General features: G+C 44.8%; 50 protein-coding genes, 11 tRNA genes, 1 rRNA gene and 2 riboswitches. Of the genes, 13 read left to right on the top strand and 49 right to left on the bottom strand.

Annotated features, from left to right (window positions below; translation table 11 throughout):
* From AC3EBE_RS01460 to AC3EBE_RS01520, 13 genes are all read right to left on the bottom strand, one after another.
* A 16S ribosomal RNA gene (locus AC3EBE_RS01460) occupies window positions 1-754 on the bottom strand; the annotation flags it as partial.
* Between the two features lie 118 nt (window positions 755-872).
* A tRNA-Gly gene (locus AC3EBE_RS01465) sits at window positions 873-946 on the bottom strand.
* Window positions 947-966: 20 nt separating this feature from the next.
* Window positions 967-1,043: transfer RNA gene (locus AC3EBE_RS01470), tRNA-Pro, on the bottom strand.
* A gap of 21 nt (window positions 1,044-1,064) precedes the next feature.
* A tRNA-Arg gene (locus AC3EBE_RS01475) sits at window positions 1,065-1,141 on the bottom strand.
* A 66-nt stretch (window positions 1,142-1,207) separates the two neighbouring features.
* A tRNA-Leu gene (locus AC3EBE_RS01480) sits at window positions 1,208-1,293 on the bottom strand.
* A gap of 59 nt (window positions 1,294-1,352) precedes the next feature.
* A tRNA-Leu gene (locus tag AC3EBE_RS01485) sits at window positions 1,353-1,437 on the bottom strand.
* Between the two features lie 64 nt (window positions 1,438-1,501).
* Window positions 1,502-1,577: transfer RNA gene (locus AC3EBE_RS01490), tRNA-Lys, on the bottom strand.
* Between the two features lie 5 nt (window positions 1,578-1,582).
* A tRNA-Gln gene (locus AC3EBE_RS01495) sits at window positions 1,583-1,657 on the bottom strand.
* A gap of 6 nt (window positions 1,658-1,663) precedes the next feature.
* Window positions 1,664-1,739 (bottom strand) — tRNA-Asp (locus AC3EBE_RS01500).
* A 24-nt stretch (window positions 1,740-1,763) separates the two neighbouring features.
* Window positions 1,764-1,838, bottom strand: a tRNA-Glu gene (locus AC3EBE_RS01505).
* A 15-nt stretch (window positions 1,839-1,853) separates the two neighbouring features.
* A tRNA-Ser gene (locus AC3EBE_RS01510) sits at window positions 1,854-1,944 on the bottom strand.
* 18 nt (window positions 1,945-1,962) lie between these two features.
* Window positions 1,963-2,037: transfer RNA gene (locus tag AC3EBE_RS01515), tRNA-Asn, on the bottom strand.
* A gap of 120 nt (window positions 2,038-2,157) precedes the next feature.
* A complete protein-coding gene (locus tag AC3EBE_RS01520) occupies window positions 2,158-2,631 on the bottom strand; it encodes a SprT family protein (protein WP_488593312.1) in 474 nt (157 codons plus the stop codon).
* A gap of 94 nt (window positions 2,632-2,725) precedes the next feature.
* Between AC3EBE_RS01520 and cmpA the strand changes: the two genes are divergently transcribed.
* Window positions 2,726-2,839, top strand: a complete 114-nt coding sequence (gene cmpA / locus AC3EBE_RS01525) for a cortex morphogenetic protein CmpA (protein WP_210367160.1) — start codon at window positions 2,726-2,728, stop codon at window positions 2,837-2,839.
* Between the two features lie 51 nt (window positions 2,840-2,890).
* On the opposite strand, the gene AC3EBE_RS01530 is transcribed toward cmpA, so the two are convergent.
* The 14 genes from AC3EBE_RS01530 to acpS form a co-directional block, all read right to left on the bottom strand.
* Window positions 2,891-5,059 (bottom strand): Tex family protein, encoded by a 2,169-nt coding sequence (locus tag AC3EBE_RS01530; RefSeq protein WP_488593313.1) that lies wholly within the window; start codon window positions 5,057-5,059, stop codon window positions 2,891-2,893.
* A 573-nt stretch (window positions 5,060-5,632) separates the two neighbouring features.
* Window positions 5,633-6,229 carry a PP2C family serine/threonine-protein phosphatase gene (locus AC3EBE_RS01535; RefSeq protein ID WP_488593269.1) on the bottom strand — a complete coding sequence of 199 codons (597 nt, stop codon included), beginning with the start codon at window positions 6,227-6,229 and terminating at the stop codon, window positions 5,633-5,635.
* Window positions 6,226-7,020: an RNA polymerase sigma factor SigB gene (sigB, locus tag AC3EBE_RS01540; protein ID WP_488593270.1), complete on the bottom strand. Its 795-nt coding sequence runs from the start codon at window positions 7,018-7,020 to the stop codon at window positions 6,226-6,228. The genes AC3EBE_RS01535 and sigB overlap by 4 nt, the downstream gene beginning before the upstream one ends.
* Window positions 6,998-7,468, bottom strand: coding sequence for an anti-sigma B factor RsbW (rsbW, locus tag AC3EBE_RS01545; RefSeq protein WP_488593271.1), 471 nt, complete (start codon window positions 7,466-7,468; stop codon window positions 6,998-7,000). The genes sigB and rsbW overlap by 23 nt, the downstream gene beginning before the upstream one ends.
* On the bottom strand, window positions 7,465-7,797 hold the full coding sequence (locus AC3EBE_RS01550) for an anti-sigma factor antagonist (RefSeq protein WP_488593272.1): 333 nt from the start codon (window positions 7,795-7,797) through the stop codon (window positions 7,465-7,467). The genes rsbW and AC3EBE_RS01550 overlap by 4 nt, the downstream gene beginning before the upstream one ends.
* A gap of 57 nt (window positions 7,798-7,854) precedes the next feature.
* On the bottom strand, window positions 7,855-8,865 hold the full coding sequence (locus tag AC3EBE_RS01555; protein WP_488593273.1) for a SpoIIE family protein phosphatase: 1,011 nt from the start codon (window positions 8,863-8,865) through the stop codon (window positions 7,855-7,857).
* Between the two features lie 11 nt (window positions 8,866-8,876).
* Window positions 8,877-9,278, bottom strand: coding sequence for an anti-sigma regulatory factor (locus tag AC3EBE_RS01560; RefSeq protein ID WP_488593274.1), 402 nt, complete (start codon window positions 9,276-9,278; stop codon window positions 8,877-8,879).
* Window positions 9,279-9,282: 4 nt separating this feature from the next.
* Window positions 9,283-9,639, bottom strand: a complete 357-nt coding sequence (locus tag AC3EBE_RS01565) for an STAS domain-containing protein (RefSeq protein WP_335376244.1) — start codon at window positions 9,637-9,639, stop codon at window positions 9,283-9,285.
* Window positions 9,636-10,469 (bottom strand): RsbT co-antagonist protein RsbRA, encoded by an 834-nt coding sequence (locus tag AC3EBE_RS01570; protein WP_488593275.1) that lies wholly within the window; start codon window positions 10,467-10,469, stop codon window positions 9,636-9,638. Before AC3EBE_RS01570 ends, AC3EBE_RS01565 begins: the two co-directional genes overlap by 4 nt.
* Before the next feature lie 588 nt (window positions 10,470-11,057).
* The gene (gene ndoA, locus AC3EBE_RS01575) at window positions 11,058-11,408 is read right to left on the bottom strand and encodes a type II toxin-antitoxin system endoribonuclease NdoA (RefSeq protein WP_041967053.1); all 351 of its coding nucleotides are present in this window, start codon (window positions 11,406-11,408) and stop codon (window positions 11,058-11,060) included.
* Between the two features lie 4 nt (window positions 11,409-11,412).
* Window positions 11,413-11,694 (bottom strand): CopG family ribbon-helix-helix protein, encoded by a 282-nt coding sequence (locus AC3EBE_RS01580; RefSeq protein WP_488593276.1) that lies wholly within the window; start codon window positions 11,692-11,694, stop codon window positions 11,413-11,415.
* Window positions 11,695-11,922: 228 nt separating this feature from the next.
* On the bottom strand, window positions 11,923-13,080 hold the full coding sequence (gene alr / locus AC3EBE_RS01585; protein WP_488593277.1) for an alanine racemase: 1,158 nt from the start codon (window positions 13,078-13,080) through the stop codon (window positions 11,923-11,925).
* Window positions 13,081-13,407: 327 nt separating this feature from the next.
* Window positions 13,408-14,421: a LolA family protein gene (locus AC3EBE_RS01590; protein WP_488593278.1), complete on the bottom strand. Its 1,014-nt coding sequence runs from the start codon at window positions 14,419-14,421 to the stop codon at window positions 13,408-13,410.
* 186 nt (window positions 14,422-14,607) lie between these two features.
* Window positions 14,608-14,961: a holo-ACP synthase gene (acpS, locus tag AC3EBE_RS01595; RefSeq protein ID WP_488593279.1), complete on the bottom strand. Its 354-nt coding sequence runs from the start codon at window positions 14,959-14,961 to the stop codon at window positions 14,608-14,610.
* 144 nt (window positions 14,962-15,105) lie between these two features.
* On the opposite strand from acpS, the gene AC3EBE_RS01600 reads away from it, so the two are divergent.
* On the top strand, window positions 15,106-15,690 hold the full coding sequence (locus tag AC3EBE_RS01600) for a rhomboid family intramembrane serine protease (RefSeq protein ID WP_488593280.1): 585 nt from the start codon (window positions 15,106-15,108) through the stop codon (window positions 15,688-15,690).
* Window positions 15,691-15,725: 35 nt separating this feature from the next.
* On the opposite strand, the gene AC3EBE_RS01605 is transcribed toward AC3EBE_RS01600, so the two are convergent.
* From AC3EBE_RS01605 to AC3EBE_RS01645, 9 genes are all read right to left on the bottom strand, one after another.
* Window positions 15,726-17,165 carry a PH domain-containing protein gene (locus AC3EBE_RS01605; RefSeq protein WP_488593281.1) on the bottom strand — a complete coding sequence of 480 codons (1,440 nt, stop codon included), beginning with the start codon at window positions 17,163-17,165 and terminating at the stop codon, window positions 15,726-15,728.
* The gene (locus AC3EBE_RS01610; RefSeq protein WP_488593282.1) at window positions 17,158-17,640 is read right to left on the bottom strand and encodes a PH domain-containing protein; all 483 of its coding nucleotides are present in this window, start codon (window positions 17,638-17,640) and stop codon (window positions 17,158-17,160) included. Before AC3EBE_RS01610 ends, AC3EBE_RS01605 begins: the two co-directional genes overlap by 8 nt.
* Window positions 17,641-18,605: 965 nt before the next feature.
* On the bottom strand, window positions 18,606-19,571 hold the full coding sequence (gene uvsE, locus AC3EBE_RS01615; protein WP_488593283.1) for a UV DNA damage repair endonuclease UvsE: 966 nt from the start codon (window positions 19,569-19,571) through the stop codon (window positions 18,606-18,608).
* A gap of 159 nt (window positions 19,572-19,730) precedes the next feature.
* The gene (gene cshA / locus AC3EBE_RS01620) at window positions 19,731-21,206 is read right to left on the bottom strand and encodes a degradosome RNA helicase CshA (protein WP_488593284.1); all 1,476 of its coding nucleotides are present in this window, start codon (window positions 21,204-21,206) and stop codon (window positions 19,731-19,733) included.
* Window positions 21,207-21,603: 397 nt separating this feature from the next.
* Entirely contained in the window at window positions 21,604-22,314 is a 711-nt protein-coding gene (locus AC3EBE_RS01625) for an alpha/beta hydrolase (RefSeq protein ID WP_488593285.1), read from the bottom strand.
* A gap of 129 nt (window positions 22,315-22,443) precedes the next feature.
* The gene (locus tag AC3EBE_RS01630; protein WP_488593286.1) at window positions 22,444-23,823 is read right to left on the bottom strand and encodes a UDP-N-acetylmuramoyl-tripeptide--D-alanyl-D-alanine ligase; all 1,380 of its coding nucleotides are present in this window, start codon (window positions 23,821-23,823) and stop codon (window positions 22,444-22,446) included.
* A gap of 146 nt (window positions 23,824-23,969) precedes the next feature.
* Window positions 23,970-25,052: a D-alanine--D-alanine ligase gene (locus AC3EBE_RS01635; RefSeq protein WP_488593287.1), complete on the bottom strand. Its 1,083-nt coding sequence runs from the start codon at window positions 25,050-25,052 to the stop codon at window positions 23,970-23,972.
* Window positions 25,053-25,878: 826 nt separating this feature from the next.
* Window positions 25,879-26,298, bottom strand: coding sequence for a universal stress protein (locus AC3EBE_RS01640; RefSeq protein WP_488593288.1), 420 nt, complete (start codon window positions 26,296-26,298; stop codon window positions 25,879-25,881).
* Between the two features lie 88 nt (window positions 26,299-26,386).
* Complete coding sequence (locus tag AC3EBE_RS01645; protein WP_488593289.1) at window positions 26,387-27,859, bottom strand: SulP family inorganic anion transporter; 1,473 nt, start codon at window positions 27,857-27,859, stop codon at window positions 26,387-26,389.
* A 267-nt stretch (window positions 27,860-28,126) separates the two neighbouring features.
* Between AC3EBE_RS01645 and AC3EBE_RS01650 the strand changes: the two genes are divergently transcribed.
* Complete coding sequence (locus tag AC3EBE_RS01650; protein ID WP_488593290.1) at window positions 28,127-29,404, top strand: MFS transporter; 1,278 nt, start codon at window positions 28,127-28,129, stop codon at window positions 29,402-29,404.
* A gap of 35 nt (window positions 29,405-29,439) precedes the next feature.
* Here AC3EBE_RS01650 and AC3EBE_RS01655 read toward each other — a convergent pair whose 3' ends face one another.
* From AC3EBE_RS01655 to AC3EBE_RS01675, 5 genes are all read right to left on the bottom strand, one after another.
* Window positions 29,440-29,823: a VOC family protein gene (locus tag AC3EBE_RS01655; protein ID WP_488593291.1), complete on the bottom strand. Its 384-nt coding sequence runs from the start codon at window positions 29,821-29,823 to the stop codon at window positions 29,440-29,442.
* Between the two features lie 153 nt (window positions 29,824-29,976).
* On the bottom strand, window positions 29,977-31,413 hold the full coding sequence (locus AC3EBE_RS01660; RefSeq protein ID WP_488593292.1) for a heme ABC transporter ATP-binding protein: 1,437 nt from the start codon (window positions 31,411-31,413) through the stop codon (window positions 29,977-29,979).
* Window positions 31,413-32,471, bottom strand: coding sequence for a FecCD family ABC transporter permease (locus tag AC3EBE_RS01665; RefSeq protein ID WP_488593293.1), 1,059 nt, complete (start codon window positions 32,469-32,471; stop codon window positions 31,413-31,415). The genes AC3EBE_RS01660 and AC3EBE_RS01665 overlap by 1 nt, the downstream gene beginning before the upstream one ends.
* Window positions 32,437-33,402, bottom strand: coding sequence for an ABC transporter substrate-binding protein (locus tag AC3EBE_RS01670; protein WP_488593294.1), 966 nt, complete (start codon window positions 33,400-33,402; stop codon window positions 32,437-32,439). Before AC3EBE_RS01670 ends, AC3EBE_RS01665 begins: the two co-directional genes overlap by 35 nt.
* Window positions 33,403-33,581: 179 nt before the next feature.
* A riboswitch (cobalamin riboswitch) is annotated at window positions 33,582-33,762 on the bottom strand.
* A gap of 77 nt (window positions 33,763-33,839) precedes the next feature.
* Window positions 33,840-34,616, bottom strand: a complete 777-nt coding sequence (locus AC3EBE_RS01675) for a hypothetical protein (RefSeq protein ID WP_488593295.1) — start codon at window positions 34,614-34,616, stop codon at window positions 33,840-33,842.
* Between the two features lie 415 nt (window positions 34,617-35,031).
* Between AC3EBE_RS01675 and AC3EBE_RS01680 the strand changes: the two genes are divergently transcribed.
* Window positions 35,032-36,195 carry an FtsW/RodA/SpoVE family cell cycle protein gene (locus tag AC3EBE_RS01680; protein WP_488593296.1) on the top strand — a complete coding sequence of 388 codons (1,164 nt, stop codon included), beginning with the start codon at window positions 35,032-35,034 and terminating at the stop codon, window positions 36,193-36,195.
* 21 nt (window positions 36,196-36,216) lie between these two features.
* Complete coding sequence (locus tag AC3EBE_RS01685; RefSeq protein WP_488593297.1) at window positions 36,217-37,086, top strand: GNAT family N-acetyltransferase; 870 nt, start codon at window positions 36,217-36,219, stop codon at window positions 37,084-37,086.
* 24 nt (window positions 37,087-37,110) lie between these two features.
* Here AC3EBE_RS01685 and AC3EBE_RS01690 read toward each other — a convergent pair whose 3' ends face one another.
* A complete protein-coding gene (locus AC3EBE_RS01690) occupies window positions 37,111-37,977 on the bottom strand; it encodes a sulfite exporter TauE/SafE family protein (protein WP_488593298.1) in 867 nt (288 codons plus the stop codon).
* A gap of 121 nt (window positions 37,978-38,098) precedes the next feature.
* On the opposite strand from AC3EBE_RS01690, the gene AC3EBE_RS01695 reads away from it, so the two are divergent.
* Both AC3EBE_RS01695 and AC3EBE_RS01700 read left to right on the top strand, forming a co-directional pair.
* The gene (locus tag AC3EBE_RS01695) at window positions 38,099-38,677 is read left to right on the top strand and encodes a YqaA family protein (protein ID WP_488593299.1); all 579 of its coding nucleotides are present in this window, start codon (window positions 38,099-38,101) and stop codon (window positions 38,675-38,677) included.
* Window positions 38,678-38,862: 185 nt separating this feature from the next.
* Window positions 38,863-40,503 (top strand): mechanosensitive ion channel, encoded by a 1,641-nt coding sequence (locus tag AC3EBE_RS01700; RefSeq protein ID WP_488593300.1) that lies wholly within the window; start codon window positions 38,863-38,865, stop codon window positions 40,501-40,503.
* Between the two features lie 48 nt (window positions 40,504-40,551).
* Here AC3EBE_RS01700 and AC3EBE_RS01705 read toward each other — a convergent pair whose 3' ends face one another.
* The 5 genes from AC3EBE_RS01705 to AC3EBE_RS01725 form a co-directional block, all read right to left on the bottom strand.
* The gene (locus tag AC3EBE_RS01705) at window positions 40,552-40,695 is read right to left on the bottom strand and encodes a hypothetical protein (RefSeq protein WP_488593301.1); all 144 of its coding nucleotides are present in this window, start codon (window positions 40,693-40,695) and stop codon (window positions 40,552-40,554) included.
* 822 nt (window positions 40,696-41,517) lie between these two features.
* Window positions 41,518-42,159, bottom strand: a complete 642-nt coding sequence (locus tag AC3EBE_RS01710; RefSeq protein ID WP_488593302.1) for an L-fuculose-phosphate aldolase — start codon at window positions 42,157-42,159, stop codon at window positions 41,518-41,520.
* Between the two features lie 43 nt (window positions 42,160-42,202).
* A complete protein-coding gene (gene mtnK / locus AC3EBE_RS01715) occupies window positions 42,203-43,423 on the bottom strand; it encodes an S-methyl-5-thioribose kinase (protein ID WP_488593303.1) in 1,221 nt (406 codons plus the stop codon).
* A gap of 264 nt (window positions 43,424-43,687) precedes the next feature.
* Window positions 43,688-44,923 carry an ATP-binding protein gene (locus AC3EBE_RS01720; protein ID WP_488593304.1) on the bottom strand — a complete coding sequence of 412 codons (1,236 nt, stop codon included), beginning with the start codon at window positions 44,921-44,923 and terminating at the stop codon, window positions 43,688-43,690.
* Between the two features lie 373 nt (window positions 44,924-45,296).
* Window positions 45,297-45,497 carry a cold-shock protein gene (locus AC3EBE_RS01725; RefSeq protein WP_023626356.1) on the bottom strand — a complete coding sequence of 67 codons (201 nt, stop codon included), beginning with the start codon at window positions 45,495-45,497 and terminating at the stop codon, window positions 45,297-45,299.
* Window positions 45,498-45,777: 280 nt separating this feature from the next.
* Here AC3EBE_RS01725 and AC3EBE_RS01730 point away from each other — a divergent pair, with 280 nt between their 5' ends.
* Together AC3EBE_RS01730 and AC3EBE_RS01735 are read left to right on the top strand one after the other, a co-directional pair.
* A complete protein-coding gene (locus AC3EBE_RS01730) occupies window positions 45,778-45,969 on the top strand; it encodes a hypothetical protein (RefSeq protein WP_488593305.1) in 192 nt (63 codons plus the stop codon).
* A gap of 363 nt (window positions 45,970-46,332) precedes the next feature.
* Entirely contained in the window at window positions 46,333-47,397 is a 1,065-nt protein-coding gene (locus tag AC3EBE_RS01735) for a M14 family zinc carboxypeptidase (protein WP_488593314.1), read from the top strand.
* A gap of 57 nt (window positions 47,398-47,454) precedes the next feature.
* Here AC3EBE_RS01735 and AC3EBE_RS01740 read toward each other — a convergent pair whose 3' ends face one another.
* The gene (locus AC3EBE_RS01740) at window positions 47,455-48,417 is read right to left on the bottom strand and encodes a sensor domain-containing diguanylate cyclase (protein ID WP_488593306.1); all 963 of its coding nucleotides are present in this window, start codon (window positions 48,415-48,417) and stop codon (window positions 47,455-47,457) included.
* A gap of 307 nt (window positions 48,418-48,724) precedes the next feature.
* On the opposite strand from AC3EBE_RS01740, the gene yiaA reads away from it, so the two are divergent.
* Entirely contained in the window at window positions 48,725-49,195 is a 471-nt protein-coding gene (yiaA, locus tag AC3EBE_RS01745) for an inner membrane protein YiaA (RefSeq protein ID WP_488593307.1), read from the top strand.
* Window positions 49,196-49,336: 141 nt separating this feature from the next.
* Here the strand turns inward: yiaA and AC3EBE_RS01750 are convergent, their stop codons facing one another.
* Window positions 49,337-49,714 (bottom strand): hypothetical protein, encoded by a 378-nt coding sequence (locus AC3EBE_RS01750; protein ID WP_488593308.1) that lies wholly within the window; start codon window positions 49,712-49,714, stop codon window positions 49,337-49,339.
* 148 nt (window positions 49,715-49,862) lie between these two features.
* Between AC3EBE_RS01750 and AC3EBE_RS01755 the strand changes: the two genes are divergently transcribed.
* The 3 genes from AC3EBE_RS01755 (at window position 49,863) to crcB (ending at window position 51,242) form a co-directional block, all read left to right on the top strand.
* Window positions 49,863-50,297, top strand: a complete 435-nt coding sequence (locus AC3EBE_RS01755; RefSeq protein WP_488593309.1) for a protein-tyrosine phosphatase family protein — start codon at window positions 49,863-49,865, stop codon at window positions 50,295-50,297.
* Window positions 50,298-50,369: 72 nt separating this feature from the next.
* Window positions 50,370-50,430, top strand: a riboswitch (Fluoride riboswitch).
* Window positions 50,431-50,490: 60 nt separating this feature from the next.
* Complete coding sequence (locus AC3EBE_RS01760) at window positions 50,491-50,868, top strand: fluoride efflux transporter FluC (protein WP_488593310.1); 378 nt, start codon at window positions 50,491-50,493, stop codon at window positions 50,866-50,868.
* On the top strand, window positions 50,865-51,242 hold the full coding sequence (crcB, locus tag AC3EBE_RS01765; protein ID WP_488593311.1) for a fluoride efflux transporter CrcB: 378 nt from the start codon (window positions 50,865-50,867) through the stop codon (window positions 51,240-51,242). Before AC3EBE_RS01760 ends, crcB begins: the two co-directional genes overlap by 4 nt.
* Window positions 51,243-51,487 lie beyond the last annotated feature (245 nt).

The following is a 51,487-nucleotide window of genomic DNA, read 5'->3' on the forward strand; positions in this document are numbered from 1 at the left end:
CGTCCAGAAAGCCGCCTTCGCCACTGGTGTTCCTCCCAATATCTACGCATTTCACCGCTACACTGGGAATTCCGCTTTCCTCTCCGGCACTCAAGAAAGATAGTTTCTACCCCATCACGGGGGTGAGCCCCGCACTTTTAAAGTAGACTTATCTTCCCGCCTACGCGCTCTTTACGCCCAATAATTCCGGACAACGCTCGCCACCTACGTATTACCGCGGCTGCTGGCACGTAGTTAGCCGTGGCTTCCTCCTCAGGTACCGTCATTGAAATGGATTATTCACCCATCTCACATTCGTCCCTGAAGACAGAGCTTTACAACCCGAAGGCCTTCTTCACTCACGCGGCGTTGCTCCGTCAGACTTTCGTCCATTGCGGAAGATTCCCCACTGCTGCCTCCCGTAGGAGTCTGGGCCGTGTCTCAGTCCCAGTGTGGCCGTTCATCCTCTCAGACCGGCTACTGATCATCGCCTTGGTGAGCCGTTACCTCACCAACTAGCTAATCAGACGCAGACCCATCTTCTAGCGATAGCTTATAAATAGAGGCCATCTTTAGTATTTAGGGCATGGGCCCTTAATACAACATTCGGTATTAGCACCACTTTCGCGGTGTTGTCCCCATCTAGAAGGTAGGTTGTCTACGCGTTACTCACCCGTTCGCCACTAGAAGTACATTGCTGCACTCCCCGTTCGACTTGCATGTGTTAAGCACGCCGCCAGCGTTCGTCCTGAGCCAGGATCAAACTCTCCAAAAAAGAGTATGAGTTTAGCTCATAATTTAAAACGTTGGCTCATGATTCTTCTATAATAGAAGCCATGATCATTTATTGTTTGTTGACGCTTGTTTGTTTAGTTTTCAAGGAACAATTTGGTTGGAGCGGGTGATGGGAATCGAACCCACTACATCAGCTTGGAAGGCTGAGGTTTTACCAGTAAACTACACCCGCATATGAAGTTAAGTGCTGAATGGTCGGGAAGACAGGATTCGAACCTGCGACCCCTTGGTCCCAAACCAAGTGCTCTACCAAGCTGAGCTACTCCCCGTTCAGATTAAGAGAAATATAATGGCGCGCCCGAAAGGAGTCGAACCCATAACCTTCTGATCCGTAGTCAGACGCTCTATCCAATTGAGCTACGGGCGCGTATTTGTTTTAAAAGCAACTTTTACATATTACCATGATCACAATCAGTTTGTCAATAACTTTTTTTGGTGCGGCCGAGAGGACTTGAACCTCCACGGGGTTGCCCCCACTAGGCCCTCAACCTAGCGCGTCTGCCATTCCGCCACGACCGCAAAAACATGACAGGATTATATCTTAACCAATTTCAATGTGATAATCAACAGGTAAATAATGGTGCGGGTGAAGGGAGTCGAACCCCCACGCCTTGCGGCGCCAGATCCTAAGTCTGGTGCGTCTGCCAATTCCGCCACACCCGCATATTATAGTTAATTTCGCTATCGCGAGATTAAGGATGATTTTTTCGCTGTTGCGAAAAAATCCTGGTGAGCCATGAAGGACTCGAACCTTCGACCCTCTGATTAAAAGTCAGATGCTCTACCGACTGAGCTAATGGCTCAAAAATGGCTGGGCTAGCTGGATTCGAACCAACGCATGTCGCAGTCAAAGTGCGATGCCTTACCGCTTGGCTATAGCCCAATAAAATGGCGGTCCCGACCGGGATCGAACCGGCGATCTCCTGCGTGACAGGCAGGCATGTTAACCGCTACACCACGGGACCAGATATTAGTTTTTACAGTTTTTATGGTGACCCCTACGGGATTCGAACCCGTGTTACCGCCGTGAAAGGGCGGTGTCTTAACCGCTTGACCAAGGGGCCAAATATAGAGTGTTCTGGCGGAGAAGGAGGGATTTGAACCCTCGCGCCGGTTACCCGACCTACACCCTTAGCAGGGGCGCCTCTTCAGCCTCTTGAGTACTTCCCCATACCTTATTAGATAAGATGGCTCCGCAGGTAGGATTCGAACCTACGACCGCTCGGTTAACAGCCGAGTGCTCTACCACTGAGCTACTGCGGAATAACTTTAGTTTTTCGTGTCGTTGTCTTGTCGACTCTTACTATTATAGGCAGGTGACCATTAAAAGTCAAGCGGGTTTTTAAAAGTTTTTTACTCGTTTTTAAAATTGTTGCTTAACCCTTATTTAATCAGTATTTCTTTAACTTTTACCAGCTTGCCGCGGCATTTTCCGCAGACATATTTAGCCGTATTAATTGATCTTTTTCGATGGTATACCAATTTGCATTGGCTGCATTGATAAACGAGGAATTTTTGTTCAGTTCTTTTTTTCTTTTCCTCAGGCAGCATGGAGCAAAATCGGGGTGCCCCTACTTCCATCATTAAATCGCGGAAATCCTTATCGCGATGTTTGTAGCCCTTTCCTTCCAGATGAAGGTGGTAATGACATAGCTCATGCTTAATGATTCCGATCAGCTCATGTTCACCTAGCTGCTCATAATACTTCTTGTTGATCTCGATGGTATGGCTTCTAAGCATGTAGCGACCACCAGTAGTCCTCAGTCTTGGATTAAAGAACGCTCTATGCTTGAAGGGCTTATGAAATTGTTCAGCTGAAATTTTTACGACAAGATTGTGCAGCTCCTGGTCTGTCATCATTATTAAACGCCTGCCTTTTAAAGAAACATGACAACCTATTATAGCATATATTAAGGATACCTTTTCACGCAGATTCAAAGGAGGTATTGTTATGCCTGTCTGGTTCCAGAATCAAATGAAACGAGCCTTCTATGAGAAAAATCGATATCAAATTAAACTTTTAAATCAATGCTGGTTTTTTTATAGGAATAAACAGGGGTTATGAAAATGCAAGAAAAGACTGCACTGGCCTGCAGTCTTTTCTTATTGGAAAGTATTAAGCTTGCTCGGGTTTTAGCATTGTTAGTGCCACGCGGCCTTTTTTCTGATCAACACTGTCGACCCAGACAGTGACTACATCACCGACTGAAACAATATCAAGTGGATGCTTTACGAATCGGTTGCTCAGCTTTGAGATATGGACCAAACCGTCCTGCTTCACGCCGATGTCGACAAAGGCGCCAAAATCTACTACATTTCTAACGGTTCCCTGAAGCTCCATCCCCGCTTTTAAGTCTTCGAGCTTGAGAACATCTTTCTTGAGAAGCGGGGCAGGAAGCTCATCACGCGGATCTCTTTCAGGTCTGACCAAAGCATCAATAATATCCTTCAGTGTCAGTTTCCCGATTCCTAGTTCATCTGCTGTCTGCTCAATATTTATCGTTGCAAGAGCTTCCTTAAGAGCCTGGCTTCCCAGGTCACCTGTTTTGAAACCGAGTTTATCCAGAAGCTGTTTGACTTCACCATAGCTTTCCGGATGGATGCCCGTACGGTCTAACGGCTCTTTACTGTCAATAACGCGCAAGAATCCAATGGCCTGCTCATACGTTTTGGCACCAAGTCTAGGGATTTTCTTTAGTTGTGCCCTGCTCGTAAACTTGCCTTCTTCCTCGCGCTTTTTAACAATATTGTTTGCAACTGTTTTTGAAAGCCCGGATACATACTGCAACAATGAAGAAGAAGCAGTATTCACATTTACACCTACCTGGTTAACGGCTGTCTCGACGACGAATGTCAGTGACTCAGAAAGTTTTTTCTGGCCGACGTCATGCTGATATTGTCCTACACCTACAGATTTGGGGTCGATTTTTACCAGCTCTGCCAGCGGATCCTGAAGGCGTCGAGCGATGGAAACGGCACTTCTTTCTTCAACCTGGTAGTTCGGGAATTCTTCCCTAGCAAGATCAGAAGCTGAATAAACGCTTGCGCCTGCTTCATTAACGATCAGGTAGTAAATTTCTCGATCCATTTCTTTTAGAATATCTGAAACGAATTGTTCTGTTTCTCTTGAAGCAGTACCATTGCCAATCGCGACCATTTCGACATTATAATCCGTTAAAAATTGAATGAATTTATCGCGTGCTTCTGTGCTTTTTGCACTGGAAGTGTGCGGATAGATGACACCGATAGCCAGGACTTTCCCTGTTTCATCTACAGCAGCCAGCTTGCAGCCAGTACGGAATGCCGGGTCCACTCCCAACACGACCTTCCCTTTTAACGGTGGCTGAAGCAGCAGCTTGCGAAGGTTTTCAGAAAAAATATGAATCGCCTGTTCCTCTGCTTTTTCAGTCAGTTCATTCCGTATTTCCCGTTCAATGGCTGGCTGTATCAGGCGCTTATATGCATCTTCTATCGCTTCAATGACGGATGGCGCAGAGATAGAATGTTCTTTTTTGACCCATTTACGCTGCAGGTAGCTCATGACCGTTTCAGTCTTCGGTCTTATCGAGACTCTCAGGATATCCTCTTTTTCCCCGCGATTGAGGGCAAGGATTCTGTGCGGTACTACCTTGCTGACCGGTTCGGAATATTCGTAGTACATTTCATAAACATTCTTCTCATCAAGGTCTTCATTCTTAACGGCGGATTCAATTGAACCAGATTTAAAGGTCTCGTTACGGATCCATTTCCTGCTGTCTGCATCATCCGAGATCATTTCAGCGACAATGTCCTTTGCTCCGGATATCGCTTCCTCGACAGTTGATACACCTTTCTCTTCTGATAAAAACTCTGCCGCTTTTTCTTCGATGCTGCCGGTCACCGGGAATTCAAGCATCCATGCGGCCAGCGGTTCAAGACCTTTTTCCTTTGCAACGGTTGCTTTCGTTCTGCGTTTCTGTTTGTAAGGACGGTATAGGTCTTCTACTTCTTGCAGCTTTATGGCTCTTGCAATATTGCTGCGAAGTTCATCCGTCATCTTGTCCTGTTCCTCAATCAGCCTGATGACTTCTTCTTTGCGCTGCTCTAAGTTCTGTATGTATTGCCATCTTTCAACTATGTCACGGATCTGCACCTCATCGAGTGCTCCAGTCATTTCCTTTCGATAACGGGCAATAAATGGTACGGTATTCCCTTCATTAATCAAAGAAATAACACTTTGTACTTGTTTTGATGTTAATGATTGCTCTTTGGCAATGATATTGACGTATTGGTCCTGTTTTTCCATTGTTTGATTCAAGAGACAATCCCCCATATCTTTTTTGGACAAAGCTTCTGCTTTTCCCTCATTATAGTGTACCAAATTTGCTACTGTGTTTATAGGCCGTTAATGGAGGATGAATATTTAGATGGATTCGTGTTGCTTTTATATACAAAGCTTATTAGAACCATCTAAAGGCTCTGAAGGTCTCGGGATTGGTCTCAATAACCCTCATTAGAGCCATCTATACCCTTTTCCGCACCCCTGGATGGTCTTAATAACCCCCATTAGAGCCATTTGCACCCTTTTCTACACTCTTGGATGGTCTCAATAACCCTTATTAGAGCCAACTACACCCTTTTCTACGCCCCTGGATGGTCTTAATAACCCTTATTAGAGGTATCTATACCCTTTTCCGCACCCCTGGATGGTCTTAATACCCCCCATTAGAGCCACCTGCACCCTTTTCTACACTCTTGGATGGTCTCAATAACCCTTATTAGAGCCATCTGCACCCTCTCCCGGCTTATGGAGAGCCTTAATAATCTTTTTTAAAAAACCCCTTTCCACAAATAGGCAAAACAAAAAGAAGCCCACCGGCTATAGTAGACTTCCCACAATAAAAGTTGCATCATCCATTGAGTTTTCATAATCGGTTTTGATTTGTTCTGCGATAGCCACGATTGACCTGTACCCTTTCAATAACGATTTCGCGCCGTGAATGTCGAATCCGTCTGAGTAAATCAGGAATTTGGATTCTGGCTCAAAAACGAATCTCTGGGTATGAAATACCTGGGGCTTTCCTGACAGATACCCTGTTACAGGCAGCGGGTAGGTAAGCTTCCCGTTTGGCGAGTAGAGGAAGAATCGGATATTCCCGACGCAGCTGTACACGAATTCCCTTGTCTCGAAGTAGACTTTGAATATTGAAACAGCCGCTCCTCTTTTCTGCACCAATATGCTGTTGCAGTATTTCATCAGAGTATCAACGTCTTCATGATGGTGTTCCTCCACCACGGATACTACCGCCGCAGAAGCTTCATGGGCATACTGCCCTGACCCTAATCCATCAGCTAGCACGCAGACAAAATAATCATCGGTGGCTGTATAGTAATAACTGTCACCGCACTCTAATTTACCTTCTTTTATTGTCTGGTAAGCATAAAGTTCTATTTTGTCTTTGAACTGTTGGATCATGTAATATACTCCGAATTGTTGTTTTCAGCATGGATGGCTTCTTGAAGCTTCTTGATGGCTCTTCTTTGAAGTCGCGACACATGCATTTGTGAAATACCCAGCTTGTCTCCTGCTTCCTTTTGGCTCAGGTTATCAAGGTAAGTATATTGGATAATTAACTTCTCTCGGTCGCTCAAAACATGAAGGACCTTTTCCAGCACCATTCTTTGATTGATTTTTTCATAGCCTTCATCAATATTTCCGACGATATCCAACAGGGTGACCGTACCTCCGTCAGAATCGGCTTCAATGGAATGGTCCACGGATAATGCCTGATAGCTTTTGCCCATTTCCATTGCTTCCAGCACTTCTTCTTCAGAAACCTGAAGGGCTTCAGCAATTTCATCGACTCTTGGTGAACGGTGGAGCTGTGTCGTCAAATCTTCTACTGTTGTCTTGATTTTCGGTCCCAGCTCTTTGATCCGTCGCGGTACATGGACGCTCCATGTCTTGTCTCTCAGGAATCTTTTAATTTCACCAATGATGGTTGGAACTGCAAAGGCTTCAAAGCTTTTGCCGAATGTTTCGTCATAACGGCGGATCGCGCCTAGAAGTCCAATCATTCCGACCTGGAATATGTCCTCGTGGAATGATCTTCCCTTTGAATACTTTCTTGCGATTGTTTCGACCAGATTTTGATAATGGAGAACCAGCTCATTTTGGGCGTCTGCATCCTCATGAAGCTGGTATGCTTTGATTAATTCATTAATCTCTTCTTTTGGCCGCTGCTTAGGTTGAGATTGTCTCTGCATCTCTCTCCACCTGCTCTCCTTCTCGGTACTTGGTCATAAAGACCGTGACGCCCTCTTTGTGATGGATTCTAACCTCATCCATCAAGGTTTCGATCAGATACAGTCCCAAGCCTCCTTCGCGAAGGAATTCTACGGAACTGTTTTGATCGTATGGACCAAGTCCCTGGCGTGCTGAATGGAAATCAAAGCTCTGGCCATTATCTGCAACCATTACCTCCAGCTTGTCTTCGTACAATCCGAAACCGATGATGACTTCACCGTTTTCATTGTTTTTGTACGCATGCTGAACTGCATTTGTGCAAGCTTCGCTTGTCGCGATTTTCAAATCCTCTATTTCGTCATATGAAAAACCCATGCGGCTTGCAATCCCGGAAAGCGTGAGGCGTATGACGCCTACAAATTCCGGTTTTGCCGGGATTTTCATTTCAATATAGTCGAACTGGTTCATTGTACTCCACCCTCTATCTGGCTGTTTATATCGATAATATCGGCTAAGCCGGTAATTTCGAAGAGTCTTTGCAAACGCTCGGACAAACCGACGATTTTGAACTCCCCGTTATGAGCCCGGACATTTTTAAATACTCCTACAAACACTCCAAGCCCAGTACTATCCATATAATTAACCTCTGACAGGTCAACAACCATCTTTATGCCTTCCTTTTCCGACATCGGAAAAAGCTTTTCTCGAAGCTGTGGAGCTGTATATGCATCAATCTCGCCACTTACCTTTACCGCTAGCGTTGATTCTGTTTCTTTAACATCTATCGAAATATTCATAACTGACCCACCCTTTACATTCAATTGCCTTTTAGATTTACCCGGCACGGAACCAAATTAAACATCTCTTTTTAAAATAATCAGGGTAAAATCATCCCGCAACTGGAAATGCTGAAGCTTTTCGAGTTCCCTAAAGATATTATTGACAATTTCTTGAGCATTTAAGTGAATATATTTATTTATATATCCGATTAATGTTTCCTTTTCAATGAACCCTTCTTCTGTCCTGCATTCGGTTACGCCGTCTGACATCAGGATGACCATATCTCCAGGAAAAATTTCTTTTTCATACTGGATATACTTCGTCCGTTTATCGACTCCAAGCAGCAAGCCTCTTGCCTTCAGTTCAGAGAACTCCTTTTTCTTCGAATCGTAATAAAAACCGGGTTCATGCCCTGCAGAAGCATAGTAGAAAATATTGTCATTTAGATTGAACATGCCATAAAACATAGTAATGAACATGCTTGGATCTACGTTCTGCTCCACAACCCTGTTGAGATTCTCCAAAATGCTGCTTGGGTCATGACGGTTTTCCGGCAGGCTGTCCATCGCATATTTAATCATGGACATACATAGTGCAGCCGGAATCCCTTTCCCTATCACATCGGCAATCGCGACACTTATATTGTTGTTTTCATCCTGAACAAAATGGAAATAGTCACCGTTCATATGCTTCGCCGGCACGCTGATTGCCCCGATATCAAGGCCAGGGACGGACGGGATCGTTGTCCCGAGCAGCGTCTGCTGTACATTTGCGGCAATCTCCATTTCCGACCTTAATTCCTCTTGCTGATGCCTCAGGCTCTGGTGCTCCCGATAGGCAATGCCATAGCCAATCATGACCTCAAGAAGGATATCAAAGGAGTTCATTATATCTTCAGGAAGTTCCGGATACATTTCAAGAAGGATGCTTTTATGGAGGCTGATGATTTCTTCCGGAGCGATCTTATGCTCGATCGACTTGCGGCTGAACTTCTGCCCTGCATATAAAGCTTGTTCAGATTGCTCTTTAATATAATTGTCAAGAATATCCCGATACTTTGATTCCATCATTTCTCGGAATTCCATACTGTTTCCCCCTATCGGAGCCATTTAGTCGCAATAATCTTTGTTCCTTGACCTGGAGAAGACTCAATATCGAATTCATCCATGAGTCTTTTAACTCCCGGAAGGCCGGCTCCCAGTCCTCCTGATGTTGAAAAGCCATCTTCCATGACTTGGCGAATTTCTTTTATACCTGGGCCGCTGTCTACCGCATTAATTCGCAATCCCGCTTTACCGCCCTCATATAATTTATCGATGCAGATTTGCCCTTTGCCGGCATACAAGTATATATTTCTTGCCAATTCACTGATAGCGGTGGTAATACGTGCCTGGTCAACTGTACCAAAGCCAAGCTCCTTCGCAACATTCCGGCCTAGCTGGCGCGCTGCTACGATGTCCCATTCGTTGATTATTGTTACGCAGGATTGGTTGTCCATTCACTTATTCCCCCAATTCCTGTTGTAATTTCTCCAAACCTTTTTCTAAATCTAGTGCAGTCAGGACATCATCAAGGCTGATTCCTAATTCAATTAGTGTAATCGCAACAGCAGGCTGGATTCCTGTAATAACGACAATTGCCCCCATAAGCTTGGACATGTTTATAACATCACCAAGTACCTTTGCGATGAACGAATCAATGAAATCGATGGAAGTAAGATCAATGACGACACCATTGGCACTTGTTTCATGAATCTTATGGAGCAAATCCTCTTGGAATTGAAGTGCAGTCTGATCATCCAGCTCCCATTGTATCGAAACCAGCAGACAATCATTCAGCTTAAGGATTGGTATTCTCACTTTGCTCCCCCCGTAGATACGATTTTTTTATTTGTAATTTCCAGAGCTGCCTCTATCCCTTTTTTCAGATTATTCTTAGTCGTGAACTGATTAAGGTCGATGCCCAGGTTGACGATAGTCTGGGCAATTTCAGGCCGAATGCCGACCAGCATGCACTTGGCACCGATCAATCTAACGGCATCTGCTGCCTGGATGATATGGTGAGCGACCATCGTATCAACAACCGGCACCCCGGTAATGTCGATAAGGACGACCTCTGAACGATGTTTTACCGCACCCTTCAAAAGGTTCTCCATAATTTGTTTGGCGCGTTCTGTATCAATTGTTCCGACCAGGGGCATGACCGTAATCCCGTCAAATACAGGGATCAATGGTGCCGACAGCTCCTGTATGGCTATTTTTTGCAGCGAAACGGTTCTTTCCCACGTAGAGGAATAGACACTGACGATCTCATTGTTCATCGGAGTCGCCCACCGGTCAAACTCGTAGACAGCCTCCATCTGGTTCTCCTGGGTTACGATTCCTTCCTTCTGCATACCTTCAAAGACAATAAGGTTAAATGTATGAAGGCCCTTCGTAACAAAGGTCAATGGCCAGCCAAGCCTGACAACCTTCTCGGCAAAATCAGTCAATCTTGATGTATATTCTTCATTTGAATCCCTGAAATTAGAGATAATCAAATCGATGAATTCCTTGCTCGTTGTATTAAAAACTCTGTCGGAGACCAGGCGGATGACCCGCTCGTCTGCCTCTTCCTTCGTTCGATTTATCCACTCATCCAGAATCTGCTGTTTGTGAGTCTGAATGTAACTTGCAATTTTCTTGTCCATTCCATCATCCCCATTCTATCACACAAAAATTTCATATTACCCTCTTTCGTCCAAATGTAAACCAATCTTAAAACTGTAAAAAATTATTCATCATTCACATATATATCTTCATTTAATGATAACAGTTTTCTTTCGTCAAATAAAATCTACTTGTCGACACTGCGGCGCCTGTACAGCCAGGCAAACAAGCACCTGAATCGTCAGCTGGCAGATTCCGAAGCAGAAAAACGTCGAAATAAGGGTATATTTGCCAAACATAATTCCCGCTGAAACCCTAGATTCACCTCATCGAATCCTTAATAAGGACAAAAGTTATTCTTACTATTCCTAAATGGACCTCAATATATTTTACAGGTTAAAAATAACTGTTTATGTCGGTTGGGATCTGGCAAAAGATAAGGACAGGAGTTGGGAAAGTTTGTACATATTAAGCATGCAGCTATTTTTTCATTAAAAAAGAGACAAGCCAAAGCTTGTCTCTCTCTCACACAGAAAACATCCGTTTTATTTTAGGGTTATGTAAAAGGCCTTCGCGAGGCCCCGCCGTACAGTTACAAAAAAACGCTCTTTGACAGAGCGTACTTTTAATTAAAATTCAATAAGACCTAAACTTACCTGAAGGGCTTCATCCACTTTTTCCATCATTTCGTCATCGAGATGGGTAATTTTATCGGTTAGGCGCTGTTTGTCGATGGTGCGAATTTGCTCCAATAATATAACCGAGTCTCGTTCAAAACCGTACCGCTTCGCATCAATTTCAACATGAGTCGGAAGCTTCGCTTTTTGGATTTGAGCTGTGATCGCTGCGATAATGACTGTGGGACTAAACCGATTCCCGATGTCGTTTTGGATGACCAGTACAGGGCGTACTCCGCCTTGCTCTGAACCAACAACTGGGGATAGGTCCGCAAAATAGACGTCACCACGTTTGACAATCAAGGGATTATCCTCCGCTGACTAGACGTTCAACTGTGTGTTCTGCCTCGTATTCTGCCTGAAATGATTCAGATGCAATGCTTAGATTGATTTTGGCCATTTCCATATAGCCTCGTCTCATGGATTCACGAATTTGTCTCTTTTTCTTCTCACGCAAGAACATTTTTGTTGCCTGATAAATAAATTCGCTGCGGTTTACGTTTTCTTGCTTTACAAATCCATCTAGTTCACTTAAAAGATGCTGCGGTAATTTTACCAAAATCTCAGTTGTTGCGCTGGATTCAGACACAAACATACACCTCCACCATCATCACTACATACAATTATTAAATTCTTTATCTGTCTCTACCATTTCTAATAGTATCATTAATTGCGCCAGATGCAAAGGCTAATTGGGAATTCTTCTGTATTATCAGCCAAAAAAATAGTCTTTTATTCATTGTTTTAGCCAAAATGAACAGGTCTGTTAATTTTTGGATGATTATTCTTGGCGCATTTACCACATTTAAATTACGCTTTAAAGCAGGGAATTATTCAGATCCACAATTTTTCCTTCCTGCTTGTAAATCCGGGGCACACGGGAGGAAATAATGCAGGGAACTTCATAATTGATCGTTTCCAGCTTTTTTGCGATTTCGTTGATGGAGATTTTCTCTTCACCCTGCTCGCCAATCAAGGTAGCAATCGTGCCAACCTGAACCTCATAAGGCAGTTTCACCATACATTGATCCATGCAGATGCGGCCGATAATCGGCGACCGCCTTCCATCCACCAGCACCTCCTGCCCCTGCAGCCTGCGGATCCACCCGTCCGCATAGCCAATCGGCAATGTGCCGACCCAAATATCTTCAGGCGCCTCGTAGGTTGCACCATAGCTTACTTTCTGGCCTTTTTCCAGCTTCTTCACATGCACAATCCGTGAATGAAGGCTGAAGGCCTCCTGCAGCTGGACTGGCAGATGAGGTTCAATTTCCAATGACGGAGTCAAGCCGTACATGGCGATTCCTACTCTGACTGCGTTAAAACGGGCATCCTTATGCATAAGTGCTGCAGCACTGTTGCTGCTGTGGACACATGGCGGCAATTTTTCAAGGCTGTCGAGCATTTCTTTAAAAAGCGCCAGCTGCTTTCTGTAGTACGTATCATCAAGTTCATCAGCCGTTGCAAAATGTGTATAGATCCCATCCAGTTCAAGTCGGGAATCCTGCCTGATCAGTCTTTCAACAGACCTCAGCTCCGCTGAAGACCTGATGCCAATCCTGCCCATTCCTGTGTCTATTTTTATATGAAAAGCGAGGGAGGCGCCATCTTTCAAGACTTCCTGGGCTTTGGCGAGCCAATCCTCCTGGAACACAGTCAGGATGATACCCTGCTCTGCTGCTATGTTCACATCCTCGGGTCTGCTTGCACCGAGCACGAGGATGGGGGCCTCAATCCCCTTATTCCTCAAAGCGAGAGCCTCGTCCATAAAAGCCACAGCAAGCATCGACGCACCCGCGTCCAATGCCGCCTCGGCTGTCTGCGAATCACCATGGCCATAGGCATTGGCCTTCACAACTGCTATAAAGTCAACATCTTCAGGGAGATGGCGCTTTACTGCCCTCACATTTTCCTTGATCCGTCCCAAATCCACTTCAGCCCATGTATCACGGTAAAAAAATCCTTGTTCCTCCACCGAAACTCCACTTCCTTCAATCCGTTCCTTTATTTTATTGTTATATTATCAAACTCAGACTAGCCAATGTCAAATGGTTAATAACTGGCGATTGCTATTTGATTTTGGAAGTTATATCAGAGGATAGCTTTGCAATTCCATGGCCAAAATTCTGTTATTCCGGAACTGACGGAGTATATTCCGGAAATTTTGATTTTATCCCGAAATTCAGGTCATTCATTTCGGAAAAATTTATTATATTCCGGAATGCAGCTTACTTTTTCCGAAACCCCGTTCATATCAATAAAAAAACAGGCTCAGGTTGCGCTGAGCCTGTTTTTCGCATCTTTATTTTTCCACGTCAGCAACAACTGATTCTGCTACCATTTCAAGCTCTTCAGGTGTCAGGTCTGTTGAAGCGATCATGTAATCTACGCCCATATGCGTCCACGAAATCGATGTTTCTGTCATCGCTCCGATTGTAAAGCCCAGGTCAACCGGCTGTCCTGTCACATTGATTGCTGAAGACATCGCTGGCATCGCATCCGCTTTTTCCTGGATCAATGTGTAGGCTTTCTCGCCGCCGTACGTAAGGACTACACGCTTGCCATCGTTTGTCGTGATTTCTTTTTCATCAACCAGTGTAACACCTGGAATTTCAGCCATTGGGTACTTGACGGTGAATTCCTTGTCATTCACATCTGCCATTACCGGCACTTCAAGCTGGGCACCTGTCATGTTTTTCTTCATATCAAACGCGTCTTTATCGAAGCTGGCGTCGAATTTAACCTCGGAAAATTCCACTGTCACCAGCGAATTGCGGTCCGGATCCATCACCTTCACACTTACTGGTGAAAGGTTCTTTTTCTTCAGCTTGATTTCCTGGATCGGCAGCATCTTGTTGTTCTGGTATCTTGTTTTTGTTTCAAAGACGTAATGATCCTTTGTTGCTGAGAATTTCGCTTCCTTATCCTCTAGGATATCCATGATTAAAGATTCGTAAAGGTAAGCCTGGCTGCTGTTCTTCGGCCAGTCACTCTGGAATCGGAAGCTCTTGTTCAACGCTGGCGTCAAAACAAAAACTCCTTCTTCATTGCGCAGGATCATCTGGCTCTGGTCCTTCTGGGCATTCTTCAGGTTCACACGGTAGAATGATGGATCCTTATGCCAGATCTCCACTTCATACACCTGAGGCTCCGTGCCCATCTGCAGGGTCATCTTTGCCTTGGCCTTGTAACTCTTTAATTCACTGAGTGTTCCATCCAACTCCTTAACCACAGATTCCTGTGATTTCGTACCGCAGGCAGCCAGAGCAAAAATAACCATGAGCCCGGCGAGAAGCAGCAACAACCTTTTCTTCATTCTTCCAACCCCTTTTAGTCTCATTTGAACGTGTAAAGGGAAAGAAAGGACAGGATTAAGACACTGACTGCACTTTCAATCATCTCTCCTATGCAGCCATGTTCTCGCCGCCTAGCCTTGTCTCCCTTACTGCACTATGAATATATGAGACAACCTGGGTGAATATGACCAAGCGATGACAAGCTTTTAAATTTTTTCAATGACGACCTGCGCGATTGCATATTGCTCACTGTGGGAAATGGAAAGGTGCACACCCTCTGTATAGGGCCTGGTCACGATTGGTCGTCCATGGGGATCTGCTTCGATTTCGATATCATGAAAAGATAATTCCTTCCCGATGCCTGTCCCCTTCGCTTTCGAAAAAGCCTCCTTCGCTGCCCAGCGCCCGGCAAGGAACTCAATGCCCCTGCGTTCATTATATGAACAGTAAATATCCTTTTCTTTTTCCGTCAGCACCCGATCAGGAAAGCGGGGCTGCGATTCAACCAATTTTTTTATCCTGCCTATTTCAACTATATCGATTCCAGTACCGGTGATCATCGTTTATGCTCCTTCTAAAAATGATTTCTGCAGCATACAAAATAGTGTACAACTATTGCTTTTTAAGGCTATGCTGATAGGTAGACCACGAGCGGAACTACCCAGTGAAAGTGACTTTTCACTATTATAACCAGGAGGTTTTGCATGTTTACAAGAACGGAAAGCTTTCGTGATTTCCTGCGATTTTATCCTATGGTTTCAAGCATCATTTTCATTCATATTCTATTATACTTGGCGACGGCAGTCCCTTTCATTCCAAGCAGGTCGATCTTTGAGCTGTTGTCTGGAGTGAATTTGTACATTGTGAACGGGGAGTATTGGAGACTGGTTACCCCGATCTTTATGCACGCAGGCTTTGGGCATATGCTGTTCAACAGTTTTTCGCTTGTCCTGTTTGGGCCTGCACTTGAACAGCTGCTGGGCAGGGCGAAGTTCACGCTTCTATATATGGCCACAGGAATTGCCGCGAATATCGCGACGCTTGCCCTCGAGCCGCTGACTTATACCCATGTCGGCTCAAGCGGGGCTATCTTTGGTTTGTTTGGCTTTTACATCGCTATTATTGTTTTCCGTAAAGCTATGCTTTCCAGGGAGAATTCGCAGACGATCATGACGATTGCGATCATCGGTGTTGTCATGACTTTTGTCCAGTCGAACATCAATATCACTGCCCATATCTTCGGGATGATTGCCGGGTTCCTAATCGGGGCTGTCATGTTTAAACGGTAAAAAGCGCCTTTGTGGGCGCTTTTCCCTTTAAAAACCTATTCAGCGGCGTCATATGAATACCAGTGGTAAATCGCATCCGCATCCTGCTTTTCGAGATCGACAACCTTCCCCCCAGTGCCTCCATGACCAGATTTAACTATAGCCTCAACGGTTGCCAGCTTCTTTTTCCGCTGAAAATGGCTTTGTTTGACACTAAAGGACTGGACCTTATTTTTTCTCATAAAAACAGTACTTTTGACAATATTACGGTACCTGAAGGTTAGCATGCTCTCATCAAGGCTCCAGCCCGCATCCCTGTACTTCAAATAAGACCAAAGTGCAGAAACGGCGAGGAGCAGCAGCAATGCATAGCCCCATGGCTGGAAAAACCAGATGGCCGCCAGGATGACTGGTATTACCATTATCCAGTCTTTCAGAAGGTATCTAACATAGGCACGTGACGGGACTGGCATAAGCCTCGGCCTGAACTGGTAATCCTTCAGGTGCGGTTCCAGCAAATCAGGGATCCTGCTTTTCTTCACGATGGGCAGGATGATGACCCTGGAACTCTCATGATCTAATGCAGACCCGCCCGCGCTTTCCAGATATGCCGAGGCGTACCCAATCGGCTGTCTGATGAGATTCTCGCTGATCCTGACCGCCTGGATGCGGTTAAGCGGTATCGTGAATTGGCGCTTTTCAAGCAGACCTCTTGTGATGACCAGATCATTGTCGACCTTTCTCACCGTAAAATTCGCATACTTCAGCATTGTGCCGAACACAGCGATGATCCACGCAAGCAAGAATCCTACAAAAACAACAACACTGACAAACACCACTCCGCTTTTGACAAAATGCTCGAACCTGTCAAAAATCTGTTCATACGGAATGAACTCCTCAAATTGGGATACAAATGCCAGTACAGCAGAAATGACAACACCTGCTCCTCCGGATGTTGAGGCCAGCATCAGAAGTTCTTTCATCGTAATTCTATACAGAATATCGTCACAGGCTTCCTCTCGCTGCTCCGCTACTCCATCTTTCTTGATCGAAACTAAATAATTATGTATCTCTTCTGCGTCCTGCCTTGTAATAGCAGTCAATACTGCTTCTCCATCCTGAAGGCCCATCCCGCCAGAGCCCGCAGTCTCAACCTTCACTTTTACAAGGCCAAACATCCGCTGTAAAATCCCTTCTGATAAGTCCAGACTTTGAATCCTGTCAAAAGGGATATAGCGCTTCTTCCGGACAATCAATCCATATTCAATCCTTAATTCTCCCTGTTCAATCCGGTAAGTGAACCTGTACCAGGCCAGCACACCATAGACGAAAATCAGGACAACAGCACCGATTGACCCGTAAAAATAAAACATATCCCAATTCGTGCCACTGCTTCCGAACACGACGAAGACAAGGAATGGAATGATCAGCTCCTTCAGCTGCCTAAGGGCATTCACGACTGCAGCAATCGGATGAAGCCTCTTTGGTTCAGACATCTTCATCCGCCACCCTTGCCAGTCTTGAAATCGAAACCCTCAGCGCTTCTGCTTCCTCCATGTCCAGTGCAGGTATTTCATGGACCGTCGCCGCTGTGGAAACGGTTACTGTCGAGAGCTGGTATTTCCTTAAAAGCGGCCCTTGCTGTGTATCAACATGCTGGACGCGAATCATCGGAATCAAGGTCTTTTTTATGATAAAAACACCATACTGAAGCTCAATCTCCTGCTCCCTCACTTCATACCGCCAGCGTTTCCAGCGCAGAGTAGGGAACAAAAAGATGAATAAATAACTATATAAAACCGCTATGATTACCGCCGCGGCAATAACCCAGTAAGGAAAATCAAATATAACAGTTAACGCAATCAGTCCGCCCGCTAAAACCCAAATCACCAATGAATGGAGGAAAGCGGCTATCTTCCAAACAGTCAAAGCCCGCTCGGAAATGCGCTTCTGCGGTTCAGAAATCGTCATAAGCATCCTCCTGCTTTTCCAATTAATAGCACATCCCTTAGTATACAACAGGAAAGAGGGATAATGGCATTAATTTCTGATGACAATTGGGCGTTTAGCACATTGGGTGGGGTTCGAGGTCAACAAGACAATTCAAACTTGGAAGTTGCTGATGAATTGTTATGGGAGGCGGTTTCAAGACAATTCAAATATAAAAATCGCCGGTGAATTGTTATGAGGAGCTGCTCCATGACAATTCAAACTCATAAATTGCTGTGGAATTGTTATGGGAGGCGGGTCCAAGACAATTCATACATAGAAATCGCTCGTGGATTGTTATGGGAGGTCGCTCCAAGACAATTCAATCGCCAAAACCGCTGGTGAATTGTTACAGGAAGCGGCTCCAAGACAATTCAAATGCAAAAATCACTGGTGAATTGTTATGAGAGGTCGCTCCAAGACAATTCAATCGCCAAAACCGCTGATGAATTGTTATAGGAGGCTACTCCAAGACAATTCAATCGCAAAACTCGCTGGGTGAATTGTTATAGGTGGCGGCTCCATGACAATTCAAATGCAAAAATCACTGGTGAATTGTTATGAGAGGTCGCTCCATGACAATTCAATCGCCAAAACCGCTGATGAATTGTTATAGGTGGCGGCTCCATGACAATTCAAATGCAAAAATCACTGGTGAATTGTTATAAGAGGTGGCTCCATGACAATTCAATCGCCAAAACCGCTGATGAATTGTTATATGGCCCGTATCATTGCACTTCATCCCACAAAATCACTCGCGAACTGCATCGAGCCCCTGTCTCATGGCAATCCATCCCATAAATCACTCGCGAACTGCATCGAGCCCCCCGTCTCATGGCAATCCATCCCGCAAAATCACTCGCGAACCGCATTGAGCTCCAGCCTCAATACAAACTCTAATCCGCATGCAAGGTATCATGCCCCATACCTTGATAAATTCCATCGAATCATCCCAACAAAAAGCTGCTGCCATCTATGGCTTCTACTCCCGGAATCTGCCTCAAGTCCTCAGCGAGTTTGAATAAGGCCAGGTCTTTCTTTTTCGCTTCGATCATGCAGTGGATTTCTGGGACAGAACCTTTGATTCCTTGTAAAAAATCCATGAACATAGAGGCATCTACATAATCCGCGTGCGCGCGGAAGTCCTTCTCTGAACGCGGGCTGGAGATATGCATTTTTACAGGCAGGGTAGAGTGCTCCCATGTACCGATGATCCGCCCCCATTGCTCCTCCCATTCAATATGCTCATGATGGGCAAGATGGTGATGATAATCGAATACAAGCGGGATGCCAAGCTTCTCGCAAAGATAAAGTGTATCATGCAGGGTGAATGAGGTATCGTCATTCTCAAGGATGATCATGCTTTGCAATTTGGTGGAAACCAGTCCCCAATTGTTGATGAATTGCTCGAGCGCCTTATCGCGATCGTCATATACACCGCCTACATGAAGGACACAGCGGTGCTCCGGATGTATTCCCATCCCCTTCAGCAAAGCATGATGCATCGCCAATGTTTTGACAGAGTTATTCAAAGTGTCTGTTTTGAGAGTATTGAGGAGCACAAAATGGTCTGGGTGAAAATCCACCCGCATCGGATTCGCCTCTAAAAATTCCGCTATCTCCCTGAGCGGTTCTTTAAGCGCCCGCATATACTTCCAATCAGACAGCTCCTCATGGTTCGCCAGCGGAATCAGCCTTGAACTCAGCCTGAAAAAATGGATGTCATTTGCTTTGCTGTGCCTCAGCAGCCGCAGGCAGTTCTCCAGATTTGATACCGCAATCCTTTCAAGCTTGCTGATCGCCGCTTCCCGGTCCTTAATACCCTGAAATTGCTTGAAGGTCATCGTCTGGGATGGCGACGCATTTTTCAGCTCCTCACTCATCGCTACGTATCCGAGTCTCACAATTGTCATAATAGCCGGCACCTCACCCGTTTCTTTTTTAACGGTAGTATGCCCCCACGAAACACATTGAATTTGAAGCAAATAAAATTTCGCCTCGATTTCAGTTCTTCTCCCAAAAAAAGCACAAAAAACCCCGGTTTCTTTATAAACCGGGGTTTGCTTTATCTATTATCTTGGTGAGCGGGATTTAAAGCCGCCTTCTCTGCTGCCGCCGCCGCCTGTGCGTTTTGTTCCAGAGCGTGGCTTGTAAGGCTTCTTGTTACGTCCATCTCCGCCTCTGTTATCGTATCTTCTGCGATCTTGAGGCTTTTTGTCCCTTCTGTTCGGAAGAGGCTTTTCCTCAGTAAGCTTGACTGGAGTCGTATCCGGCTCTTTAGTCAGCATCTTCAATACGGAAGCAACAACAGTTTGTGCGTCGTGGCCTCTCAACAGCTCATCTGCTGCCTGACGATAGTATTGAAGGTTGTTTGACTCGATCGTTTGCGTAATCTTTTCGATTACTGCTCTTTGCTGGCCTTCCAATGCTTCGTCAAGAGTTGGAGCGTTCATCTTTTCCATGCGCTTCTTCGTTGTTTTTTCAACTACGTGAAGGTAAGATGTTTCTCTGTGTGTTACAAAAGTGATCGCCATACCTTCTTTACCTGCACGGCCAGTACGTCCGATACGGTGTACATAGCTCTCAGGATCCTGAGGAATGTCAAAGTTATAAACGTGAGTAACACCTGAGATATCAAGGCCGCGAGCTGCAACATCAGTCGCAACAAGTACGTCGATTGAACCTTCCTTGAACTTTCTTAGAACAGACATACGCTTCGCCTGTGTAAGGTCTCCGTGGATTCCTTCAGCAGTATAGCCGCGCAGGTTCAATGCTTCAGAAAGCTCATCTACGCGACGCTTTGTACGCCCGAAGATGATTGCCAGTTCTGGTGATTGGATGTCAAGAAGTCTTGTAAGAACGTCGAACTTGTTCTTTTCCTGAACTTCGACATAGTATTGCTCAATCAATGGAACGGTCATTTCTTTCGCTTTTACGCGGACGATTTGAGGCTCTTTCATGAAGCGCTCAGCAATTTTCTGGATCGGTCCAGGCATAGTTGCTGAGAACAGCAATGTTTGGCGCTCGTTAGGGATTTTAGCAAGGATTTCTTCGATATCCTCGATGAATCCCATGTTCAGCATTTCATCTGCTTCGTCAAGGATCACTGTTTCAACATTATCCAGACGGATTGTTTTTCTGTTGATGTGGTCAAGAAGACGTCCTGGTGTTCCGACGATGATATGTGGACCCTTTTTCAACGCACGGATTTGGCGGTTGATGTCCTGTCCTCCGTAAATAGCCAGTACGCCAACTCTCTTGCCTGCACCGATTTTATATAATTCTTCAGAAACCTGGATCGCCAATTCACGAGTCGGCGCGATGATGATTCCCTGGATATTGTGGTTTTCCTTTTTGATCTTTTCAACTAACGGAATACCGAAAGCTGCAGTCTTACCAGTACCTGTCTGTGCCTGGCCGATCAAATCTTTATTTTGAAGGCTGATAGGAATTGTTTGTGCCTGGATAGGAGTTGCTTCCTCAAAACCCATATTCTTAACAGCTTTTAACGTTGCTGGGCTGATGCCCATGTCTTGGAACATTGTCAACTTTGCTCATTCTCCTTTATGTTCACGATTTACTTTTGTCCAGTTTCGGCAACTTGAAGATTCAAACTCGAATCCATGCCCTGGGTGAGTTCTAACATGCAAATCTATATAGTCGCCTGAACTTTTCGTTTTATTTTAAGTGGCTGTTTAAGGATCCAAACCATTTCTGATTCTGGTTAGTGTATTGTACCTTTACGGCAAAATAGGTGCTCGCACCTTGGTTTTTAAGCAGGGCTGAATCAGCGCAATTGCTCTGCTGAAGCACAGAACCTGAAATATTAGCAAAAAAAGACATCTCCAGCACGGGAGTATGTCCGCTTAAAGGATTTTCTCACATAGACACTCAATATTCATTATACCATCTTCAGGCAGGAAAAGCAATTTTTGCACTATTTGCTCAGCTTTTGATCTCTGTTTCTTGCCGTTCAGCTAAAAAAGTATAAACTTCCTCAAAAAGCTGTTCTTTCTCATCACAATGGCAGATCAGATGTTTGGAATTTTTGTAAAATAACAGCCGTTTTTCATTCGCGCCAATATGATCATATAAATATCGGGCACTTTTCGGAGGGACGATGCCGTCACTTTCTCCCTGGGCAATCAGAGTTGGAACCTTCACATCATTGAGAATAGGCTTGATTGTGTTTACGAGCCTGCGAAACTGCAGGGTAGCGGTCATGGGGGTTTCCTTGATTTTCCGTTTGTAGCGCACAAATAATTCGTTTTCCTTCAGCTTTCCTCTTACCGTGTCCCTCACCATTTCCTTCACATCAGCCGCAAGCTGCTTCGGATTCACATAATAGGCAGCCGCGCTAAGCAGGACGAGCTTCTCCACAGGATACTTGGAAGCAAGATAGCTCGCGATCATTCCTCCCATTGAAAAGCCGACGATATAGACGGTTTCGCATTCTTCGAGAAGTACCTTCAGCTCTTTCTCGGCATGGCCAATCCACTCATTGTATTGGATTCCTTTTAAACTGAGCTCATCGCCATGGCCGGGAAGGGTGGGAACAACGATTTTCCAGTCGGTTCTTGCTTTTAATGACTGGGCAAGGGGCTCGACCTCAAAAGGTGACCCAGTAAATCCATGTATTAAAAGACAGCCTATCATAACCAATCACCCATTAGTTTTTCTCGTATTTAATCTTTCCCCATTTTAATTCATTTAACCCTGTAAATCCTAGAATAAAGTCTCAGCAAAAATAGAGAAGGATGCCCCCGTAACAGGACATCCCTCCTCTTATTTTTGCAGTGCCTGCACAACTTCTTCCAGCTTCATGCCGCGCGAGGCTTTTACAAGGACGATTGTATCCCCTGTCACATGCTTTTTCAGTTCATTGCTCAGTTCTTGTTTATCCTGGTAGGCAAACACCTTTTCTTCGCCGAGCACCTCTCTGGCACCCTTCGCAAGTGATTCACTCAGCTTGCCGTATGTGAACACATAGTCGATTTTGGCACAATCGAGTGATGTACCCACCTTGTAATGGTACTCCTCTTCCAGCGGCCCCAGCTCAAGCATATCGCCAAGAACAAGGATTTTGCGGCTGTAACCGGAAAGATTCGCGACCAGATCAATTGCTGCATTCATGGAAGTCGGGCTCGCGTTGTAGGCATCATTGATGATTTTTTCGCCGCTCGCTCCTTCCGAAAGCTCCATGCGCATATTCGTCAGCTTCAGGCCAGCGAACCCATCATTCATTTTTTTAAACGGAACACCAAGGAAATCGGCCGCAAGCATTGCTGCCAGTGCATTTAAAATATTGTGGTTGCCAAGCACAGGAAGTTCAAAAGTTTCTTCAGCAAGATTCGTTTTAAATCGGTTGCCGTTTTCCATCGCTTCAATGCTTACTGGATAAAAATCATTATCACCGCTGGCACCAAAAGTCTTCAGATTGCCTGTACCGTCATAATTTTCCAGTCTTTCCTGTAAGAGAGGCTCGTCACCGTTAAAAATGATCAGGCCATTGTCGCGAAGGCCGCGGATGATTTCCAGCTTCGCATCCGCAATTGCCTCACGTGAGCCAAGATCAAGAAGATGTGATTCGCCGATATTCGTAATGATGACCGCATCCGGGCGGCCCATTTCAGTCAAAAATTCAATCTCGCCTTTGCTGCTCATGCCCATTTCAAGAACGGCCACCTCTGTATCCTCTCGCAGGCGAAGCAGTGTCAGCGGCAAACCAAGATGGTTATTGAAATTCCCCTCGGTTTTTTGAACCTTATATTTCTGCGCCAGCAGGCTGGCAGTCATGTCCTTCGTTGTTGTTTTTCCATTGCTGCCGGTAATCCCGACAACTTTAATATTTAGTGAATTGCGATAGCTCCTTGCCATCTCCTGCAGGGCGACTGTTGTATCCTCCACAACGATGATTGGCAAATCTTCCGGCGGGTCAGGAACATCCTTTTGCCACAGAGCAGCAGATGCACCGCCATTCCTGATCGCATCCTCAACAAACTTATGGCCATCCGTTCTCTCCCCTTTAAAAGGAATGAACAGATTGCCCTCCTCAATTTTCCTTGTATCAATCGTCACGCCTTTAACGGCAACATCACCGAACCGGCTTACATCGTTTAAAGCGCCAGCCATTTTGGCGATTTCTGATAAAGATTTCTGGATCATGCTAAATACCTCCGTATGACAGCTGACATGAAGGAACACGGGCTAGCTTGTTTGTTAGCGCCGTGTTTCCCTTCAATGCAGATTACTTATAACTGCCTGCTCATTTATATACGTTCACATTTATAAAAGTAATTATTCTAGCTGAATTAAAACGTGTATTTAATCTTCTGCTTTTCAGCATGGCGTTCGATTGCAAGATTCACTAATTTTTCAATCAGCTGAGGGTATTCCACTCCAGTGTGCTTCCATAATAATGGGAACATGCTGAATGGTGTGAAGCCAGGCATCGTGTTGACCTCGTTGATCAGCAGCTGACCGTCTTTAGTCAGGAAGAAGTCGGCGCGGACAAGTCCCGAGCAGTCAAGTGCCTTGAATGCTGTAACAGCCATTTCTTTTAAATCAGCATATTCTTGTTCAGAGATTTCAGCTGGGATGATCATGGCTGTGTCGCCATCTTCGTATTTAGCCTTATAGTCATAGAAATCCTTCTTCGGAACGATTTCACCGACAACAGAGCATTCAGGCTCATCGTTGCCAAGCACACCGATTTCGATTTCACGCGCAACGACACCCTGTTCGATGATGATCTTGCGGTCGAATTGGAATGCCTCCTTGAAGGCTGCCTCCAGCTCTGCTTTGTTGGAAGCTTTGCTGATGCCTACACTTGAACCAAGGTTCGCGGGCTTAACAAAGCAAGGATAGCCAAGTTTTTCTTCAACCAGGCTGTATACCTTTTCCTGGTCCTTTTCCCATTCACTGCGAAGCGATGAAACATAATCTACCTGTGGCAGGCCTGCCTGGGCAAAAATATTTTTCATCAGGACTTTATCCATCCCCGCTGCTGACGCAAGGACACCATTGCCCACATATGGCAGGTTCAATAATTCCAGCAGTCCCTGAACAGTACCGTCCTCGCCATTCGGACCGTGAAGCAATGGGAAAATGACATCAAGCGTCTGGCCAGATTCGGCTCCGCCAGCCTGAAATAATGCCGGAGTGAATGAAGCTGAAGGCAGGTTGGAATCATCTGAGAACTCAAGCGCTTTTACCGTTTCAGCCGGAGCACTCAATTGAGGACCCTTGACCCACTCACCTTCCTCCGTTATGTAAATGGGAAAGATCTCGAATTTATCAAAATCCAAAGCCTTTGTAACAGCCAGCGCTGTCTGCATGGATACTTTATGTTCAGCCGATTTGCCGCCGTAAAGCAGCCCGATTCTTGTTTTCATAAAAAAAGACCTCCAATATGTTCACTTATCAATTAAGCTGATCATTCATTTCGAGTGTCCGGCCAGATTTTAACCAGAGGCTGGCCAGCGCACTTCCGCTTCTTATTTTACCACTATATATTTTAAGAAGGTAAATGTTATCAACTTTTAATATTTGCTATATCCAGCCAGCCGTTTCCGGTTTCGAATTGAGCATCTTCCTGACATACTATTTCCTTTTTTGACTCTGCGAAACCTCATGTTCCATTTTTGCAGATGAAAATTGAGAACAATAGGTTAATACCCATTCTTCCTAAAATTACGATATGAACGAAGAAAGGATTTTGTGAATGACAATCAGGTTAACAGCAGGCATGGCCGTGCGGTTACCGGTGAAGGACTTCGGAGTACTATCAGACAGTTTTCAAGGATGCGCAGCGGATTCTGTCTGAATGGGAGCTGGATTCGGACAGTTTCTCATAGCCAGCTGCGGATTCTGTCCGAATGGGAGGTGGATTCGGACAGTTTCTCATGGCCAGCTGCGGATTCTGTCTGAATGGATGCCTCATTCGGACAGTTTCTCATGGCCAGCTGCGGATTCTGTCCGAATGGGAGTGGATTCGGACAGTTTCTCATGGCCAGCTGCGGATTCTGTCTGAATGGGAGCTGGATTCGGACAGTTTCTCATGGCCAGCTGCGGATTCTGTCTGAATGGGGGATGGATTCGGACAGTTTCTCATGGCCAGCTGCGGATTCTGTCCGAATGGGTCTAAACTGCTGCCACTTCTTTTTGAATTGTTCTAATGAAGCAAAACCCGCCATCTAATCTGAGGCGGGCTGTTAATCTTTATTTAACAATAAGCACAGGGGCTTTCACTCGTTTCGCGATCTTGTGGCTGACACTTCCAAGCACCATTTCCTGCAGGCCATTCAGGCCCCGGCTGCCAACAATTACTATATCGAATTCATTTTTGTTTGCATAATCAACGATTGCCGGACCTGGTTCGCCCAGCAGCTTTTGGAGCTTGAAGTTTATATTTTCACTGTTGAACAGACTCGTAACGGGATGAAGCCGGAGCTTTCTTTTTTCCTCGACTGCAGACGGATCCGGATTGTGGAGGACATCCTCCTTCGACTTAGCTCCATCAATGACATATACCACCGTGATTTCGCTTTCCCCGGCAAGCTTTGCAAGCTCTGCTGCTTTTTTGGCCGCGCGTACGGAATGGTCAGAGCCATCTGCGGCGAGTAATATCTTCTCGAACATTTCTTTCTCCCCCTGCCTCTTAATCTATTAATTTATATATAAAAGAAAGCACGCTGAATAGTCAACGTGCTTTTCCAAATTTTATAAATTAATGGCCTGATAGCTTTGCGCCTTCCTGCTTGTGGACAGCCAGCTTATCGATCAGATGTGAGCTTGGCTCGTTCAAGCCATGCAAACGAACAACCGTTCCGCTCTCTCTCAGCTTAATGACGATTTTATCGATAGCCGCAACAGCTGAATCATCCCAAACATGTGCATGAGTGAGGTCAATCACGACTTCCTTTGCTGTTTCCTTCAGGTCAAATGCTTCAATCAAATCCGTAACAGAGGCGAAGAATACTTGTCCCGTCACAAAGTAAGTGCGTCGATCAGCAGCAACATCGAAAGTAGATGTAATCTTTACTTTTGAAATTTTGGCTACAAAGAAAATCGCACTCAGGATGATACCTGCAAATACACCCTTAGAAAGGTCATGTGTAAATACAGTAGTAACCGTTGTTACGACCATTACAATTGAGTCTGTAACAGGTGTTTTTGCCAGTCCTTTGATTGAGGACCAGTCGAATGTTCCAATTGATACCATGAACATGACGCCAACAAGAGCTGCCATCGGAATCTGGACGACAACATTGCCTAAAACAAGAATCAGGAACATCAGGAAGACACCAGCTACAAGAGCAGACAATCTTCCTCGGCCGCCCGATTTCACATTGATAACGGACTGTCCGATCATTGCACAGCCTGCCATGCCGCCGAATAATCCGGCTACAATATTGGCAATTCCCTGGCCGCGGCTTTCTTTGTTTTTATCACTCGGAGTATCTGTCATATCATCAACGATTGAAGCTGTCAGCAAGGATTCAAGCAGGCCGACAATTGCAAGCGCTAATGAGTATGGGAAGATAATTTTTAACGTTTCAAGATTGAAAGGAATATCTGGAATTAAGAATGCTGGCAGTGCCGAAGTAAGTGACCCCATATCGCCAACAGTCTTAACATCACTCTTCGTAAAAATTGCAATCACTGTAATGACAATGATGGCGACAAGCGGTGAAGGCACCGCCTTAGTAATGCGCGGGAACAGATAGATAATAGCCAGTGCTCCTGCCACCATCGCATACATAACCCAAGTCGCTCCTGCAAATTGCTCTAGCTGCGCCATAAAAATCAGGATTGCCAACGCATTGACGAAACCAATCATTACTGAGCGAGGGATGAATTTCATAAACCTCGCCAATTTAAGCACACCAAACAGAATTTGCAGAATTCCAGTTAAAATCGTAGCAGCCATTAAATATTGCAAACCATGGTCGGCAACAAGCGTTACCATCAACAGGGCCATCGCCCCAGTTGCAGCAGAAATCATGCCAGGACGGCCGCCTACAAACGCGATTGTCACAGCAATCGCGAATGACGCGTAAAGTCCTACCATTGGGTCAACACCAGCAATAATCGAAAACGCGATCGCTTCAGGAATCAACGCCAGTGCAACGACGATTCCTGCAAGGATATCTCCTTTGATATTGCCAAACCATTGTTCTTTTATTGTATTAATATTCAAATAAACACCCCTTAATATTTTTTGTGGCTTCCTACTCTCAAGCAAGCCGGGTCCGATAAAAACAGGATTTATCATAACATATTCAGGAGAAACGGCAACCCCAATTGTAAGCGCTATAATAAACTGTTTTCTTCTTTTTTCGACGTCTATCTTCGTTTTTCATGTCCATATAGTAAAAACCTTAAAATGTAAAATTCCACATCCTTCCGGTTTCCCACAAGCTTTTTTGGGTGGTCATTTGATATGATGTTTTGGGAGGTAGAGATCATGAATACATCAAGTTCATCCGCACCATTTAAAACAAATTTTTATTATGGCTGGGTCGTAGTCTTCATTGCAGGTCTTGGCGTTTTCTTTTCAGGGCCCGGACAAACGTACTCAGTATCCGTGTTTATTGACTCTTACATAAAGGATTTTGGATGGAGCCGCTCTCATGTTTCTGCAGTTTACTCGCTGGCAACGCTTGCTGCGGGAATCTGTATGTTTTTCATAGGTAGATTTGTCGATAAATTAGGGCAGAGGAAGATGTCGGTCATTGTCGGAACAGGATTGGCATTGGCCTGTTTTTGGAATAGCCTGGTTGTAAATACAGCCATGCTCTTCATTGGCTTTTTCCTGATCAGGATCCTCGGCCAGGGGTCGATGAGCCTGATTCCCAATACTCTTGTGCCGCAATGGTTCATTACTAAGAGAGGCAAGGCAATGAGTTTTATGGCCATTGGCGGCTTTGCAAGCTCTGCAGCCCTTCCGCCGATTAATGCGTGGCTCGTTTCTCAATGGGGCTGGAGCTTTTCCTGGAAGGTCTGGGGGGTCCTGCTGCTGGCTATATACGTACCACTCGCCTATCTGCTGATCAGGAACAAACCGGAGAATATCGGTGAGCAGCCGGACGGCATGAAAGTGGACCTGAAAAATGGTGCTGTGGAGCAGCAAATCAGCCCGGCAGACAAAGAAGTGAACTGGACAGTCCAGGAGGCAGTAAAGACCCGTGCCTATTGGCTTCTGCTGCTGTGCGTCGGCATACCGGCGCTGGTAAACACAGGATTGACCTTTCACCTTATCTCCATTTTCAAGACGAATGGAATCTCTCCTGGGATAGCCGCACTCGTTTTAAGTTTAATGGCTTTGATTGGTTTTCCAGTTACCTTAATCGCCGGCCCAATCCTTGACCGTGTGAAAGTCCAATATGTGCTCGCTGCAATTTTTGCCGGGGAGATTGTGTTTATCCTTGTGCTTCTGGCTGCGCATCAGACAGTCACTGCGATTGTCTTTGGCGTCTTGTGGGGAATCAGCGGAGGCTTTGAACGGATCGCCCTCAATTATGTCTGGCCAAGCTTTTTCGGAAGGAAGGCCCTTGGCAGCATCAAAGGCTCTGCCATGACAGTGACCGTCCTTGGTTCAGCGCTTGGCCCTCTTCCATTTGGGCTTGCGTTTGACCTGTTTGGAGGCTATGAACAAATCCTTCTTTTGACTATTATCCTTCCGCTGCTGGGAATCACCGCCTCCCTGCTGGCGAAAAAGCCTATGAAGGCTGTCCATGAATAGAAAAGAGTCCTGCAATCAATTTGCAGGACTCTTCTTTAGCCAATCGGCGTACAAATCTCTATATAATGCCCATCCGGGTCAGCAGCATAAGCAACTACCTGGCCCCATGGCTTTTCAGTCGGCTCCAGTAAGATAGGGGCGCCGGCATCCCGCAATTTTTCTACGGCTCCTTTCACATCCTCCGTCACGAAACCAAGCTCAAATGTCTGTTCCTTTCTTGCTCCATCAGGAATCGGAAGCGTGGTGATCTCGCGCCCGCTCTCTCTCGTGTTAAAAGAAAGCACCGTGTTGCCTGTTTCATACTCAATATAAGTGCCGAATTCATTTCGCAGCTTCAAACCTAACAGTTTTCCGTAAAAATGCTTTGTTTTTTCCAAATTGTCTACATATAAAATGACATATCCCAGTTTTAAATCCATTTTTATCACCTCATGCACATACATTCGTGATTGAAGCGTGGATTCCTTCAAACAAAACGAAGTTGTTTTAGTTTTATAAAATCCTTTATTGGCGCTTTTCACAATGCGACCAAAAAAGTGTCCCAATTATGGAGACACTTTTCGCAAATTTTTTTATTTTTCAATTTCAAGTTGGGAGCGGCGGTATTTAAATATAGCCTCTTTCGTACAAGAGTAAATGCCTTCGCTGATCAACTTCCCAAGCGGCGTAGCCGTTCCGGCATAGGCAATGAACTCGCCTAGCTGTGTTGCGGCGATGCATATACTGTCTGTTGATATGCCTGACGTACGGCCCGCGGAATCCGCTGCATCCAATTCCTGCAGGACATTGATTTTCGCTTCCGCTGCCGTCATTGCACTTTGGATGAATGCTTCCTCCGAAATCCTGCCATTGATAAACAGCCAGGTGTTGATATTTCTGGGAAGACCGCGCTGGGTACTCCCGGCCGATACCATCACAAAAATGGAATGCCCGCCCCCTTCAAAAAGCTTAAAAGAGGTATTTTCTGCAGGAACGGCGGTCATCATCCCAACCGTTTCACTCGGAAGATAGCCGTTTGCCTTAAGATACTCAATCATCTCAGCCTTGTGGTCGCTGCAGTCATATTCAGGCGGCACAATCCGGTGCACAAAAGAGCTATTCCAGCCAATCCCCGCCCCCGTGATGCCAGATGACATGGTACGGAGCGGAATTGGGGATTGCAAAACGATCCGTTCTTCTCCAATATCGAGGTATCTTGAATCAATTTCAACAAAAAGATTTTCTTCACCGCTATTGTCCGGCACTAGCAAAAGCTGGGGCTTGGCGATTTCCGGATGCGGATGGTTTTTAATCTCTGTTTTATAGACCTTTTTGACCCGCTCTTCCTTCAACACCTCTGGAGGCGAATCGACAATTAAGATATGCCCATTCTCCATCAACAGCAGGCGATCGCAATACAGTGATGCAAGGTTCAAATCATGAAAAATGGACACCACGGTCAGTTCTTCCTCAAATGCCCATTTTTTTAGCAGATCGAGCAATTCCTTTTGAAAAGAAAGATCAAGGTGATTAGTCGGCTCATCCAGCAGCAAAATTTTCGGCTGCTGCGCCAGCGCCTGGGCTAGAAAGACACGCTGTTTCTCACCGCCGGAAAGCTCAACGATCGATTTTTCCTGGAGGCGGGTGATTCCTGTCTGCTCCATCACCCGCTGGACAATTTCCTCATTCTCACTGCTCCAGCTGTTCAGCCAGCCTTTTTGGTGAGCGTATCTGCCGAGTGAGACAGTTTCTTTTACCGTATATGGAAAAGCCTGATCGCCATGCTGTGGCAGGACCGCCATCAGTCTGGCAAGCTCCTTCGAAGAATAGCCAGCCAGAGGCCTGCCATCAAGCTGGATGCTGCCGGTGCTCGCTTTCAACGCACCTGAGATCATTTTTAACAAGGTGGTCTTGCCGCTTCCGTTCGGCCCCAGGATGCCAAACAGCTCACCTTTTTCCACTGCAAATGAGAGATCCTTCAGGACTTCCCCGCCTGCATATCCGCCAGTCAGCTTGTTCACTTTTATCATCAGCCAGCACTTCTTTCCTTGCGATTTCTCACTAAAATCAGCGCAAATACCGGTGCGCCGATTAATGCGGTTATGACTCCAATTGGCAGCTCAGATGGGGCGATAATGGTCCTTGAGACAAGATCGGCGAGAATAAGGAAGCCGGCGCCGATGAGGATCGAAAGCGGCAGCAAATGCCGGTGGTCTGGTCCCCACAATGTTCTTGTCATATGGGGAATCACCAATCCGACAAACCCGATCGTACCGGATACAGCTACCGCCGACCCTGTCAACAGCGAGCCGGAAAGCAGGATCCACAGCTTCCTTTTTTCAACATTTACTCCGAGATGCTGCGCCCGTTCCTCGCCAAAGGACATGGCGTTCAATTCTCTTGTGTTGGCCAGCAAAATGACCATCCCGATGATAAAGAAAGGGAGGATGATTTTTATGTAGGCCCAGCCACGCATCGACACACTTCCGAGCAGCCAGCCGATAATCTGCCTCAACTCCTCGCCGGAAAGGGCGATCATCAGCGAAATGAACGCTCCAAGAAAGGAACTAAGGATGATCCCGGTAAGTATAATTGTCTCTACTCTCAGCAGACGGTCCACTCTGCGCGCAAAAAATAACACAAACAGTACCGTCGCGAATGCGAACAAAATGCTCAGCACCGGCAAGGTGAATCCCTGAATAAAAGGCAGGCTTATCCCGAAAAACAGGGTCAGGACTGCACCGATTGAAGCCCCGGATGAAATCCCGAGTGTATAGGGATCGGCCAGCGGATTCCTTAACAGCCCCTGGAAAGCGGCTCCTGCGATAGCAAGAGACGCTCCGACAAGGCCCGCAAGCAAAACGCGCGGCAGCCTGATTTCCATTACAATGCTTGTATGCATAGGGTCGATTCCCTGTCCCTGAAAGCGGAAAATCTCAGCACCAATGATTTGAATGATAGCGGGTACAGGAATGGAAACTGATCCAATCGAAATGCCAAGCAGCATCGATGCAATCAAAAATACAATCGCTACAGCGTATGCTGTACCTTTATTATTTAAAAATGTCCGGGTAAATGGCTTTTGCAAGCTCCTCTGCTCCTTCAGCCAGCCTTGGGCCAGAACGGGTCACGAGGTCTGAATGGACATCGAATACCTGCTTGTCCTTGACGGCTTTCACATTATTCCAGCCCTGTCTGCCAAGCACCTGCTCAACAGGCTTTTCTGAATAATATCCGTAGGTTGTGACGACAACATCCGGATTGCGCTCGACAATGGCTTCCTGGTCGATCTTTGGCCAGCCTTCCATATCACCAATCGCATTTTCAGCACCGATCAGCTCCAGCATTTCATTTATAAAGGTATTCTTTCCGGCAGCATAGATTTCCGGTGCTGGGGAAACCTCGACAAATACGCTCTTTTTCTGGTCTTCTTTGATGCTTTCTGCCTGTTTCTCCAGTTTCGCGAATCTTTCCTTCATCTCATCGACTAGCTCTGTCGCTTTTTCCTGCTCGCCAATCGCTTTCCCGATCATTTCAATTGACTCATATACTGAATCTAAGGACTGGGCGTCATTCACGACGACAACCTGGATTCCTGCATCCTTAATCTGCTGCAGGCCATCTTTCACGCTATCAGCTGTTGACTCATGCGCTAAAACCAAATCCGGCTTGAGCGAAATCATTTTTTCTATATTGAACTCAATGCCGCCGATTTTTTCCTTCGACATCGCTTCCTCAGGGTAATTATCAAAATCTGTGACTCCAACAATCGCTTCACCATCGCCAAGAGCATAGACAACCTCAGTATTGCTCGGAATTAAAGAGATAATTTTCTCCGGCTTTTCTTCGATAACAACATCTTCATCTAAAGCATCCTTCACAGTCACAGGGAAATCCGACTTCTGCTCCTCTTGTGCTGGATCAGCCTGCTGTTTTTCAGGCTGATCGGACTGTCCGCAGCCGCCCAACACCATAACTGCCATCAGCATTGCTAATAATATTGCATACCATTTTTTCATTTACTTCTCCTCCAATTTTCGTCTCTTTTCATTTAAGATGTGCAAAAGGTGCAATCCGAATCGAAAAGAGTAAATAAAAAACATCTCCACCTGATGGGGAGATGTCCGAGTAAGCAAATTTCTTTTTACACAATAAAAAGTCATAAAGCCTGCCGGCACCTCCCTATCCTCGTAGGTTTGTGTGGTGCAATGAACAGGCAGGTCTCCTGGCTCATGGTCATCGCTTGCTGCGCCTTCCCATACAAAGTACAGTGGCTCTGTGCAGCTTGCTACCATTTACAGTGGCGGGACCGCGTTGGATTTTCACCAACTTCCCTATTAAGTCTTGTGAAGAAAGACACCTTTTCATTTAGTATGTAATTTTCCGCTATTATCAATTATACATGATCCGCGGAAAAAAGCTTCTAAAATATGCGGCTTTTAATAGACAAATTGAGCTATTGAGCGTGAAGGCTCCATTCCTTCAGCTTCTTATCAAAGATCAATCTGCCGTCAGGATTGATCCGGCTTGCCTCTTTAAATTCATCATACATATCATCCATACTGGCAAAATCACCAATGACCCAAATCGGGATTTCGATTCGATTTCGATTCTGCTGGATGTTTTTCAAGGAAAAGACTGCCCCTTCCTTAATGGCTGGAGTCAGCGATTTGAGAATCTCCTTGCTCACAGAAGGATAAAGCTTCTTTTTCCTGATTCCCAGCAATGTCTTTTCTGGCTTCAGCTCGCCAAGCTTCCCGGCCAGGACACTTCCAAGCATCCGGAAAAAGTCATTAAAGTTGCGATAATATGTCTTATTGAACCAGCCATCCTCATGGGCGAGGTAGGCGAACCGGTTTCCCAGCTGATTATAGAATGGGAGCTTAAGATGGTGCTTGATGTGGCCCAAATAAAGGAGCTCAGCAATTTCCTGGCCGCTGAGGACATTCAACCCTTCGATTTCTTCAAAATCAATCCAGCAAAAATCGCCGAATGAATGGACATTCTCGACCATCAGCTTATCTACGCTGTCAGCTGGAACATATTCGAACAGAGTGTGCCTGTTGAATTCCCCATCTTCATAGCGATGCCTTAGCAGCAGCAAATGATTGAGTGAATCAGATAAGGAGCGCGCAAATTCAAAAAACTCAATTCCATATGAAAGAACATACTGGTCCCGGTCGTTCAGATGGACATAAATCAAATCCCGGTTATATGGATGATGCTTCTTCAAGGGACAAAACCTCCCGGACAAATTCTTTGCAGTGAACCGAAAACAGCCATATGTAAATCACAAACCCGAAAGCCGTCGCGGACGGATTCCCCTTCGACTTCCGGAGTCTCTTCCGAACAGATAACGCTCTTTCCATTCTATCAAAAAACAAAGAAAATATCTTATATCGGCACTCTAAATTTTTGGGATCAAACACTAACATATATTGGTAATCATCCGGAGATGCCTGAGTGTTCAGCAATAGCTGATTCTGCCGAAAAATGTCCAGTCAGCTTCATTATTTTGTCCTGACGGGCAACTTACACCTTGCGAGAATCGTCTATTATTTCTGGAAAGTTTAAGGATAAAATTTCTTCTCTATCATAAAATTGTAAAATACAATAAAATAAAAGGCATTTGGACAGGGTGTTATGGAATGGATGGAAAGAAAAATGACCGGTTTGATTGGACCTTGACGCTGATACTGTTTTTATTTTTCCTGACCAGCAGCGCTGCGATTTACAGTGCACAAACAACTGGGCAGTACAGCGAAAATTTCATGTTCAAGCAAGCATTCTGGTATGTCGTCGGTGCCGGAATCATTGCTGTTGTGGTGAGATTCGACAGCGACCAGATCCGAAAGCTATCCTGGTATTTGTACGGATTCGGCATCTTGCTTCTAATCGGGCTCTACCTCGCCCCTTCGAGCATCGCCCCACACATTAATAATGCGAAAAGCTGGTTTGTCATCGGACCGATCGGCTCAATCCAGCCATCTGAATTCATGAAAGTCTTTCTGATCATTGCCCTCAGCAATGCGATCTTTTATCATCATGAAAAATATGAACGAAAGACACTGCAGACGGATATGATTTTATTCATTAAATTGGGAGTGATTACCGCACTGCCGCTTGGATTGATCATGCTCCAGCCCGACCTTGGGACTGCGCTTGTCATCCTTGCGATTTTTACCGGGCTGATTCTTGCCTCGGGCATCACCTGGAAAATCATCCTACCCCTGTATGGCGGAGGGGCATCACTCGGTGCCGGAATCCTGTATCTAGTAATCTGGAAACCTGAGATTCTCAAACAATATTTAAAAGTGAAGACCTATCAGTTCGGACGGATTTATGCCTGGATCGATCCTGAGAGCTACCAGAGTGAATATGGCTACCATCTCGTCAAATCGCTGAAGGCCATTGGCTCAGGGATGCTGACCGGAAAAGGCTTCAGCGAAAGGGAAGTTTATATCCCGGAAAGCCATACCGATTTTATCTTTAGTGTGATCGGCGAGGAGTACGGTTTTGTGGGAGGCAGCTTTGTCATCGGACTTTATTTTGTGCTGATCTACCATCTGATCAAAATGGCTTTGGATACGAATGACCCATTCAACACGTATATCTGTGCTGGGGTCATCAGCATGATCACCTTCCATGTATTCCAGAACATCGGGATGACCATCCAGCTGCTGCCGATTACAGGGATCCCGCTCCCGTTCATCAGCTACGGGGGCAGCTCGCTTATGGGCAATATGCTTGCGATGGGACTGATCTATAGCATCCGCTTCCACCATAAAACCTATATGTTTTCTTCATCCTAGTATTCAATAAAGGAGATTTCCATGGAACTTGTCAGCAACTATCGCAAGAACGATTCTTTAAGGAACAGCTTTTTCAGGCTGGCCGCTGCTACCTTTGGCCTGGATTTCAGGACCTGGCATGAAAATGGCTGTTGGGGAGACCGCTATATGCCTTATTCATTCGCAACTGGAACCGAAATCATCGCTAATGTCTCAGTCAACAGGCTGGATTTCATCATCGAAGGCAAAAGCTATCGGGCTTTGCAAATCGGGACAGTGATGACACATCCGGATTACCGGAACCAGGGCCTTTCGGCGAGGCTGATGAATCATGTGCTGGAAGAGTTTAAAGGCCAGTATGACTTTATGTATCTGTTCGCCAATGAAAATGTCCTCGAGTTTTATCCGCGCTTTGGTTTTGAGCTTGCGGCGGAAACCCAATATTCAGTAAAGCATCCTTCACAGCCTGCTGCCGAAAGCCTGCGAAAACTGGATATCAGCTCAAAAGAGGATCTTAAGCTGATTGAAGGAATAGTAGCGGGCCGAGTACCGGTTTCCCAGAAATTCAGCACTGCGAATTCAGGCGGCATAACGATGTACCATATGCTAAATGTTTTCAATGAGCATCTCCATTACTCGGAAGACCAGAATGCAGTCATCATTGCATCAAAAGAAGAGGATACGATACACCTGTATGATGTACTCAGCCCCCATAAGGTCGAAATAAGAAGGATTCTTGATGAACTCTCCGATTCTCAAACAAACGAAATCATCTTCCACTTCACGCCGGACGAAGCTGAACTGGAGTTCACCCGCCAGCCTTACAGCAGAGACGGCGCGCTTTTTGTTAAAACAACGGGGAAGAATGTATTTCCGCAATGGGCCAGGCATCCGGTCACATCAGAGGCTTAAACTGAAAGAAGGCTGAGGTTATCCTCAGCCTTCTTTCGCTTCTCGCTTCGCATTTTTGATTTTTACAATAGAACGGAAAAAGAAATAGACGATGAAGACAGCCATAATCGAGAGCCCGGTCTTATTGAGATGGAACAGCTTCAGGACCGCGCCTGCAAGCGTTGCGATATAGAGCATCCCGAGCAGTCCATTCATTTCCCTATTCTCAAAGAAGCTGGTCAGCTGCGCGCCAAATTGGGAACCGATCAGCCCGCCTGCAATCAGCATCAAGCCAATGAAATAATCGATATCCGTGTTGATCGCATAAGAGACGAAACCGACGCTGACAATCAGCAAAACAGAAAACAAACTGGTTCCGACAGCCTTCCTTGGATTAAAGCCAAGGATCGTAATAATCAGCGGGACAATGACGAAGCCGCCGCCCACCCCAAGTGAAGACGAAACAAAACCGCCAGCAAAACCGACAGCCATGAGCTTTGGCACTGAAAAGACATGCGGCGCTTCGCTGCCTTCGTCCTTCTTTTTCCCCTGGCGGATCATGCTGAAGGCAAAATAGGCAAGCAGCAGGATATAGAGCGATGGAATGACGATTTCATCCCAGCCCCTGGATTCGAGAAAATAAACGAGCGGCCTCGCCAGCTGGGTTGCGGCAATCCCGCTCAACCCCATGATGAGGCCCTCTTTCCAGAGGATATTTTTGAGCCTGATATGGGCGGTGATGCCTGAGAGCGAAGTCCCGACCGTAAAAAACAGGCTGGTCGTGATCGCCTCAAGCGGCGAGAAGCCAATCAGCAGCAGGATCGGTGTCAGGATGAAACCGCCGCCGACACCAAAGAATCCGGATAAAACACTGATTACTCCTCCAAGAAGCAGGAACATGATATAAATCATATACAACATCCTTATAATAAAAGTCCTTCACTTAGAATACCACTTCCCTTCAATAATTGGCTCTTCATGATTCAAAAATGATATACTTCTAACTATATTAACTTAAAGGAGAAACTGCTTAATGTCTGAAATGATCCATACATTCGAAGAATGGCTGCTGGAATTTGGTTCCTGGGGATTGTTCATCCTGTCCTTTTTCGAATCCTCGTTTTTCCCGATTCCACCTGATGTGCTAATGATCCCGATGGGGATCGCAAATCCGGATCGAGCACTATGGTATGCGTTTATCACTACAGCCGGCTCTGTACTCGGCGCCATGCTTGGGTGGTACATTGGCAAAAAAGTTGGCAGGCCGATTCTGAGATATTTCATAAAAGAAGATAAGATTGCAAAAGTAGAACAGCTTTTTGAGAGATATGGCGCAATGGCCATCTTAATCGCCGGCTTCACTCCTATCCCATATAAAGTTTTCACGATATTTTCAGGGATTTCCAAGGTAAGGATTCCTACCCTGGTCATTTGGTCGATCATCGGAAGGGGAGCACGATTTTTCCTGGAAGCTGCCATTATCATTGCACTTGGCGACAAAGCGATGCCGTTCATCGAGGAAAATTTCGCGCTGCTGACTGCAGGTGTAGGCGGCCTGGTCATCGTAGGCTATCTAATCTATCTGTTTGTCCGCAAATCAAAAAAGGCATAACCACCAAAAACCGGATTCCGAAAATGGAGTCCGGTTTTTTTATTTGACTCTACTCGTTCCACTACAATCAACAGAGGCCAATCCCAAGATTGTGCCACGCTTTGTTTATTCAACTTCTATTTGGGTAGATTAAAGTAAGCTTGCTTGCTAACTAAGGTCATTTACTAAAATAAGGAGTGATAGATTTGTATAATAATTTTTATAACGGCTGGGACGGCATTCTTGGCAAATTGCCGAATGTGCTGATTGCGCTCGCAGTCCTGCTTGTAGGCTGGCTTGTGGCCAAACTGATTGAAAAAGCAGTTTACAAGGCTTTGCAGAAAACGACTCTGGATAACAAGCTTTTCTCAAACACGAATAATCGGAAGTATTCAGCAGAGAAAATCCTCAGTAAAATCGTCTATATTTTAATTCTTGTTTTTGTCTTCATCATGTTCCTAAACATCCTGGATTTATATATCCTGACTGAACCGCTTGTTGGCATGATTTCTACGATCACTTCAGCGATTCCAAATATTTTAAAAGCAGGACTTATTCTATTATTTGCCTGGCTGATTGCTTCAGGCCTGAAATTCCTGATTCAAAAGGGCGGCAAAACTTTAGGTGTCCATGAAAAATTAAGCAAGTACAAGCTGACGGATGATAATCAGCAAACCACGAATGTGGTTGACAAGGTCGCAAATGTCGTGTTCTATCTTGTATTATTGATGGCATTGCCAGCTGTTCTTTCAGCACTTAATCTTGGCGGCGTTTCTGAGCCATTCGAAAACATGATTCAGGGCATCCTGTCTTTCATCCCTAAATTATTCGCAGCAGCCCTGATTCTATTAGTTGGTTATTTTGTTGCGAAAATCGTCCGCGATATCCTGACGAACTTCCTGCAAAGCATTGGCACTGAAAATCTGGTCAAACGCTTCGGCCTTTCCCGTTTATTTGAAGGCACAAGCCTTTCACGCGTGATTGGAACGATTGCCTTTGTCTTCATCCTGATCCCGACTGTAATCGCAGCGCTAGAGCGCCTTGATATCGAAGGTATCTCCACACCAGCAATTGCTATGCTGAATGACATCCTGACGATGATTCCGAATATCGCAGTCGCAATTGTGCTAGTATTGATCGGGCTATGGATTGGCAAATGGCTGAAGAAATTCACTACGGATCTATTAAGACGTATCGGATTTGATTCTTATTTTAAAGGCATGGGTGTAGGTGCAGCTGCAAAGCGCCCGAACTCATTAAGCTTTTCTGAAATCGTCGGCTATATCGTCCAGGTTTTCGTCGTACTGCTGTTTGTCGCGGAAGCACTCAATGTGGTTAAGCTGGACTTCTTCGTCGATCTTGCAAGAGCGGTCATCGCTTATATCCCGAATGTAGTTGCAGCACTCGTAATCCTTGGTGTCGGCCTATGGCTAGGCAGCCTCGCGAAGAAAGTCCTTGGCAGCATCCTGCAGGGCGAATCTTCTAACGTGCTTGCTACAATCGCCAAGTATGCGATCATTGTCATTGCTGTATTCATGGCATTGGATCAGCTAGGAGTAGCACCGGCCATCGTAAATGCAGCGTTCATCCTGACTCTTGGCGGATTGGCACTGGCATTTGGCTTGGCTTTCGGTCTTGGCGGCAAGAACTTCGCGGCAAAATACCTGGCCAAGTTCGATGATAAAATTGAAAAAACGAGCATCAATAAATCAGCGGTCGAGCAGCAGAAACTGAAAAACAACAACCATTTAAATCCTTCCACACCGCCAAACCTTAGCAACCTTAACCAGACAGGGCCAAACAACCCTCTGGATTTGAATAATGATAACAATCCATTGAATCCGTAATAAACAAAACACAGCTGCCTTTTAGGACAGCTGTGTTTCTTTATGTATTTAACTGAAATTATCAATGAAAAAAATGACCAGAAATACTATGAAGGCATAAAAACTAAGATGCAATAGCACGGTAGTGAAAAAGTCCTTCAGTTTTTCAAATGAAATCGGCTCGCTCTTCCTCGTTCTTGCTCTCATAGCCATTCTATCCCCCTAAGAAAATATAACCAATACATCCATAACTTTGAAAATATCATAGCATATTATGCTGGTTTTGTATTTGTCTTTTGGAAAATAATAGAGTGTATTCAGGAAATGTTGAATTTTAAATCGGCATTAGCCGATAACAGAGGAACTTTATCGATCACAGTAAGAATAAGAGCGTGATAATGGAGGAATAAGGAATTCAAGTTCCAGCATGAAACACATTCAGCAAGTGGAAAAATTTACAAACTCTCAGGCAGACAACCTATTGCAATAACAGTCTGAAGAGTTTTGTGAGCATTTTTGAGAATTGCTGGTTTAACAGACAACTGACAACTTCAATATTTACACTAAAATGAACCGTCAGATACCTGTCGGTTCACTTTGGAATAGTACATTTGTTTATTAGATTATTTTACATTGGCGGTATGTGCGAATCATGAGCATTTTGACTTTGATTGATAACTTCTCCCATTTTCTCAGATTGCATATTATCATCCGGCAGACTCATTCCAGACTTCTTTTCAAAATAAAGCGCAACACCACTAACAATAACGACTGGTATTCAGTAAATATAACCAAATCATAAAACACCTCCTTTGATAAGCTACACACTTTATTTTCATAATATTCTTATTATCTAATACGTTTCTCCGCCGGAAATGTTTCAACTATTTATTTATTGCAAACATTCTAGACAACAACATGCCATCTCCACCAGGCAAATCGATAAAACTATGCGGCCAGGAATTTTCCAGGAACTCCACTTGTAAACCACCCTCCTTAAAAGAAAAGAACCCTCCTGAAAGAGGGTCCCTGCTATTATCTCTGTCCATAGCTTTCAAACTTCTTTGCGAGCACAAGCATTTCTTCTTCTGATAGCATGGTTGGCTCGCCAATTGCTTTTGCCTGGTAATAAATCTGGGCGCTGAACTCGATTTCCTCCGCCACGGTAAAGGCGGTGTCGATATTATGCGCTCCGGCAATCAGGCCGTGATTTGCCAATAGTACCGCACGTCTGTCGATCATCCCTTCAAATGCCTTTTCAGCAAGCTCCTTCGTCCCGAATGTTGCATAAGGAGCACAGCGGACATTCGGACCGGCAAACGCCACCAAATAGGTTATCGGCGGGATGTCCCACCCCAGTGTCGCGATCGTCTTCGCGTAAGGAGAGTGAGTGTGCACCAATGCATTAAGATCATCACGGCGCTGGTAGAAAATCAGGTGCATGTCCAGTTCGCTCGACGGCTTCCTGCTTCCCTCCACCACCTCACCCTTAAGATTGATAATTACTACGTCCTCTGGCTTCGTCTCGAAATAATCGATTCCGCTCGGGCTGATGGCAACCAGCTCTTTTTCACGATTGAAAATGCTGATATTGCCGCCAGTGCCCTTGGTCAGCCCGCTTGTAATGATTTTTTTGCCATACTCTACAACCTTCATCCGTTCTTCTAGAAGTAACATGGCCTAAAGCCTCACTTTCTAAATCTAGATTAGGAACGTCTTATTATTGCACATTATGGCTTAAAGCTGCATCCTTTATTACACTTAAAAATTCCTCGCCGGTTTTAAAAGCCGATGCATTGATAATGAATTGCTTTGCCGCAGTCAGGCAGATACGTTCTGCTTTTACACGCTGCTGCTCATTCTCTATCGTTGTAAGATCTTTCACCTTCGCTAAACCGGCAATGCGGCGGATCATTTCCATACCAGTGACAGAAGCCGTATCCTTCAGCACAGAGTCCAAGTACCAGCGGTCGAATCCAGGCTCCTTCGCCATAATATCCGTAACGTTTTCCTTCCAGCTGGCCAGGAACTTCTCAGCGAATAGATCCACAGTGTCTGTAATTGTTTTTTCAAGCCACACTATATAGTCCTGGCTGGAATTCAGGACCTGGGCCCTTGACCAGGCAAACATCAGGTTTGCAACCACGTTGCCGATATCGTAGCCCATCGGACCATAGAAGGCGAATTCCGGATCGATCACTTTTGTTGAATCTTCTTTTACAAAAACTGAACCTGAATGAAGGTCACCATGGATCAGTGCCTGCGCATTTGTCATGAATGCAAACTTCAGCTTCGCTGCCTCGAAGCGCAAAGCGTCATCAGCGTAGATATTTTGCTCAATCCATTCCTTGTTGGCTGGGAACAGGTCATTGCGGCTGTTATGGTCTGTGAAAGGTTCAGAGTATACGAGGTCCTCGGAAATTTCACACAATTCAGGATTGATGTAATCCTGGACCAACGCCTTCTTTTCCTTATGCTCCATCACCACATCTGAAGTCAGAAGGAGTGTATTGACTATGAAGGTGCTCAGGTCGTCCGCAAGCTTTGGAAAAATGCGCCCCTCATTTAATGCTGTCCGCAGGATTGTATGGTCAGACAAATCCTCCATCACACAGCAGTTCATCACATCATCAAACAAATAGACCTCTGGAACAAGGCCAGGCGCCAGTTCCCCTTCAAGCTTCAGGACATTCGATTCGATCCGGATGCGATTCGTTGACAGCTTGAATTCATCTGAAATCCTCGCAGTATCCCCGGCTTGTTTAACAATCAGTGATTTGCCTGACTCCTCATCCACAATACGGAAAACATAATTTAAATTGCCATCGCCAATTTCAGCGCAAGTTATTTTTTCAGAACCAGCAAAAACATCCATTTTCGCCTTAACATATCGAATTACATCCTCGGCGTTCATTAAAAAGTAGGAATTAAACTCAGTCATGATTTTGTTGCCCCTTTCCCGCAAAACAATTATAGAAATCTTTTAAAAATTATTATAGCTTATGTTTATCTTTAGGGGCACTAAAAATATTTGAATGCCAGACTACAATCGTTTCTGGGTTCTTTTCCCGAGTGTCCTTAAGAAACTTAGAATATCGTTTACGCATCAGTAAAGTCTCAGAATCTAAAGAGACTAACAAGCAGCAAGAACTAGTTTTTAACCGCAAGCAGAAAAAAAGGGCGGAGAGATTTCCGCCTTTCTTTTTCATTCGCATGGCAGCTGGATGGTGAAAGTAGTCCCCTTGCCTTCTTCGCTCTCTACTGAAATCTTGCCTCTCATCCTCTGGACAATATCATATGAGATCATCATTCCGAGTCCTGTTCCTTTTTCCTTGGTCGAATAATAAGGATTACCCAGTCGTTCAAGCTGTTCCTTGTTCATCCCGACTCCTTCATCCCGGATTTGGACTTTCACAAAGCTTTTATCGGCCTTGGCGATGATGTAAATGCTTCCGCCGCCCGGCATGGCCTCGATGCCGTTTTTGATGATATTAAGGAACACCTGCCTGATTTCATGCGCATCCGCTTTGATCCACAGATCCTTTTGTATTCCCTCTACCAGCTCTGTGTTGGCGAGATGGGAATAGGAACGCATGAAGTCGATGATTTCCCGCAGCAGCGCACTAAGGTTCAACTTTGCCATGCTTCCGGTATTCGGCTTGGCAAGCGACAGGAAGTTATCGATAATGGTCTGGGTGCGATCCAGCTCCTGAAGGGATATGGAAATGAACAGGTTCTGGTCGGAGCTTAAATTCCTTTCCCCTTGCAGCACCTGCATGAAGCCTCTTATTGTGGTCATAGGATTGCGGATTTCATGCGCCACCGATGCAGCCAGCTGGCTGATTGCTGAAAACTTCTCTGCCTTATGAAGCTCATGCATCATTTTAAGCTGGAAGTTGGTCATTTCAATGATATATATGGTCATTGTCAGGGCGATGAATGAGACTAGCGAAAAAACGAGTAAATAGAGATACTCATCCTGATTGCCTGAATTAATCATGGCAGCAAGTCTCGTTGAGGTAATCAAGGTGTAGACAAAAAGTCCAAGGACGATCTTCTTTCTGATCGTTCCTTTCTGGTATATTTTTTCGATTGCAAAAAACAGAGTGATAATTATTCCATAATTGACAGCCGCAATTAAAACACCATCGGCTTTGACCAAGAAATGCAGAATCAGCATAAACCCTACAAGCAAAAAACTATCGGCTTTGCTTAAATAGAAAAATGCGATGAAAATCGGAATCAGCTTCAGGTCAAATTGCATCCCGCCGTCAAATCGCACAGGAAAAATCATTGTCAATAGCATAGCAGCAACAATCGATGCTTTAAAAACCTGCTGCTGATAGATATACCGCTTGTGCATTGTCAGGAAGTTGTATGTAAAGCCTAGTGATAATATGATTGAAAAGTGAAGGATTAAATCTTTCAGGAACTCTACCATTAACGATCCCCCAGGGATGGCCAGAATGTAAATATATGTCTTCTTCTATTATCCACTGCCAGACATTTTTCTTCAATGAAAAATTCAGATTTTTTAGTTATTCTAAAATAATAACCATTTCCAAAAAGTTTTTTACAGGCATAGAAAAACTTATGCTATAATGTAATTAACCATTGCTTTACCGCATTAAAAACCCCACTTCTCTGAAGTGGGGTTTTTTGTCGTCTTTAGTTAGGAATACACTGGATACTCCACCACTTTAACGCAGCACCGCGCCGGGGGTCTGACCTCCGGCGCGGTGCTGCGTTAAAGTCAGGACATAAAAAAACAAGCTCTGATCACTCAGAGCTTGTTTGTATGGGCTAATCCGTTATTATAGTTTTGTAACGTTAGCTGCTTGTGGTCCACGAGCACCTTGTTCTACGTCGAAAGATACTTCTTGGCCTTCTTCAAGAGTCTTGAAGCCTTCGCCTTGGATAGCTGAGAAGTGTACGAATACGTCTTCTCCACCTTCACGCTCGATGAATCCGAAACCTTTTTCTGCGTTGAACCATTTTACTTTACCGTTTTCCATTTTTGTTGCCTCCTAGTGCGTTTGCCACACAATTTGTTACTATTCTTGCTCTAGTGATATCCAGGCGAATCAAGCAGTGCATGTTCTTTCCTTGCATACCGAACAAAAATAATTCTCCCTAAGAATAACAGAAATAATATAATTGTGCAAGCTTTATAAGATTTGGGAAAATTTATCACGATTATAGATTTGCTAAATATCGACCATACTGTTGAAGCAAACAAGTACTCTCGAAAGCATTTCAAAAGACAAGCTGTATATATGATATAATGAATAGAACATGAAAGGGCGTGTCATATTGAAAAGCTCGAGCAGCCTATTTAAGAACGGTCAGACAGTAAGCATAAAAGGAACCGGAGAAGCAGTCACGGTCATGAAGTCCCAATATGTAAAAAATATGAAGAGGTTTTCCTACATTGTAAAAGAGTATCCAAGCACCTTCTATTTCGAGGAAGAGCTAGAAAAACTCTGATTTTACAAATTTAAAAAGCGTGCCAGCTGACGGCGCGCTTATTTTATTTTAGAGACACTATAAGCTTTTCACAAAAATGGAAAGTTCATTTATCCTCTCTAAACGCCCTTTTCCTTCTCCAATACCACATATCGATACCCCATCTACTTTCACGACCTCTTGGCAACATCACCCCATCCTTTTCAGCCAATTACTTTGTACCCACGAAAGCGCCAGCAACCCTCTATCCTCCCTTTTAAACTCGTCCTATTGTACTTATTTCGCGACTCGAAATTTGTCTGAAAGATAGGCAGGATACTCTATTAATTAAATTTAAAATTTTCAGTAAAATGAACTCGAATCTTTTTATATGGAGGAATGATGATGAATATTAAGAGAAAAGTTCTATCAGTTTCTTTATCAAGCATGATGGCACTTGGTGCTGTGACAGCAGTATCACTGCCAGTTGGCGCGGTTGGAAATGGTCCAGGTGCCGGTAATGGAGCCGTACAAACATCGATCCTGCATACATATGAAAGTTTAGTAGATTATCTGAAGACCCAGGATGCCAAACAGGATGCGATGCAGCTTGAGGTAATCGGGCAGACTGTCAAAGGCCGCGATATCTATATGGCTAAATACATTTCAAATCCTGAAAATCCGACTGTCTTATTTTTAACGCAGCAGCACGGGAATGAACAGCTGACAACTGAAGGTGCGATGGAATTCATCAAGCACCTTGGCACTTCCAAGACAAGTGGAGTCCTTGATAATGTTAATATCCTTGTCATTCCTATGCTTAATGCCGATGGTGCAATGGGAGATGTTGACTTCTCACTTGAAGACTACCATGCAGATGGTGACCGCCATCTTACCCGCTATAACGCAAACTATGTGGACCTGAACCGTGAGCATGCTAAATTAACCAGCGAAATGCAGCCTGAAGCAAGGTCCCTTCACGAAAATGTCTTTGCCAAGTATGACATCGATTATATGATCGATCTGCACCACCAGGGAACACTTAGCGAAACGGAAGGCGAACTCGTTTCTGGATCGATTCTGTATCCAACCAACGAGAATGTTAAGCCAGAAGTACTTGAGCGTTCCAAAAAGCTTGGTGCAGTAGTCTATAATGCACTCGAAGAGACCGGATGGGGTCATATCGGCAAATACAATGGCGGCAGCGGCGAGAATATCGGCCGAAACGGCGCAGCTGTGCGATACGATATCTCTACCCTCCTGTTCGAAATGCGCGGCATGTCCGACCACTACATCGAATCCTATGCACTTGGCCAAAAGAGCAACGGCTATCTGATCAAGCAGACAATCGTTACTTTGGATAAAACGGTAAGAGCAATCGCGGATGGTTCTATTGAAAAAGCTGATACAAGCTTCTGGGACACGCTCCCTACACAAAAAAGCAGACAGGGCGAGGAGTCTGACGAATAGCCCCATTTAATAAAATGAAGCAGTGTGATTACAATGATCACACTGCTTTACCTTGTACTATGCAAGCTGTTTTCGTTTATTTTTATTTCGGTACATATTCCGGTCAGCCTCGGAAAACAACTCCGAAAACAAGCCGATTGAAGTTGGCGAGAAAGCAAAGCCTATTGACAGATTGATGGCCATCTCGCCATTCCTTTGATTATGATCGTCTATTCTGCTAATACTCAGGCCAACCAACTGATTTACTTCTTCTCCAGAGGTGTTGTTTATTAGCAAAACAAACTCATCGCCGCCAATTCTTCCTACAGTAACATTTTCCGCAGAAAATTGATCCAGCACCCCTGCTGCCGCCTTAATTAAGGCATCACCAAATTTATGGCCCAGGTTGTCATTAATCCTTTTTAAATCATCCAAATCACATAATAGGATAGCAATGGACGAATCTGTTTCCCTATTGTATTTAGCAAAACAGGACTCTAGGTAGGCACGGTTGTATATTCCTGTCAGTGAATCATGATGCAGCTGGTATTCCAATTCCTGCTGGAGCTTAACCTTATCATCAATATTTCTTAACACTCCCTGGAGAGCAACGAGCTTTCCGTTTTCATATATAGGAGTCGCATATTCCTCAAACCATCTGTATTCCCCCTTTTTATCAACCCATCGCTGCACGATTTCTTTGTTAAAATCGAGCTCGCCATGAATCTTTTTAATAAGTATTTCATAATCATCAGGATGGACTTCATTGAATGGCACATCCGGATCATCAAAAGCACGCTTAATCGATCCCTCACCAAAAAAATGCTCCGCAGAGGGACTAAGGTACTTATAACCTCTTTTGGGATGAAGCTGATAATAATAAATGAAATCCTTCGTGTTCTCGACAACGTGGATAAAATTATGATGCTGCTTCAATAGCTCCTTTTCCCTTTGATTCCCCCTGAAAATGACAAAAGTGATTACCAATATCCCTGCCAGCATCCCGGTGCTCAACCCTGACATAAATTGCGGACTTATCATATGCTGACCCTCTTCTTAAAATATACTATTACAAAAATTTTACAGCAGGCTAAGCGGACAAACAAGTGACTTTTTTACAGTGTTGGACACTCTGCTTCCCTTTTCTAAGAAAAAGCCCCAATCGATGTGCGGAAAGTTTATTTAAAATGGGAGCATGAGATCCGTCCCCTTGGGTGAATGGAATATTTGGAATTTAATGATATATTTCGCTATTATTTGTAAAGATTTTCTATATAATATATTTGGTAGGGCACGGCAATGTTAAGGGTGCTTTATACTCACTTGATTAACATGGAGGGTACATTCAATGGCAAATGAACATGATTTAGTGGCAGATAAAGAGAAACAGAGTATCCCGAAAATCAAAACAGAAAGGAAGGAGGGAGAACCGACCTCCGCTTTCAAAGGGGCTTCATGGGCCGCTCTGTTAGTCGGTGTTGCTGCGTATCTTATCGGCTTGTTCAACGCGTCGATGCAGCTGAATGAAAAAGGATATTACTTCGCCGTTTTAGTATTCGGCCTGTACGCATCAGTCTCCCTGCAAAAAGCAGTTAGAGACAAAGAAGAGGACATACCAGTAACAAGCATTTATTATGGAATCAGCTGGTTTGCACTCATTGTATCTATTCTATTGATGGCTATTGGCCTCTACAATGCAGGAAGTATCATCTTAAGCGAAAAAGGATTCTATGCCATGTCTTTTGTGCTTAGTTTGTTCGCGGCCATAACCGTACAGAAGAACATTCGTGATACACAGAGGGCAAAAGATAGAGATTGAAACACGGAAAGAAGCAGAGGCTCCCTCTGCTTCTTTTGTTATGGTTTTTTGTACAAGAGCCCATATAAGGAATACCTTTGAGAGCTTTAAAGATGGAAGCACAAGAAACGTCCCCGTGCTTCAAAGAAGCGTCCCCATACTTCAATAGGGTGTAATTTGAAAGGATCCTCTGGCTATGCTTCCGAATCCATAGATCTTGATTTGATATTGATCTCCAGGTGGTGCTTTGAGCTCAACTTTAAAGTTCCCTTCGTTTTTGACTTCTGCTTTGTCAAAGGATTCATCCTTCCAGAAGCCCTTTTTAACGATTTCATATCGAATGAAGTCATCTTTTTTTACATGTGTTTGTATTCCCTCGATTATTACACCTGTTTCTCCTGTCGAGAAGGACTCAGTATATCGGATTGGAACATCCACTCCCACATTCCATTTATAAACAGGTATAGCAGCTGATGCAATGGCAGGGTAACTCCACCACATCAGGGAAACGAACAACGATAAAACAGCATTTTTATACATAAAACCACTCCATTGGTGAACGAGCTTCCTATCTCGGACGTACCTTTTACCCTTAGGTTTCACTTCTCTCTTCCTTATTATGTATAAAAAGGAACAGAGGTATGTGTTGGCATAAAGTATCCTATGAAGATGGAGAGGAGAGAACATTATGGGATTTACCGAGATGATTCCAGGAAGAATTTATGCTGGAGGCCGAATTTTCCCTGAGGATTGGCTTTTCGTCCATCAACATATCTCAGCCATTGTGAACCTTCGGACGAAACCTGACCTTCCGCCCTTTGATTTTTCCCAGCGCGTGATGATATGGAAGCCAATAACCATCAGGAAGGCTCCAAGTATCGATTGGGTGGAAGACCTGATGAGGCAAATAAACCGTTTGGTTGACCAGGGGCACCGGATTCTCATTCATGATACTTATGGCTATCAGCGGCTTGGCTTTGTCATTACAGCCTATTTTATGCAGCGCTATCGTTTAGGACGCGATCAGGCACTTCTGGCAGTTCGGCAGATTAAGCCCAACATAGAGCCAACTCCGAATTACATGGCATTGCTCACGCGTTATGAAAAGCACATTGGACTCTGATTAAACAAAGGGAAATTTTAAAAAAGTCTTTTACTCATTATTAAAATGTTTTATAGTGATAAATATAAGATCACTTCAGCAGGTGATGGAGTTCACCTTTAACCGCCTTAAGGCTAATGACTCCTGTCAGTTATACAGTAACTGGCAGGAGTCTTTTTATTTGGGGTAATCTAAGGAATATGGAGGGATGAAAATGGTTTATTTGCTTGTTGGTGCAGCGGGGTTTTTAGGAGCCTCCCTTCGATACGGGATTGGTGTGTTCCTTTTCCATGAAAGTGCGGTATTTCCGTTTGCCACATTGACCGTCAATCTGTTGGGAAGTTTTCTGCTCGCCTGGCTGACAACAGGGCTGCTAATGCGCTATTCTTTGCCTGCAGATGTAAAAACGGCAATTGGTACAGGTTTTGTAGGATCGTTTACCACTTTTTCGACCTTGAGTGTGGAAACCGTCAATCTGCTGCTCCACGGAAGAATTGTTCTCGCCTTAGTTTATATTGCAGCAAGCATCTTTGGCGGGCTATTAATGAGTCGCTTAGGATTCCAGATCCAGAAAGGAGAAGAGGCCGGATGAGTTTCTTTCATGTTTTGCTCGTAGGGACGGGAGGCTTCTTAGGCGCGATTGCCCGATTTTGGTCAACCCAAGTCATTAAAAAAAGAATTGTTTCAAAAGTCCCGGTCGCCACCTTGTTCATTAACTTATTAGGTTCCCTGCTTCTTGGATTCATGGTGGGGTTAGGTATCGATGGAAACCTTTTTCTGCTGCTTGGAACAGGATTCATGGGGGCTTTCACTACCTTTTCAACCTTCAAACTGGAAGGGATTCAGCTCCATATCGATAAAAGAAAAAAGGAGTTCTTCCTTTATAATTTTTTTAGCTATGGAGGCGGAATTCTGCTTGCTTTTATAGGTATTGAATTGGGGATGTTTTTAGGAAGTTTAAGGTAGTCTCTTTAGCAATCACTGCAATATTTACATATCATTTACGTCCGATGGTGCGGACTCCTGATCATCCTCTGTAAAATAAACAAAACCTGGTGAGCAATTACACTTGTTAAATGAGAATAAAGTTTGCAGAAAATAGGTTAATGGATAAACCCCTTGATACATCTGACTTCAATGGCATTTTCCCAATTATTCTTTGAGAATAAAGTTTGCTCAAAGATTTGCTCACTTTCAGCCAAGATTGAACA

The organism is Mesobacillus sp., assembly GCF_057785455.1.

Bases quoted from the DNA above. Each gene is read 5' to 3' on its own strand.
- AC3EBE_RS01650 (WP_488593290.1), top strand. From the start codon at position 28,127: ATGAATACATCAAGTTCATCCGCACCATTTAAAACAAATTTTTATTAT.
- AC3EBE_RS01750 (WP_488593308.1), bottom strand. From the start codon at position 49,714: ATGTATAAAAATGCTGTTTTATCGTTGTTCGTTTCCCTGATGTGGTGG.
- AC3EBE_RS01530 (WP_488593313.1), bottom strand. From the start codon at position 5,059: ATGGAAAAACAGGACCAATACGTCAATATCATTGCCAAAGAGCAATCA.
- uvsE (WP_488593283.1), bottom strand. From the start codon at position 19,571: ATGACAATTGTGAGACTCGGATACGTAGCGATGAGTGAGGAGCTGAAA.
- AC3EBE_RS01740 (WP_488593306.1), bottom strand. From the start codon at position 48,417: ATGATAAGTCCGCAATTTATGTCAGGGTTGAGCACCGGGATGCTGGCA.
- AC3EBE_RS01655 (WP_488593291.1), bottom strand. From the start codon at position 29,823: ATGGATTTAAAACTGGGATATGTCATTTTATATGTAGACAATTTGGAA.
- AC3EBE_RS01690 (WP_488593298.1), bottom strand. From the start codon at position 37,977: ATGATTTATATCATGTTCCTGCTTCTTGGAGGAGTAATCAGTGTTTTA.
- AC3EBE_RS01555 (WP_488593273.1), bottom strand. From the start codon at position 8,865: ATGGAATTCCGAGAAATGATGGAATCAAAGTATCGGGATATTCTTGAC.
- AC3EBE_RS01635 (WP_488593287.1), bottom strand. From the start codon at position 25,052: ATGAAAACAAGAATCGGGCTGCTTTACGGCGGCAAATCGGCTGAACAT.
- AC3EBE_RS01720 (WP_488593304.1), bottom strand. From the start codon at position 44,923: ATGGTAGAGTTCCTGAAAGATTTAATCCTTCACTTTTCAATCATATTA.
- AC3EBE_RS01550 (WP_488593272.1), bottom strand. From the start codon at position 7,797: ATGAATATTTCGATAGATGTTAAAGAAACAGAATCAACGCTAGCGGTA.
- AC3EBE_RS01705 (WP_488593301.1), bottom strand. From the start codon at position 40,695: ATGGCTATGAGAGCAAGAACGAGGAAGAGCGAGCCGATTTCATTTGAA.
- sigB (WP_488593270.1), bottom strand. From the start codon at position 7,020: ATGCAGAGACAATCTCAACCTAAGCAGCGGCCAAAAGAAGAGATTAAT.
- yiaA (WP_488593307.1), top strand. From the start codon at position 48,725: ATGGCAAATGAACATGATTTAGTGGCAGATAAAGAGAAACAGAGTATC.
- AC3EBE_RS01570 (WP_488593275.1), bottom strand. From the start codon at position 10,469: ATGGACAAGAAAATTGCAAGTTACATTCAGACTCACAAACAGCAGATT.
- AC3EBE_RS01710 (WP_488593302.1), bottom strand. From the start codon at position 42,159: ATGTTACTTCTAGAAGAACGGATGAAGGTTGTAGAGTATGGCAAAAAA.
- crcB (WP_488593311.1), top strand. From the start codon at position 50,865: ATGAGTTTCTTTCATGTTTTGCTCGTAGGGACGGGAGGCTTCTTAGGC.
- mtnK (WP_488593303.1), bottom strand. From the start codon at position 43,423: ATGACTGAGTTTAATTCCTACTTTTTAATGAACGCCGAGGATGTAATT.
- AC3EBE_RS01755 (WP_488593309.1), top strand. From the start codon at position 49,863: ATGGGATTTACCGAGATGATTCCAGGAAGAATTTATGCTGGAGGCCGA.
- AC3EBE_RS01605 (WP_488593281.1), bottom strand. From the start codon at position 17,165: ATGTCTGAACCAAAGAGGCTTCATCCGATTGCTGCAGTCGTGAATGCC.
- AC3EBE_RS01520 (WP_488593312.1), bottom strand. From the start codon at position 2,631: ATGACAGACCAGGAGCTGCACAATCTTGTCGTAAAAATTTCAGCTGAA.
- AC3EBE_RS01695 (WP_488593299.1), top strand. From the start codon at position 38,099: ATGTCTGAAATGATCCATACATTCGAAGAATGGCTGCTGGAATTTGGT.
- AC3EBE_RS01535 (WP_488593269.1), bottom strand. From the start codon at position 6,229: ATGATCCAACAGTTCAAAGACAAAATAGAACTTTATGCTTACCAGACA.
- AC3EBE_RS01560 (WP_488593274.1), bottom strand. From the start codon at position 9,278: ATGGACAACCAATCCTGCGTAACAATAATCAACGAATGGGACATCGTA.
- AC3EBE_RS01640 (WP_488593288.1), bottom strand. From the start codon at position 26,298: ATGTTCGAGAAGATATTACTCGCCGCAGATGGCTCTGACCATTCCGTA.
- cmpA (WP_210367160.1), top strand. From the start codon at position 2,726: ATGCCTGTCTGGTTCCAGAATCAAATGAAACGAGCCTTCTATGAGAAA.
- AC3EBE_RS01660 (WP_488593292.1), bottom strand. From the start codon at position 31,413: ATGATAAAAGTGAACAAGCTGACTGGCGGATATGCAGGCGGGGAAGTC.
- AC3EBE_RS01670 (WP_488593294.1), bottom strand. From the start codon at position 33,402: ATGAAAAAATGGTATGCAATATTATTAGCAATGCTGATGGCAGTTATG.
- AC3EBE_RS01725 (WP_023626356.1), bottom strand. From the start codon at position 45,497: ATGGAAAACGGTAAAGTAAAATGGTTCAACGCAGAAAAAGGTTTCGGA.
- AC3EBE_RS01760 (WP_488593310.1), top strand. From the start codon at position 50,491: ATGGTTTATTTGCTTGTTGGTGCAGCGGGGTTTTTAGGAGCCTCCCTT.
- AC3EBE_RS01625 (WP_488593285.1), bottom strand. From the start codon at position 22,314: ATGATAGGCTGTCTTTTAATACATGGATTTACTGGGTCACCTTTTGAG.
- rsbW (WP_488593271.1), bottom strand. From the start codon at position 7,468: ATGAACCAGTTCGACTATATTGAAATGAAAATCCCGGCAAAACCGGAA.
- AC3EBE_RS01730 (WP_488593305.1), top strand. From the start codon at position 45,778: ATGAAAGGGCGTGTCATATTGAAAAGCTCGAGCAGCCTATTTAAGAAC.
- acpS (WP_488593279.1), bottom strand. From the start codon at position 14,961: ATGATCACCGGTACTGGAATCGATATAGTTGAAATAGGCAGGATAAAA.
- AC3EBE_RS01685 (WP_488593297.1), top strand. From the start codon at position 36,217: ATGGAACTTGTCAGCAACTATCGCAAGAACGATTCTTTAAGGAACAGC.
- AC3EBE_RS01630 (WP_488593286.1), bottom strand. From the start codon at position 23,823: ATGATCCAGAAATCTTTATCAGAAATCGCCAAAATGGCTGGCGCTTTA.
- AC3EBE_RS01680 (WP_488593296.1), top strand. From the start codon at position 35,032: ATGGATGGAAAGAAAAATGACCGGTTTGATTGGACCTTGACGCTGATA.
- AC3EBE_RS01735 (WP_488593314.1), top strand. From the start codon at position 46,333: ATGAATATTAAGAGAAAAGTTCTATCAGTTTCTTTATCAAGCATGATG.
- AC3EBE_RS01600 (WP_488593280.1), top strand. From the start codon at position 15,106: ATGTTTACAAGAACGGAAAGCTTTCGTGATTTCCTGCGATTTTATCCT.
- AC3EBE_RS01590 (WP_488593278.1), bottom strand. From the start codon at position 14,421: ATGAAGAAAAGGTTGTTGCTGCTTCTCGCCGGGCTCATGGTTATTTTT.
- AC3EBE_RS01610 (WP_488593282.1), bottom strand. From the start codon at position 17,640: ATGACGATTTCTGAACCGCAGAAGCGCATTTCCGAGCGGGCTTTGACT.